Origin of the sequence: Actinomadura alba (assembly GCF_014323705.1) — a bacterium.
GTDB classification, from domain to species: Bacteria; Actinomycetota; Actinomycetes; order Streptosporangiales; family Streptosporangiaceae; genus Actinomadura_C; species Actinomadura_C alba.
This window is the reverse complement of record NZ_JABVEC010000015.1, coordinates 115,343-173,013: the sequence shown is the minus strand read 5'-3', so window position 1 is coordinate 173,013 and position 57,671 is coordinate 115,343. Positions and strand designations below refer to the sequence as shown.

The 57,671-nt window shown below is 71.0% G+C and carries 43 protein-coding genes and 1 pseudogene (2 of these 44 running past the window's edge); 19 read left to right on the top strand and 25 right to left on the bottom strand.

Features of this window, described 5'->3' with window-relative positions; genetic code table 11:
- Together HKK74_RS20805 and HKK74_RS20800 are read right to left on the bottom strand one after the other, a co-directional pair.
- Positions 1-266 carry the 5' end (the start) of an aminoglycoside phosphotransferase family protein gene (locus HKK74_RS20805; RefSeq protein ID WP_187244920.1) on the bottom strand. Its footprint begins 793 nt before the window's first position, so 266 of the gene's 1,059 nt are visible here — the first part of the coding sequence; it begins with the start codon at positions 264-266; its stop codon lies off the left edge, out of view.
- A gap of 100 nt (positions 267-366) precedes the next feature.
- Entirely contained in the window at positions 367-1,785 is a 1,419-nt protein-coding gene (locus tag HKK74_RS20800; RefSeq protein ID WP_222722532.1) for an alpha/beta hydrolase family protein, read from the bottom strand.
- Between the two features lie 79 nt (positions 1,786-1,864).
- On the opposite strand from HKK74_RS20800, the gene HKK74_RS20795 reads away from it, so the two are divergent.
- Positions 1,865-2,431 (top strand): winged helix-turn-helix domain-containing protein, encoded by a 567-nt coding sequence (locus tag HKK74_RS20795; RefSeq protein WP_187244919.1) that lies wholly within the window; start codon positions 1,865-1,867, stop codon positions 2,429-2,431.
- Positions 2,432-2,482: 51 nt separating this feature from the next.
- Here HKK74_RS20795 and HKK74_RS20790 read toward each other — a convergent pair whose 3' ends face one another.
- A complete protein-coding gene (locus tag HKK74_RS20790; RefSeq protein ID WP_187244918.1) occupies positions 2,483-3,268 on the bottom strand; it encodes an IclR family transcriptional regulator in 786 nt (261 codons plus the stop codon).
- Between the two features lie 126 nt (positions 3,269-3,394).
- Between HKK74_RS20790 and HKK74_RS20785 the strand changes: the two genes are divergently transcribed.
- The 6 genes from HKK74_RS20785 (at position 3,395) to HKK74_RS20760 (ending at position 12,268) form a co-directional block, all read left to right on the top strand.
- On the top strand, positions 3,395-4,816 hold the full coding sequence (locus HKK74_RS20785; protein ID WP_246491818.1) for an aldehyde dehydrogenase family protein: 1,422 nt from the start codon (positions 3,395-3,397) through the stop codon (positions 4,814-4,816).
- Positions 4,813-6,297, top strand: a complete 1,485-nt coding sequence (locus HKK74_RS20780) for a sugar ABC transporter ATP-binding protein (RefSeq protein WP_187244917.1) — start codon at positions 4,813-4,815, stop codon at positions 6,295-6,297. The genes HKK74_RS20785 and HKK74_RS20780 overlap by 4 nt, the downstream gene beginning before the upstream one ends.
- The gene (locus HKK74_RS20775; RefSeq protein WP_222722530.1) at positions 6,294-7,313 is read left to right on the top strand and encodes an ABC transporter permease; all 1,020 of its coding nucleotides are present in this window, start codon (positions 6,294-6,296) and stop codon (positions 7,311-7,313) included. Before HKK74_RS20780 ends, HKK74_RS20775 begins: the two co-directional genes overlap by 4 nt.
- An 83-nt stretch (positions 7,314-7,396) precedes the next feature.
- Complete coding sequence (locus HKK74_RS20770; RefSeq protein ID WP_187244916.1) at positions 7,397-8,368, top strand: substrate-binding domain-containing protein; 972 nt, start codon at positions 7,397-7,399, stop codon at positions 8,366-8,368.
- Between the two features lie 37 nt (positions 8,369-8,405).
- A complete protein-coding gene (locus HKK74_RS20765) occupies positions 8,406-9,425 on the top strand; it encodes a sugar kinase (protein ID WP_187244915.1) in 1,020 nt (339 codons plus the stop codon).
- Positions 9,426-9,595: 170 nt separating this feature from the next.
- A complete protein-coding gene (locus tag HKK74_RS20760; protein ID WP_187244914.1) occupies positions 9,596-12,268 on the top strand; it encodes a DUF5107 domain-containing protein in 2,673 nt (890 codons plus the stop codon).
- Positions 12,269-12,413: 145 nt separating this feature from the next.
- Here HKK74_RS20760 and HKK74_RS20755 read toward each other — a convergent pair whose 3' ends face one another.
- From HKK74_RS20755 to HKK74_RS20715, 9 genes are all read right to left on the bottom strand, one after another.
- The gene (locus HKK74_RS20755; RefSeq protein ID WP_187244913.1) at positions 12,414-13,355 is read right to left on the bottom strand and encodes a DUF5996 family protein; all 942 of its coding nucleotides are present in this window, start codon (positions 13,353-13,355) and stop codon (positions 12,414-12,416) included.
- 197 nt (positions 13,356-13,552) lie between these two features.
- A complete protein-coding gene (locus tag HKK74_RS20750; RefSeq protein WP_187244912.1) occupies positions 13,553-14,677 on the bottom strand; it encodes a glycosyltransferase in 1,125 nt (374 codons plus the stop codon).
- Complete coding sequence (locus HKK74_RS20745) at positions 14,674-15,447, bottom strand: DUF2334 domain-containing protein (RefSeq protein WP_187244911.1); 774 nt, start codon at positions 15,445-15,447, stop codon at positions 14,674-14,676. Before HKK74_RS20745 ends, HKK74_RS20750 begins: the two co-directional genes overlap by 4 nt.
- Entirely contained in the window at positions 15,444-16,562 is a 1,119-nt protein-coding gene (locus tag HKK74_RS20740; RefSeq protein WP_312881647.1) for a glycosyltransferase family 4 protein, read from the bottom strand. The genes HKK74_RS20745 and HKK74_RS20740 overlap by 4 nt, the downstream gene beginning before the upstream one ends.
- Positions 16,563-16,697: 135 nt before the next feature.
- Entirely contained in the window at positions 16,698-17,627 is a 930-nt protein-coding gene (locus HKK74_RS20735; RefSeq protein ID WP_187244910.1) for a dihydrodipicolinate synthase family protein, read from the bottom strand.
- Positions 17,624-18,649, bottom strand: a complete 1,026-nt coding sequence (locus HKK74_RS20730) for an oligopeptide/dipeptide ABC transporter ATP-binding protein (protein ID WP_187244909.1) — start codon at positions 18,647-18,649, stop codon at positions 17,624-17,626. Before HKK74_RS20730 ends, HKK74_RS20735 begins: the two co-directional genes overlap by 4 nt.
- Positions 18,646-20,637: a dipeptide/oligopeptide/nickel ABC transporter permease/ATP-binding protein gene (locus HKK74_RS20725; RefSeq protein WP_187244955.1), complete on the bottom strand. Its 1,992-nt coding sequence runs from the start codon at positions 20,635-20,637 to the stop codon at positions 18,646-18,648. The genes HKK74_RS20730 and HKK74_RS20725 overlap by 4 nt, the downstream gene beginning before the upstream one ends.
- On the bottom strand, positions 20,637-21,596 hold the full coding sequence (locus tag HKK74_RS20720) for an ABC transporter permease (protein ID WP_187244908.1): 960 nt from the start codon (positions 21,594-21,596) through the stop codon (positions 20,637-20,639). The genes HKK74_RS20725 and HKK74_RS20720 overlap by 1 nt, the downstream gene beginning before the upstream one ends.
- A 78-nt stretch (positions 21,597-21,674) precedes the next feature.
- Positions 21,675-23,291 (bottom strand): ABC transporter substrate-binding protein, encoded by a 1,617-nt coding sequence (locus tag HKK74_RS20715; protein ID WP_187244907.1) that lies wholly within the window; start codon positions 23,289-23,291, stop codon positions 21,675-21,677.
- Positions 23,292-23,436: 145 nt separating this feature from the next.
- Here HKK74_RS20715 and HKK74_RS20710 point away from each other — a divergent pair, with 145 nt between their 5' ends.
- Positions 23,437-24,228 (top strand): FadR/GntR family transcriptional regulator, encoded by a 792-nt coding sequence (locus HKK74_RS20710; protein WP_187244906.1) that lies wholly within the window; start codon positions 23,437-23,439, stop codon positions 24,226-24,228.
- Between the two features lie 85 nt (positions 24,229-24,313).
- On the opposite strand, the gene HKK74_RS20705 is transcribed toward HKK74_RS20710, so the two are convergent.
- Positions 24,314-25,522: a sialidase family protein gene (locus HKK74_RS20705; RefSeq protein ID WP_187244905.1), complete on the bottom strand. Its 1,209-nt coding sequence runs from the start codon at positions 25,520-25,522 to the stop codon at positions 24,314-24,316.
- Between the two features lie 159 nt (positions 25,523-25,681).
- Here HKK74_RS20705 and HKK74_RS20700 point away from each other — a divergent pair, with 159 nt between their 5' ends.
- Positions 25,682-27,586 carry a sialidase family protein gene (locus HKK74_RS20700; protein WP_187244904.1) on the top strand — a complete coding sequence of 635 codons (1,905 nt, stop codon included), beginning with the start codon at positions 25,682-25,684 and terminating at the stop codon, positions 27,584-27,586.
- Between the two features lie 131 nt (positions 27,587-27,717).
- Positions 27,718-29,748: a beta-galactosidase gene (locus HKK74_RS20695; protein ID WP_187244903.1), complete on the top strand. Its 2,031-nt coding sequence runs from the start codon at positions 27,718-27,720 to the stop codon at positions 29,746-29,748.
- A gap of 89 nt (positions 29,749-29,837) precedes the next feature.
- Here the strand turns inward: HKK74_RS20695 and HKK74_RS20690 are convergent, their stop codons facing one another.
- A complete protein-coding gene (locus HKK74_RS20690; protein ID WP_187244902.1) occupies positions 29,838-31,802 on the bottom strand; it encodes an AfsR/SARP family transcriptional regulator in 1,965 nt (654 codons plus the stop codon).
- 328 nt (positions 31,803-32,130) lie between these two features.
- Here HKK74_RS20690 and HKK74_RS20685 point away from each other — a divergent pair, with 328 nt between their 5' ends.
- Positions 32,131-32,973 carry an AfsR/SARP family transcriptional regulator gene (locus HKK74_RS20685; protein WP_187244901.1) on the top strand — a complete coding sequence of 281 codons (843 nt, stop codon included), beginning with the start codon at positions 32,131-32,133 and terminating at the stop codon, positions 32,971-32,973.
- On the top strand, positions 32,970-33,512 hold the full coding sequence (locus HKK74_RS20680; protein WP_187244900.1) for an RDD family protein: 543 nt from the start codon (positions 32,970-32,972) through the stop codon (positions 33,510-33,512). The genes HKK74_RS20685 and HKK74_RS20680 overlap by 4 nt, the downstream gene beginning before the upstream one ends.
- Here the strand turns inward: HKK74_RS20680 and HKK74_RS20675 are convergent.
- Genes HKK74_RS20675 through HKK74_RS20655 form a run of 5 tightly spaced genes read right to left on the bottom strand, consistent with a single transcriptional unit; the run spans position 33,509 to position 42,286 of the window.
- Positions 33,509-34,768 carry a M50 family metallopeptidase gene (locus tag HKK74_RS20675; protein ID WP_187244899.1) on the bottom strand — a complete coding sequence of 420 codons (1,260 nt, stop codon included), beginning with the start codon at positions 34,766-34,768 and terminating at the stop codon, positions 33,509-33,511. The genes HKK74_RS20680 and HKK74_RS20675 overlap by 4 nt on opposite strands.
- The gene (locus HKK74_RS20670; protein ID WP_187244898.1) at positions 34,765-35,796 is read right to left on the bottom strand and encodes a lantibiotic dehydratase C-terminal domain-containing protein; all 1,032 of its coding nucleotides are present in this window, start codon (positions 35,794-35,796) and stop codon (positions 34,765-34,767) included. Before HKK74_RS20670 ends, HKK74_RS20675 begins: the two co-directional genes overlap by 4 nt.
- Positions 35,789-38,578 carry a lantibiotic dehydratase gene (locus HKK74_RS20665; protein WP_187244897.1) on the bottom strand — a complete coding sequence of 930 codons (2,790 nt, stop codon included), beginning with the start codon at positions 38,576-38,578 and terminating at the stop codon, positions 35,789-35,791. The genes HKK74_RS20670 and HKK74_RS20665 overlap by 8 nt, the downstream gene beginning before the upstream one ends.
- Entirely contained in the window at positions 38,575-40,323 is a 1,749-nt protein-coding gene (locus HKK74_RS20660) for a SagB family peptide dehydrogenase (RefSeq protein ID WP_187244896.1), read from the bottom strand. The genes HKK74_RS20665 and HKK74_RS20660 overlap by 4 nt, the downstream gene beginning before the upstream one ends.
- Positions 40,324-40,336: 13 nt before the next feature.
- On the bottom strand, positions 40,337-42,286 hold the full coding sequence (locus HKK74_RS20655; RefSeq protein WP_187244895.1) for a TOMM precursor leader peptide-binding protein: 1,950 nt from the start codon (positions 42,284-42,286) through the stop codon (positions 40,337-40,339).
- 32 nt (positions 42,287-42,318) lie between these two features.
- Between HKK74_RS20655 and HKK74_RS20650 the strand changes: the two genes are divergently transcribed.
- Entirely contained in the window at positions 42,319-42,597 is a 279-nt protein-coding gene (locus HKK74_RS20650) for a hypothetical protein (RefSeq protein WP_187244894.1), read from the top strand.
- Between the two features lie 329 nt (positions 42,598-42,926).
- Here the strand turns inward: HKK74_RS20650 and HKK74_RS20645 are convergent, their stop codons facing one another.
- Genes HKK74_RS20645 through HKK74_RS20635 form a run of 3 tightly spaced genes read right to left on the bottom strand, consistent with a single transcriptional unit; the run spans position 42,927 to position 46,829 of the window.
- Entirely contained in the window at positions 42,927-44,984 is a 2,058-nt protein-coding gene (locus HKK74_RS20645) for a YcaO-like family protein (protein ID WP_187244893.1), read from the bottom strand.
- 28 nt (positions 44,985-45,012) lie between these two features.
- Complete coding sequence (locus tag HKK74_RS20640) at positions 45,013-45,852, bottom strand: ABC transporter permease subunit (protein ID WP_187244892.1); 840 nt, start codon at positions 45,850-45,852, stop codon at positions 45,013-45,015.
- On the bottom strand, positions 45,849-46,829 hold the full coding sequence (locus HKK74_RS20635) for an ATP-binding cassette domain-containing protein (protein WP_187244891.1): 981 nt from the start codon (positions 46,827-46,829) through the stop codon (positions 45,849-45,851). Before HKK74_RS20635 ends, HKK74_RS20640 begins: the two co-directional genes overlap by 4 nt.
- A 275-nt stretch (positions 46,830-47,104) precedes the next feature.
- Between HKK74_RS20635 and HKK74_RS20630 the strand changes: the two genes are divergently transcribed.
- Together HKK74_RS20630 and HKK74_RS41935 are read left to right on the top strand one after the other, a co-directional pair.
- On the top strand, positions 47,105-47,449 hold the full coding sequence (locus tag HKK74_RS20630; protein ID WP_187244890.1) for an MmcQ/YjbR family DNA-binding protein: 345 nt from the start codon (positions 47,105-47,107) through the stop codon (positions 47,447-47,449).
- A gap of 10 nt (positions 47,450-47,459) precedes the next feature.
- Positions 47,460-47,552 (top strand): annotated as a pseudogene (locus tag HKK74_RS41935) (hypothetical protein); the annotation flags it as partial.
- Positions 47,553-47,631: 79 nt separating this feature from the next.
- Here HKK74_RS41935 and ggt read toward each other — a convergent pair.
- Complete coding sequence (gene ggt / locus HKK74_RS20625; protein ID WP_312881646.1) at positions 47,632-49,407, bottom strand: gamma-glutamyltransferase; 1,776 nt, start codon at positions 49,405-49,407, stop codon at positions 47,632-47,634.
- Positions 49,408-49,745: 338 nt separating this feature from the next.
- Here ggt and HKK74_RS20620 point away from each other — a divergent pair, with 338 nt between their 5' ends.
- Both HKK74_RS20620 and HKK74_RS20615 read left to right on the top strand, forming a co-directional pair.
- Positions 49,746-50,747, top strand: coding sequence for a cation diffusion facilitator family transporter (locus tag HKK74_RS20620; protein ID WP_187244889.1), 1,002 nt, complete (start codon positions 49,746-49,748; stop codon positions 50,745-50,747).
- 63 nt (positions 50,748-50,810) lie between these two features.
- The gene (locus HKK74_RS20615) at positions 50,811-51,137 is read left to right on the top strand and encodes a DUF3817 domain-containing protein (protein ID WP_187244888.1); all 327 of its coding nucleotides are present in this window, start codon (positions 50,811-50,813) and stop codon (positions 51,135-51,137) included.
- Positions 51,138-51,314: 177 nt separating this feature from the next.
- On the opposite strand, the gene HKK74_RS20610 is transcribed toward HKK74_RS20615, so the two are convergent.
- Entirely contained in the window at positions 51,315-53,843 is a 2,529-nt protein-coding gene (locus HKK74_RS20610; protein WP_246491791.1) for an ABC transporter permease, read from the bottom strand.
- Complete coding sequence (locus tag HKK74_RS20605) at positions 53,840-54,637, bottom strand: ABC transporter ATP-binding protein (RefSeq protein ID WP_187244887.1); 798 nt, start codon at positions 54,635-54,637, stop codon at positions 53,840-53,842. The genes HKK74_RS20610 and HKK74_RS20605 overlap by 4 nt, the downstream gene beginning before the upstream one ends.
- Positions 54,638-54,793: 156 nt before the next feature.
- On the opposite strand from HKK74_RS20605, the gene HKK74_RS20600 reads away from it, so the two are divergent.
- Both HKK74_RS20600 and HKK74_RS20595 read left to right on the top strand, forming a co-directional pair.
- Positions 54,794-56,002, top strand: a complete 1,209-nt coding sequence (locus HKK74_RS20600) for a sensor histidine kinase (RefSeq protein ID WP_187244886.1) — start codon at positions 54,794-54,796, stop codon at positions 56,000-56,002.
- A 351-nt stretch (positions 56,003-56,353) separates the two neighbouring features.
- Positions 56,354-57,671, top strand: the beginning of a protein-coding gene (locus HKK74_RS20595) for a discoidin domain-containing protein (RefSeq protein ID WP_187244885.1). The gene runs 2,261 nt beyond the window's last position; 1,318 of the gene's 3,579 nt are visible here — the first part of the coding sequence; it begins with the start codon at positions 56,354-56,356; its stop codon lies beyond the right edge, outside the window.

Below are 57,671 nucleotides of genomic sequence, written 5' to 3'. Positions count from 1 at the left end.
GGATCCGTCGCGAGCAGTGCGGGCGCGACGGCCGGCCGGGCCGCACGCGACGCGAGCCGCAGGGCGGCGACCTCGCGCGCGTAACGCGCATCCGCGTCGGGCCCGGTTCCGCCTCCGTCGGCGACCTGCTTGACGATCGCCCGGGCGCCACCGCGCAACCCGACCCTCCACACCCGCGAACGCGGGCTGCTCTCCAGGAGCACTGCCTCCGTGGGCGAGCCCACACGGGAACGCAACTCATCGCTGATCGGCACCTGGGACGGCATGACGATCAGCCTAGGCGCGAGATCCCGGTCACTGAGACCGGCCGGTGGTCCATCACCACCGGCCGGTCCGGCAGGCCGCCCTCGCACGGTGCGGTATCGGTCAGGGCAGCAGCAGCCCCCAGTAGAAGGCCCAGGGGAGGAACACCGCTCCCCCGGAGAGCAGCAGTCCCAGCCGGACACGTTCGCCGCGCGGAACCCTCGCGGCGGTGCGGCGCCACGCCACGGCGGTCGCGATGCCGGCGGCGATGGCGGCCACGGCGAGCCCCTGCAGCGCGAGCCACGGCAGGGGCCGGCCGGCGAATACGGGCCCGGGGTCCGGGGAGCGTCCCGCTGCCATCAGATAGAAGAGGTAGAAGAACACACCGATCACGGCGGCCAGTCCCCCTCCGGCCAGCAGCCGGGCCCACCGGCTCACCGGGCGCGTCCTCCGCCCGCGCAGCCGCCGCACCAGAGCCACCAGCGGATACGCGGTGAACGCCACGACGAACAGCACGAACGCCGCGAGCTGCGTCCAGGCCGACTCCCACCACGCCGACGGCGGCGCCTCGATGCTCGGGTCGTCCTGCTGCGGCGGCGTCGGGGCGTCGGCGTTCGGAAGACGGCCGCTCGTCACGTCACGGACCCACGAGCCGACCAGCTCGGCGTACCCGGGCGCCAGCGCCGGGCCTCGGGTGACGCCCCCATCGGGACTTTCGTGCGCCCCGTGGTCGGCGCCGGCGAAGAAGCGGAACGTGTAGTGGGTGTTGCCGCCCCGCCGCAGAGCCCGCGCGAAGAGCGGAGGATTGTCCTCGGGCGGCGTCTGCAGGTCACGGGCACCCCATACGCCGAGCAGCGGCTGCCGTACCCGCGCCAGAACGCCCTCGGCGTCGAAGTACGCCTCGGCGAACAGTCCCGCGTCACCGCCCAGCCGGGTGAAGTTGCGCTTCCCATGGTCGATCACCGAGCCCGACACGCCCTCCCGGCGGAGCGAGGAGGTCTCGTTCCAGAGTTGCTGCCGGATCGGCGTCATCGCGTTGCCGCCCACCACGATGACGAACGCCACCTCGGTGGACCGGGAGGCCGCGAGCGGTGCGACCCAGCCGCCCTCGCTGAGCCCCCAGACGCCCACCTTCGCCGGGTCGACGCCGGGCCGGGCGCGCAGCGCACGGACGGCCCCGAGCGCGTCGTCGGCGAGTTCGGAATATGAGCGGCGGAAATTGCTGTACCCCACGGACCTCTTGTCGTAGATCAGGGTCGCGACGCCCTGCCGCGCGAACTCCGTGGCCTCGGTGAGCAGGTGGTCACGCGGCACCCCGGCGCCGGAGCCGGTGACCAGCACGACGCCCGGCCGGGGCGTCCCCGCCTTCGCCGGCGCCAGGACAGTGCCGTGCAGGGTCAGCCCGCCGAATCCCGGGAAGCTCACGTCGGTGGAGGTCAGGCCGGCCGGTGCCGGGATCGCCGGGCCCGCGGACGCCCCGGCGGGCGCCATGCCCAAGGCCCCGAAGAGGAGTGCCGACACGACGGTGATTGCTGTCTTCATGGCGCAGACGGTAGACCACAGAGAAACCTCTGCAAAGAGTTCTCTGCAAAGATCCTTCTGTAGTACTAGACTGCTCGTCATGAAGGACGATGCCGAGCCGGTCATCCTGGACGATCCGGGACGCCTCAAAGCCCTGAGTCATCCCCTGCGCCGGCGGATCCTGCACCGGCTCCGCGCGCACGGCCCCGCCACGTCCACGACCATCGGCGAAGTGCTCGGCGCCAACACCGGCACGACCAGTTACCACCTGCGGCAGCTCGAGAAGTACGGCTTCATCGAGGAGATCGCCGAACGGTCCGCCGGCCGCGAGCGCTGGTGGCGCAGCGCTCAGGGCCCCCGCGACCTGCGCACGCCCCCCGCCGAGGCACTGAGCCCCGAGGACCGGCCCCTCCTCGCCGAGCTGCTACGGCTGGGGCATGCCGAGGACATGGAACTGCTCGGCAGGCTGCCCGAGTCGTACGCGCGGGACCGCGCCTGGGCGATGCTCTCGCGCGGATTCACCCACATGACCGAGGAGGGGCTGGCCGAATTCTTCGAGGCCTACATCCGCCTCCTGCGGCAACACGGCCACAGCCGCGAGGACGCACCCCCCGGCGCCCGCCCCGTCAACATCCGCCTCTTCACCCTGCCCGCCGACGAGGACTGAGGGGCCCACCGGAGCCACGCCGGCGCCCTCGGGACGCCGGGCCGGCCCGGCTCAGCCCAGGAGGGCACCGACCTCCTGGGCCGCCGCGAGCAGGCCGGGGGCGAACGACACCAGCTGGTCACGCGACACCAGGAAGGTCACCGTCGAGATGCTCACGCCGCCGACCACGGACCCGCCGCGGTCGAAGACGGGCGCCCCGATGCAGCGGATGGTGGTCTCGTTCTCCTCGTCGTCGATCGCGTAGCCCTGCGCCCGGACCATGGCCAGTTCTTCGACGAGCCGCGCCGCATCGGTGATGGTGTTGGCGTTGCGGGCGGGCAGCCCGGTGGCGGCCACGACCGCCTTCACCTCTTCCTCCGACAGTTGGGACAGCACGCTCTTCCCGATGGCCGTGCAGTGCAGGGGAAGCCGCATGCCCACCCGTGACGCCATCCGGAAGGGCTGGTCCGCCTCCACTTTGTGCACATAGACTGCGTGATTTCCGCTGCGCAGCGCCATATGTACGGTATGTCCGACTTCGGCGGCCAGGCCGGCCAGCACATCCCCGATTCCGGTGGTGCCGACCGCCTTGACCTCTTCGGCGAGCGCCAGCATGCGCGGACCGACCCGATACGTCCCATCACCCTCGTTCGCGATGAAGCCGAGCTCGCCGAGCGCGGCGAGGATGCGGTGCACGCTCGCCTTGGGCACCCCCGCGTCCGTGGCGATGTCGCCGAGGCGCCGCGGACCGTCGCCTCCGACCGCGGCTTCCAGCACGTTGAGGGCCTTGCTCACCGCGTTCCCCGCCTTGGAGGAACGTCCGGCACGCTGGTCGCTTTCACCCGTAATTTCACCCATTGACAGTCGGATCCTTCGCATCTAGTGTGCGAGCACATTCTATCAGGCGAGATACCATTCCGCATACTGGAACGCAGTAGGCGGACCTGCGGTCCGAAGCGACAAAGGAGTCGGACATTGGGGAATATGCTGGTCGACGGGCAATCGGCGCCCGTCGTGAAGAGCATGCCGATCCACAATCCCGGCAGCGGAACACTGCTCGGCGAGATGCCGGTCGCCACCGAGGACCAGGCCCGGCAGGCGGTCGAGACCGCGCAGCGGGGGCGGCGCGAGATGGCGGCGATCCCCGCCCACGAGCGGGCCAGATTGCTGAACGCGGTCGCCGACGAGATCGAGCGGCGCAGCGATGAGCTGACCCGGTTGCTGGCCGCCGAGAACGGCAAGCCGATCCGGCAGACCCGCGAAGAGGTCGCCGCGGCGATCCGGATCTTCCGCGGCTTCGCCGGTGAGGCGACCCGGGTGCTCGGGCGGCAGATCCCACTCGACGCGGTACCGGGTCTCGAGTCGCATCTGGCCTTCACGATCCGTGAGCCACTGGGCGTCATCGCGGCGATCGTACCGTTCAACTATCCGGTCGAGCTCTACGCGCACAAGGCCGCGGCGGCGCTGGCGGCGGGCAACGCGGTGATCGTGAAGCCACCGGAGAAGTGCCCCCTCACGCTGATGGCGATCGGCGGGATCGTCGAGGGCGTGGGCGTTCCCGCCGCGGCGCACCAGGTCGTCACCGGCGGCCCTGACCTCGCCCGGTTCCTGGCCGCCACCCCCGGCGTGCAGATGATCAGCCTGACCGGCAGTACGGCGGCGGGCAAGGCCATCGCGGAGCTCGCGGCCGGGACTCTCAAGCGGACCCACTTGGAGCTCGGCGGAAACGACGCCCTGATCGTGTGCGCCGACGCCGATCTGGAGCGCGCGGCCGAGGCCGTGGTGCTCGGCCGGCTGGCCCGGGGCAACGGGCAGATCTGCTGCGCGGTCAAGCGGGTCTATGTAGAGGACGCGGTGTACGACACCTTCGCCGAGGCCCTGGAGGCCCAGGCCCGCGCGCTGGTCGTCGGCGACCAGCTGGAGGAGCCGACCGATGTGGGCCCTCTGATCACCGAGTCGGCCGCCGTGGCGGTCGCCGGCGCGGTGGAGGACGCGGTCGGCGCCGGCGCCCGCGTCGTGGTCGGGGGGCCGCGCGAGGGGGCTTTCGTGCCGCCGACCGTTCTCCTCGATGTCGCGCCACGCGCGAAGGCGGTGGACGAGGAGATCTTCGGTCCGGTGGCGCCGCTGCTGCGGGTCGGCGACCCGCTGGAGGCGGTCGAACTGGCCAACGAGTCTCCGTACGGCCTGCAGGCCGCGATCTTCACCAAGGACGTGTCGCGGGCGTTCTCGGTCGCGCGCCGGCTGGAGGTCGGCGGTGTCGTGATCAACGGCTCGACCGCGTTGCGCGCCGAGAACCTGCCCTTCGGCGGAGTGAAACTCACCGGCGGCGCGCGCGAAGGCCTGCATGACACGCTCCTGGACATGACCGAGCAGAAGACCATCATCGTGATGGACGGTATGGCGTGACGCTCGAACTGCGAGGAGTGCACAAGGGATACGCCGGCGTGGAGGTCCTGCATGGCGTGGACCTCACCATCCGGGGCGGCGAGGTGCTCGCCATCGCGGGCGCCAACGGCGCCGGTAAGTCGACCCTCATCAAGGTGCTGGCCGGAGCCGAGCCACTGGACCGCGGAGAGATCATTCTCGACGGCGAGCCCCTGACGCTGAACAGCCCCCAGGACGCGCACGCCCAGCGGTTCCGCACGGTCTACCAGGAGCTCAGCCTGGTGCCGCAGATGACGGTCACCGAGAACGTGCTGCTCGGCGCGCTGCCCACCTCACGAGGCCTGCTGAACTGGCCGGCCGCGCACGCCCGGGTACGGGCGCTGCTGGAGGAGATCGGCTTCGGTGACATCGACCCGCGGGCCCGCGCCGGGCGGCTGTCGGTGGCCCGGCAGCAGATGGTGGAGATCGCCAAGGCGCTCGCCGGGGAGCCGCGGCTGCTCGTCCTCGACGAGCCGTCCGCGGTGCTGGCCGGAGCCGACCTGGATCGGCTGTTCGACCTGATCAGGGCTCTGCGCGAGCGCGGTGTGGCCGTGGTCTACGTCTCGCACCGGCTGGCCGAGGTCATGGAGATCGCTGACCGGATCACCGTCATCAAGGACGGCCGGGTCGTCGAGACCATGACGCCGGCCGAGACCAGTGAGGACCAGATCGTCGCGCTGATGGCCGGACGGCGGCTCGAACAGGTCTATCCCGACCGCGAGCCCTCGGACGGGCGGCCGCTGCTCGACGTCCGGGGGTTGTGCCGCGAGGGCGCGTTCGAGGACATCTCCTTCTCCGTCGCCGCGGGCGAGATCGTCGGCATGTTCGGGCTGGTCGGCAGCGGCCGCAGCGAGGTCGCGCACTGCCTGTTCGGCGCCGAACGGCCCACCTCCGGCTCCGTCGAGATCGACGGGGCGGCGGTGCGGTTCCGCACCCCGGCCGACGCGATCGCCGCCGGGGTGGCGCTCGTGACCGAGGACCGCAAGCACACCGGCCTGGTGCTCGGGATGGACGTCGCCGACAACGCGACGTTCGCGACGCTGCCGAGAATGAGCCGCCGGGGCCTGCTCGACACCCGCCGCAGGGACGCCGCCGTCCGGGAGATGGTCGAGCGGCTGGACATCCGGCCGCCGAGACCCGGCATGCCGGTGGTCAACCTCAGCGGCGGCAACCAGCAGAAGGTCGTCCTGGCCAAGTGGCTGCTGACCGAGCCGCGCCTGCTCATCCTCGACGAGCCGACGCGCGGCGTGGACATGGCCACGCGGGTCGACATCTACCGCATGATCGACACGCTCACCCAGGCCGGGCTCGGCGTTCTTCTCATCTCATCGGATCTGACCGAGGTCCTCGGCGCCACCGACCGCGTGCTGGTCATGCGCGAGGGCCGCCTGGTGGCGCAGGTGCGGTCGGCCGACACGACCGAGGACGAGGTCCTCGCACACTCTGTGGGGGTGGCCGCGTGACCGACCAGAGCCCAGCGAAGACGGCCGAGCCGGCCGCGGCGCCGCCCGGCGGGCCGCGCGAGACGCCGACGTGGGCCGACCGCCTGCCCTACCTGCCGCACGTGCCGCTGGTCAACCTGGCCTTCGTGGGGCTGGCGCTGGCCGTCGTCGTGATCTCCGGGCTCACCAACGACGCGTTCCTGACCGAGGGCAACCTGACCAACCTGCTCCGGCAGATGGTCACCACGGGCCTGCTCAGCCTCGGCATGCTCATGGTGATCCTCACCGGCGGGATCGACCTGTCGGTGGGCTCGGTCGTGGCGCTGACCGGCATCGTCTCGGCCGGGCTGGTCGAGGGCCTCCCGGTGCCGCTGGCCATCGCGGCCGCGGTCGTGCTCGGCGCCGCGTGCGGGGCGATCAACGGCGTGCTGGTCGCGCGGTTCGCACTGGCGCCCTTCGTCGTCACGCTCGCCGCGATGACGACCTTCCGCGGGCTGACCTACGTCTACTCCCGCACGCCGATCAGCCCGACCACGCCAGACTTCCTGACGCTCGGCGCGGAGAACATCGGCCCGGTGCCGATGGCGGCGATCATCACGGTGGTCATGTTCGCCCTCGGCTGGGTGCTGATCAACCGTACGTCGGCGGGGCGGTCGCTGCTGGGCATCGGCGGCAACAGAGAGGCCATCCGGCTCGCCGGCGTCAAGGTCCAGCGGCACCTGGTGCTCGCGTACATGCTGTGCGGCCTGTGCGCCGGCCTGGCCGGGGTGATCCTCGCGTCCCGCGTGGGCATCGCCCAGCCCAGCGTCGGCCAGGGATTCGAACTGGACGCGATCGCGGCCTGCGTGATCGGCGGGGCCGCTCTCTCCGGAGGCAAGGGAACCGTCGGCGGCACTCTCGGCGGCGTCGTCCTGCTCGGCCTCATCGACAACCTCCTGAGCCTCTACGACGTGCAGAGCTACTGGCAGCAGGTGCTGAAGGGAGTGATCATCGCGGTCGCCATCCTGGCCCGGCGCCGTGAGCAGCAGCGCACGTAGACCCCGTCCCGCCCTCTCCCGCCGCTCCCCCACTGCGGCCCACTCACTTCCAGGACCCCACCCCCCTTTCAAAGGAAGGCACCATGAAGAAACTCGTCTGCGGCGCGGTCGCGGGTGTGCTTGCGCTGTCACTCGCGGCGTGCGGCGGCTCCGACGACTCGGCCGGCGGTTCCACCGCCAAGAAGGAACTGAAGATCGGCGTCGCCAACTTCAGCCTCGGGGCGCCGTACTTCATCGCGATGTCCAAGGCGATCGAGGCCGAGGCCAAGACGTACTCCAACGTCAAGCTGATCCAGACCGACGCCCAGGGCGACGCCAGCAAGCTGACCTCCGACATCGACGACCTGCTCACCCAGAGCGTCGACGGCGTCATCATCTCCGGCGGCCCGCTGAACGCGGCTCCGGCGGCCATGAACGCGATCACGCAGAAGGACGTGCCGTCGATCCTGGTGGACCGCAAGTTCAGCGGTGGCCAGTACACCAGCTGGATCGGCCCGAACAACACCCAGATCGGCCAGGGTGACGGCAAGTACATCGTGGACCGGCTGAAGGGCAACGGAACCCTCGCCGTCATCAAGGGCGGCCCGGCCGACAACACGATCGGTCTGGACCGGACGAACGGCCTGCTGGGAGCGGTGAAGCAGTCGCCGGGCATCAAGGTGGTCGAATCTCCGGACTTCGGCGGCTGGAGCTCCGACGGCGGGCTCAAGGTGATGGAGAACCTGCTCGCCAAGAACAGCAAGATCGACGCCGTCTTCTGCGAGAACGACTCCATGTGCCTCGGCGCCCAGAAGGCCATCGCCGACGCCGACCGCACCGACGAGATGTTCCTCGTCGGCGCCGACGGCCAGAAGGAGGCGCTCAAGGCCATCAAGGACGGCTCGAACTACGGCGCCACCGCGGTGAACAACGCCGACACGATCGGCCGGACCGGGCTCAACCGGATGATGGCGGTGCTGGGCGGCGCGCAACCGACCAAGGACACACCGCTCGACGCACCGCTGGTCACCAAGGACAACGTCGACCAGTTCCACGACCCGAACAGCCTCTTCTGAGCCGGTCGTGCCGATATCGGGGAGTGAGGAAGTCGGTGTGACCGATGACAACCAGGAGTCCGCGGGCGACGGCCGGACCCCAGTGCTCGTCGCGATCGGAGAAGGCCTGCTCGAGGTGGGGGTGCGGGACGACCTCCCGCCGGACTACCTCGGCAGGGGGTACGGCGGCGACGTCGCCAACGTCGCCATCATGGCGGCGCGCATGGGCATCAAGGCCAGGCTGCTGACCCGGCTCGGCGCGGACGCACCCGGCGCGCTGCTCATGGACTACTGGCAGCAGTCCGGCCTGGACGTCAGCCGGGTCGCCGTCGACGATTCCGCCCCCACCGGGGTGTACGTCAACGCGGTCGGGTTCGGTGAGCACCGCTTCCACTACTACCGGTCCAACTCGGCGGCGACCCTGCTCAACGAGGAGGATGTGGACGGGCCCCTGCTGGGGGACGCGGACGCCCTGCATGTCAGCGGGATCTCGCTGGCCATCTCCGACAGCGCCGCCCGGGCGGCCGAACGGGCGGCGGAGCTGGCCCGCGACCGGGGCATCCCGGTGGCATTCTGCGTCAACCACCGCCCGGCCCTGCGACCGGACACCGGGCGTGGCGTCGAGTTCGCGCGCGGCGCCACGATCGTGATCCTGTCCGGCGAGGACGCCCGCGGCCTGTTCGGTACCGACCGTCCCGAACAGGTCCGGGCCGCGCTGGGACCGGTGCCGCGCGAGATCGTGATGACCGACGGCGCCGCCGGCGCCACCGTGCTGACCCCCAGCCACGACTACCAGGTGGCCGCGCCGCCGGTCGAGGTGGTCGACACGGCGGGTGCCGGCGACGCCCTGGCCGGCACCTACATGGCCGGGCGGCTCGCGGGTGCCGGGCCGCGGGAGGCACTGGAGCAGGCGGTGATCGCCGGCTCCCTGTCCTGCCGGTACACGGGTTGCGCCCGTTCCTACCCGACGCTCGCGGAGGTGCGGCGGGCGCAGTTCGCGAACAGCACCCAGGCGGCCGGAATCCCGGCCAAGGCAGACCCGCTGGTGACCGCACCCGACGAGCCGTACGGCACCTGACCGACGACCCGCCTACCCACAGTTCACACGCCCGGCCCGACCGCCGGGCCCAGGCGAAGCCGTGCCTTCGCCCCGAAAAGGAAGGTCCCCACCCCTTGACCTCCGGTGGGAGCCCGGCCCGACCGCCGGGCTCCCGCATCCGGGGATGCCTTCGAAAGGAGAAGGATACGATGCGATCCCGAAAAGAACACATCCGATCGCGCAGCGTGGTGATCCTCACCGCGCTCGCGCTGGCCGGCGGAACGACCGCCGTCCTGCCGCCGCCCGCGCTGGCGCAGACCGCCGATCGCGCGCCCGCACTCCGTGTGGCCAAGGTGACTGCGCCGGACGACAAGTCCATCGACATCACGTTCAACAAGTCGCTCGGTGCCGACATCCTGCAGTTCACGGCGGCCAACACGGCGTACGCCGGGCAGTTCATCAAGGTCAGCGGTGGTGCCGCCGGTACCCCGGACGAGGTGCTCGACGGCCGGGCGCTGTCCGGGATCGCCGGCACGACCGTGCGCCCGGTCGACACCGGCGACCACCGTACCCTCCGGGTGGTGCTCGGCACGGGAGTCGTGTTGGAGCAGCGGCCGTACAAGCTGTGGCTCGACGGTGCCGGCGACGAGCTGGCCGATCTGTTCTTCCGCGGCGCCGACGGCGGCGAACTGCCGGGCTCCAAGACCGGCGACACGTCCTTCACGGGCACGGCGAGCGACGCCGCGACCACCCGCGTCGCCAAGGCCACGCTGGTGGACGCCCGCACGGTCGACGTCACCTTCGCCACCAGTGTTCTGTCCGGGATGCCGGTGGGCGCCTACGCGGCCGCCAACATCACGCTGGCGAGCGGCGGCACGTCCGTCAGCCCCACCTATGTGGAGCACCGCGCGGGCACCGACCGGCGCGCCTTCCGGCTGTACTTCGACACCGATCTGGATCGGAGCGCCGCGCACGAGCTGACGTTCGCCGCGGCGCTGAGGCTCACCACGAGTGCGGGAGCGGCCGCCGAGGCCGTCACCGCGCAGGTGGCCAAGGGCGGTACCGCCTACCGGCCCGCCGAGATCGCCGAGGCGGAGGCGAGCGCGTCCGCCGACCAGATCGCGGTCCGCTTCACCCGCCGGATCGCCAAGCTGCGCTCCGGCGACCGCGACCTCGCCGTCAAGGAGACCCAGACGGGCGTGAGCGGCACCACGGTAACCGCCGACGACGTCCGGAACGTGCTGCGCTTCAGCGGGCTGACCACGCGGAACGGGCGCGACGTGGCCGACGCGCTGCGCGAGGACGCCGCCTACTTCCCCGACGCGTCCACCCTGATCGTCAAGCTGGACAGCGGCGAGCGGCTCAGGCCGGGCTCTCGGGGCACGGTGGCGCTGCGGCCCGGGGCCCTGACCGACATCACGGGTACGGCCAGCACCGACACCACCGGTGAGCAGGTCAAGGCGTCGAAGCGGAAGGACGAGCCGGGCACCGGGTTCGACCCGAACGGCCCGGACTATCTGAAGGTCGAGACGCACGCCACCACCGTCTTCCAGCGGTACGACTACAAGGTCAGCGCCGACGGCGTCTCGGTCCGCAGCGATGGCGTCGCCAACAAGGTGGTCCCGCAGACGATCAAGACGGTCGTCGCGGAGAACAAGTACGTCAAGGCCACGTTCGCGCCCGGTTACGGCGGCCGCCTGCTGTCCATGATCTACAAGCCGACCGGCCACGACGTCTTCTACGCCAACCCGATCGGCACTCCGTACGGCTTCTCCAGTGCCGCGCCCGGCACCCCCGGAAACTCGCCGTTCTACCAGAACTGGCTCATGGTGTGGGGCGGGGTCTTCCCCACCCTCACCGAGGCCGAGCACGGCAAGTACTGGAACGTCCCGTGGGACTACAAGGTCACCCGTGACGGGGATCGCTTCTCGATCGCCATGACGAAGACCGACACCGTGGACTACCCGTACAAGCCGTCCCGGTACGTCTACGGCCCCACGGGGATCGAGACGACGGTCACCTACAGCCTCACGAAGGACGCCCCGTCGGTCGACATGTCCGTCAGCCTGCACAACCCGGGCTCGGCGGACAAGAAGTTCGAGTACTGGACGTGCACCACGCTCGCGCCCGGGGCCGGGCCGTCCACCGGCTCCCCGACGATGTCCATCGTCTCGCCGGTCAAGAAGATCTACCGGGACCCCGGCTACCGCTGGATGGAGGACAAGGAGGAGCCCGCCGGCGCGCCCGGTGACGGCATGCTCAAGTTCGACACCCTCAAGAAGATGTCCAACTGGGACCGCAGCGGCATCGCGTACGGCCAGGACCTGGCCACGATGCGGCAGGGCGACTGGTGGGGCGTCATCAACCACGAGAACAACGAAGGAGTCATCCGCATCGGCGACAACACCAAGACCCCGGGGCTGAAGCTCTGGGAGTGGGGCCAGAACGCCTCGTTCGACACCAACCCCTTCTCCAAGGGCAACTCCGCCCGGCCCTACATCGAGCTGTGGGCGGGCGCGTCGGACAAGTTCTTCTCCCCGGCCACGCTCAAGGCCGGTCAGACCCTCGCGTGGACCGAGACCTACCTGCCGACGATGGACCTGGGCGACGTCACCAACGCCAACGCCAGCGGTGCCGCCCACGTCGACGTCGACGAGTCGGGAGCGGTGAGCGGACGCCTCTTCTCCACCGAGATCGGCCGGCGGCTGCGCGCCACCCTGGTGAACGCGGCCACCGGTACGACCATCGACAGCGAGGTCTTCACCGGTGACGCGGACAGCGCCGTGAAGCTCGGCGGCAAGGTGAACCCCGGCCAGCAGGCCAGGCTGGTGCTCACCGACGCCCACGGCAAGCTCCTGCTGACCGCGGAGTCCGGCCTGTAGTAGTGCAGAGCCCGGCCGCGAACCGGCCAGGGAAAGGCCGAAGCCGTCCACGGCGCACACCGCCGTGGACGGCTTCGGCCGTTCGGCGAGGGCGTGCGAGCTCCGGTTCAACGCCATGTTCGGCTGGGCCTGGACCGAAGTCTGGTCAGCTCATGGCCCTGAGCTGCGGATCGGTCACCCCACCCGGGCAGGCGAACCCACTGATGTCCCACCCGGCGAGACCCGCTCCGGCCTGGTAGGCGCTCTGGTAGAAGGCGAGGACGGCGGCGCGCGGATCGGACTCGGCCCGCGCGTCGTCGTAGCGGAGCACGGCCAGGTGAGCGCCCCGCTGCTCGATCCAGCGCGCGGCCGGGGGCAGCAGGGGCTCACGTTCCAGCCCGCCGGGCTCTGGCGCGGTGTAGGAGTAGAACGCCGGCTCGGGGAACGCGTCGTCGCCGAACCAGAAGCCGGAGCTGATCACCTCGCCGGAGTACGCCTCGCGGGTCACCGGGTCGGCGTCGGGCGGCTGGTCGACCATCTTGCCGGAGAATCGGGTGCACGCGATATCGAAGGTGTGCCAGAAATGGTGCACGGGGCTGACCTTGCCCGAATAGTCCGCAGCGAACTCCTCCAGCACCAGGTTGACCTGGCTCAGCACCTGCCAGTACCGGGTGACCATGGCCGCGTCGTAGGCCGCGTGCTCGGTGTCGTCGGCGAACGGCCGGCCGGAGTCGGGCAGGTCGAACGGCCGCGGTACGTCCATCTCCACTCGCACGTCCAGTTGCGCCAGCGCCCGCATGACCGCACGGTAGAACGACGCCACCGAGTGGCCCGAGAGCGGGAAGGACACCGCCCTGCCGTCGACGGTGGTGACGAGCAGTTGATGGCCGACCAGGTCGAAATCGATCGTGAAGATCGAGTCACCGTCGGCGGACGCCATCGGACGGGTGGTGAGGCCACGCCCGGTCAGATGGAACGGCACGTTCCACCAGTGGTTGCGCCGGACCCCTGAGGCGAGCCGGATCTTGCCGACGACCTGGGCGAAGCGGTGCAGCGTGGCCTTGCTGTCCTGCCAATCCGCCAGCGGCATCGCGGGGAACAACTCCATGACATCGCCCTTCATCCGCCGGTCGGCTCAGGACCCTGAACCGATCGGCTCCACGCTACGCCGGGTCCCGACCGGTCAACGCCACCGGCCACGTCGTGCTCTTGGGTGTGTCGAGAAGGACGGGGACGCCCGCGCGGATCCGAGCGGCCTGAGGCTGAATCAGGGTCATCTGCCGTGCCCGTCAACACGTCAGCACGTCAGCACGTCAGCACGTCGAGCATGCCGGCGATGGTGGACGACCAGGGATAGCGCTCGGCGCGGGCCCGGGTCGCGCGCCGCCGCTGGCCGGCCGGCCGCAGCAGCAGGTCCTGCACGGCGTCGCCGAAGGCGTCCGCGCGCGGTGCCGCTGCGAGTCCGGCGCCGGGGCCGAGCAGTTCGCGTGCGGCGCCCTGGTCGGTGGTGACCACGGGCGTGCCGCAGGCGAGCGCCTCCAGCACCGCGAGCCCGAACGACTCGGCCGGGCAGGTGGCCAGGGCCACGTCGGCCCCGGCGAGCAGGCGGGCGACCGCGGCCCGGTCCGGCAGATGTCCGTGAAAGTAAACCGGCAGCCCTTCCCGGGTGGCGGCCGAGCGCAACCCCGCGGCCAGCGGTCCGTCGCCGGCCATGTCCAGCCGGACCGGGACGCCACGGCGGCGCAGCTGCCGCGCCGTGGCCAGGGCGAGGCCGGGCCGCTTCTCCCGGGAGAGCCGGCCCAAGTGCACCAGACGCACGACCCCGTCACCCCGCCCATCCGGACCGTCCCGGCCGGCGGCCGGCTGGAACGTGTCGAGGTCGACGCCGAGCGGCACCCGGTGCAGCGAAGGCACGGGACCCGGTGAACGCCTCCGCCACAGAGCCCGCTGGAACTCGGCGGCTGCGAACGCCGACGTCACCACGATCGCGTCGAAGACACCGGCCAGCACCCGGTTCCAGCGGTCGGCGGCCTGTTCCAGCGGCACCCAGCCGGGCAGGTGCGGAGCGAGGATCGCGTCGAGCCGCTCATGGGAGAACAGCACGGTGCGCACCCCGTGGCGCCGAGCCCACCGGGCGGCGAGCACCAGCGTCGCCTTGTCGGAGACCTCGATGACATCCGGGCGCAACCGGGCCAGCGCGCACAGCATCGGCCGGGGATCGAGAACGAAACGGTAACCGGGGGCGACCGACGCGCCGGGCACCGTCACGATCAGGCCGGACTCGGTCTCGCTCCAGGTGTCCGAGCGACCCGGTACCACCAGGGCCCGGTCATGTCCGGCGGCGACATAGCCCCGGCCGAGCGCGTCCACGGCGGTGCGCAACCCGCCCGACACGGGACTGTAGAGGTTCGCGAGCTGGACGATTCTCACGTCGTCGTCATGAGCGTCTCGTAGGTCACCGGCCGGCCGCCGGCGGCCAGCGCGAGGTCGATCGCCGTCAGCGTGGCCGTGCGCAGCCCGGGCCGGGCGAGGTCGGCCGGGTGCAGCGCGATGCGGAAGGGAACGCGGGACCGGGCGAACGCACGGGCGGCGGTCGTCATCAGGCGGGCTCCGGCACGCTCGGCGGCGCCTCCGTCCGGGCGGTGCGACAGGACCGGCATGCGACGCGACGAGGCGCCGGTCAGGTCGTGCACGGCGAGGTGGCTGGTCCAGTAGCGGAAGCCGACGTCGACGAGCGCCCTGCGGGTGCCCGGGGAGGCGAGCCAGCCGGGCGGGGTGAAGCCCACGACGCCGATGTCGACCTCGGCGAGCGACTCCAGCCCCGCGCGCAGCAGGTCCCGGGCCTCGGTCTCGGTCAGCGACCAGAACTCCGTGGCCGTGCGGGACACCATCCGGCCCATGCCCCGCCGCCAGCGCGCCCCGCCCGTCCCCGGCCCGTGCCGGAACCCGTGGAGCGCCGGCTCGTGCCCCTGCCTCGCGGATTCGTGCAGGAACCTCACCATGCCGGGATCCTCGGCGAGGGGGACGGCGTTGCCGAACGGCCCCGGTATCACCAGGAGCGTCGCCGGTACCGCCAGCCGCTCCAGGTCGCGGAGCCAGGAGGCGGTCTCGACCGAGGTCGCCGGGGCGACGTCATGCACCGAGACCACGAAGGGAAAGCCCTTGCACCGCCGGTCGGCGCGAGATCCCGCCGGCCTCATGCCGCCCACCGCGTGGACGTGCCATGGCGGACCTCGTCATAGTGGCCGATCAGCTCGTCGCAGATCGTGCTCCAGTCGCGTCCGTGGACCGACGAGCGCGCGTTGTCGCCCATCTGTCTCCGTAGCGCCGGGTCGGCGACCAGGGTCGCCACGGCGGCGCGCAGTGCGGCCGGGTCGTTCGGCGGGTAGAGCAGGCCGTTGTGACCGGGCCGGACCAGGTCGAGCGGTCCGCCCGCGGCGGGCGCCACGACGGGCACCCCCGCCGCCAGCCCCTCCTGCACCGCCTGGCAGAACGTCTCGTCCGCGCCCGTGTGGACGAAGACGTCGAGCGACGCGACGAGCTCCGACAACTCGCTCCCGGTGCGGAATCCGGTGAAGACCGCGTCGGGCAGGGATCTGCGCAGCCGCCGCTCGGCCGGGCCGTCCCCGACGACGACGAGCCGCACCCCGGGCAGCCCGGTCAGGTGGGAGAGCATCCACGGGCGCTTCTCGGCCGCCAGCCGGCCGACATAGCCCACCAGCACCTCGCCGCCCGGGGCCAGCCGGGCTCGCAGCTCGGCCGACCGGTGCCGCGGGTGGAATCGCTGGTCGTCCACGCCGCGGGCCCACAACCTCAGCCGTGGGAAGGCGCGCCGCCGCAGCTCCTCCAGCGTGGGCGACGACGGCACGAGCGTACGGTCGGCCTTCTCGTGGATGTGCCGCAGCCAAGCCCACACGACCGGATCGACGCCGCGCAGGCCGTAGCGTGCGGCGAAACCGGCCAGGTCGGTCTGGAACACCGCGACGGTCGGCACGTCCAACCGGCGGGCGGCCGCGATGCCGGAGGCGCCCAGCATCAGCGGAGAGGCGAGATGAACGACGTCGGGTCCGAAATCGCGCAGCACCGACGACACCTGGCGTGTGGGCAGGCCGACGACGAACGAACGGTAGAACGGCAGGACCACTCCCGGGGTGGACCGCACCGGGTGACCGGCGTGGTCGCCCGGGCCGGGTCCGGGGGCGACGACCAGTACCTCGTGTCCGCGGCCGGAGAGATGCTCCAGCACGCGGCAGACCGAGTTGGTCACCCCGTTCATTCGAGGCAGGAAGGACTCGGTGACGATGGCTACCTTCACGGCCGCGAGCGTGACGCCGCTACGCGACCACCCGACCGCCGTCCGGTACCACTTCGGGAAACATCCAGCGAACGTCACCGTCCACGTGGTCCGCCCACCTGTTCACCGCGTCCGATGCGACGGCGAAGGCGCTGCTCAGACCAGGGCCGCGTCGGCCAGGTATTCGCCGACCCGGGCGATCTCATCCGCGTCGAGCGGAATCTGCGGCAGCGCGGTCGTCGGGTGGTCGATGATGCCGCGCAGGTGGAGCGCCGCCTTGAACGCGCCCAGCGCCGAGGAGCCGCGGCCCATGTGCGGCCCGCCGACGTGCACGAGGCCGAACAGCCGGAGCAGCCGTTCCTGCTCCGTCCGAGCGGCCGCCCAGTCTCCCTTCAACGCCGCGCGGAACAGCCGCACATAGCCGTGCGGGTCCACATTGCCCAGCCCTGGCACGACGCCGTCGGCGCCCATCCACAGTGCGGAGTCGACGGTCAGCTCCGAGCCGGTCAGCACGGAGAACGACGGGAGGTCGCGGTCGCGGCGGCCGAGGATCACCTCGCGGAACCCGGCCTCGTCGCCGCTCGAGTCCTTGAGCCCGGCGAGCACTCCCTCGGCGGCCAGCTCCAGCAGCAGGTCGGCGCCCAGCTTGTTGTGCACGGAGACCGGCAGGTCGTAGGCGTACAACGGGATTCCCGCCTGCGCCGCGATCGTACGGAAGTGGATCGCGATCTCGGTGGGATGGGTGCGCGTGTAGAAGGGCGCGGTGGCGACGATGCCGTCGGCTCCGGCCTCGACCGCCACCCGCACATGGTCGAGCACCCGCGGCGCGGTCATGTCGATCACGCCGGCCAGCACCGGGACCTGTCCGGCGACGTGACCGAGCACGGTGTCAAGCACGACCTTGCGGTGCGCGTCGGGCAGGAAGGCCACCTCTGACGAGGAGCCGAGGATGAACAGCCCGTCGACCCCACCGTCCAGCAGATGATCCAGCAGCCGCGTCAGTGAAGCGGTGTCGACCTCGAACTCGGGGGTGAGAGGTGTGCACACCGGGGGGATGACGCCGGACATCGCGGTGGTGCTGGTCATTGACGCTCCTGAGCTTGGCTGATCAGTTCGACGTCGGTAACACCGTCGAGGACCGGGTGATGGCATCGGAAAAGGTGGTCTTCGCCCTCGCTCCGCGCCGCCGGCATCTCTTCGGCGCAGAGGTCGTCGGCCTTCCAGCACCGCGTGCGGAAGGGGCAGCCGCTCGGCGGCCGGGTCGCGGACGGCACCGGCCCCGTGAGCGGGATCGGATCGACCGGGGAGAGCAGGCCGGGCGTGGCCGAGAAGAGCGCGCGGGTGTACGGGTGACGGGCCCGGGCGGGCACCGCCTCGGCCTGGGTCTGCTCCACGATCCGCCCGAGGTACATCGTCACGACCCGGTCGCTCATCCGGCGTACGGTCTGGATGTCGTGCGAGACGAACACCATGGCGAGACCGAGCTGCTCCTTCAGGTCGAGCAGCAGGTTGAGGATCTGCGCACGGACGGAGACGTCCAGCGCGCTCGTCGGCTCGTCGGCGATCAGCAGCCTCGGTCGCAGCGCCAGCGCCCGGCCGATCGCGACGCGCTGGCGCTGGCCGCCGGAGACCTGGCCGGGCAGCAGGTCGGCCACGCTCGCGGGAAGCCCCACGAGACCGAGCAGCTCGCGGACGCGCTCCTCGCGCTCGCGCACGGTGCCGACAGCGTGCACGTCGAGCGGGTCGCGCAGCACCTGCCGGATGGGCAGACGGCGGTTGAGCGCCGTGGACGGATCCTGGAAGACCATGCCGGTGCTCGACCCGATCGCCCTCCGGCGCGCGGAGTTCGACATCGACCAGATGTCCTGACCGCCGAAGGAGACCGTGCCCGAGGTGGGTTTCTGCAGCCCGACCAGGACCTTCGCGAGTGTGGATTTGCCGCAGCCGGACTCCCCCACGACTCCGACGGTCTCCCCCGAGCCGATGCTCAGATCCGCACCTGTGAGCGCGTAGACGCGGTCCCGGGTGAAGAGGCCGCCGGAGCGCGCCTTGTGCACCACATGGACGCCGGCGAGTTCGGCGAGGTTCTGGGCGGCCTGCGCGGTCATCGTGCCTCCGCGGAATCGGCCGGCGCGGAACCCGCGCCGGCGGCGGATGTGGGGGCCGAGACGTCGAGCGCCGGATGGTGACAGGCCACCGAATGGTGGCGCCCCCGGCCTTCCAGGCGAGGCGTCTCCGTCCGGCAGATCTCCGTCACCATCGGGCACCGGTCGGCGAAGCGGCAGCCGCTCGGGAAGTCGGCCGGGGAGGGCACCACGCCACGGATCTGGGTGAGGCGCTCCGCGCCGGACTCCAGCGACAGCACCGAGCCCAGCAGGCCGCGCGCGTAGTGGTGCGCGGGCTCGCCGACCAGGGTGGCGGTCACGCCGGTCTCGACGATCTGGCCTCCGTACATCACCGCGACCCGGTCGGTCACGTCCGCGACCAGGGCCAGGTCGTGCGAGACGAGAATCAGCGCGAAGTCCAGCTCCGCACGCAGCCGCAGCAGCAACTGGATCACCTGCGCCTGCACGGTCACGTCCAACGCCGTCGTCGGCTCGTCCGCCACGATCAGCTTGGGGTCGCGGGACAGGGCCATCGCGATCAGCACCCGCTGCCGCTGTCCCCCGGACAGTTCGTGCGGATAGGACGACAGAGTACGCGCGGGGTCGAGGCCGACCAGCTCCAGCAGTTCGACCGGAGTACGTCGGCCCCCGCGCCGGACCACCTGCTTGAGCTGGGCCTTGATCGTCATGGCGGGGTTGAGCGACGACAGCGCGTCCTGGTAGATCATCGCCATGTCGTGGCCGAGCAGCCGCCGCCGCGCGGACGGGCTGAGGGCCAGCAGGTCCTTGTGGTCGAAACGGATCTGGCCGCGTACACGCGCCCCACGTGGCTGCAGGCCCATGATGGTCAGGGCGGTCAGCGACTTGCCACAGCCGGACTCGCCAACGAGGCCGAGCACCTCCCCGGGCCGGACCTCGAAGGAGATCCCGTCGACGACGTCCACGCCGTTGTGGTGCTCCGCGAAGCCGATGGCGAGGTTCTCCACCTGCAGGATCGGCTCGCCCTGCGGCAGCGGCCGGGCCCGCTCGGCCAGGCGCCCCGCGGCCTCGGTGAGGCCGGTCAACTCGACGATCTCGCCAGAGCCGGGAGTCGCCCGCTCGAGGGCGTCGGCGTCGACCGCCTTCTTGGCGGTGTCCGTCCGCTGCGCCGGAGCGGCCCAGGCGTCGGAGATCCCCTCGGCGAAGATGTTGAGCGAGAGCACCGTGATCAAGATCAGCAGCCCGGGGAAGACGGTGGCCCACCAGCCGCCCAGCAGCACCATGTTGCGGCCGTCGGCGATCACGCTGCCCCAGGAGGGGTCCGGCGGGCGGACGCCCGCGCCGATGAACGACAGCGACGCCTCGAAGACGATCGCGTCGGCGACCATCACCGTGCAGAACACCAGGACCGGCGCGGCGCAGTTGATCGCGACGTGCTTGACCAGGATGTGCGGCGCGCGCGCCCCGATCACCCGCTCGGCCGCCACGTAGTCCTCTCCGTACTGCGCGAGCACGTTCGCCCGTACCACCCGGGCGAAGGACGGCATGTAGAGGAAGGCGATCGCCAGCACCAGCACGGGGATGCTGCCCCCGAAGACCGCGACCAGCACCGCGGCGAGCGCGATCCCCGGGAACGCCATGATGACGTCGAGGGTGCGCATGATCGCCTCGTCGACCGACTTGCGGGAGGTCGCGGCGACGGCACCGAACAGAGCGCCGACCAGGAGCGCGATCGCCGTCGCACCGAGGCCGATGATCAGCGACCACCGCGCGCCGTAGAGCAGCCGGGTGAAGATGTCGCGGTTGCCGCTGTCCAGGCCCATCCAGTGGGACGAACTGGGCCCGCCCCCCGCAGCCTCCTGCACATACGGGGAGTGCGGAGCCAGCACCGAGGCGAAGACGGCGGCGAGGACGATCGCCACCACGACGCCCAGCGCGACCCACGAGGACGGGCCGAGCCGCCGGAAGCCGATGCCCGCCTGGGACAGTCTCTGCGTGAGTCCGCTACGCATCACGCGGCGCTCCTGAGTCGGGGGTTGACCAGCAGATAGAGGATGTCCACGACGAGGTTCACCACGACGAAGCCGGTCGCGATGGTGAGCACCACGCCCTGGACAACGGCGGGATCGCCGTCGCGCACCGCGTTGATCATGAGCTGGCCCATGCCGGGCAGCGAGTAGATGGTCTCGATGACCACCGCGCCGCCGAGCAGATAGCCGACCCGCAGGCCCAGCACGGTCAGTGGGTTGATCAGCGCGTTGCGCAGCACGTTGCGCCCTACCACGACGATCGGCGGCAGGCCGCTGCCGATCGCGGTGCGCACGTAGTCCTTGTCGAGCTCCTCGACCATCGAAGTACGGATGATCCGGGTGAGATAGGCGGCGACGGGCAGTGACAGCGACAGCGCCGGCAGCGTCAGCGATCGGAGCCAGCCGCTGAGAGAGTCCGCAGGGTTGATGTAGCCGCTGGTCGGGAACCAGCCGCGGCCGACCGCCAGCCACTGGATCATCAACAGCGCGATCCAGAACGCGGGCGCCGCGACGCCGATCAGCGACACCATCCGGATCAGCTGATCCGGCCAGCGATCCCGGAAGATCGCCGCGGTGACGCCGAAGATGAGGCCCAGCACCACGGCGATGATCACGCCGAACAGGGTCAGCTGCAGCGTCAGCGGCATCGCGGTGAGCACCGAGTCGAGCACGGGCGCCTTGGTGAGCACGCTGGTGCCCATGTCACCATGGAGCAGATCGCCGACGAAGTGCGCGTAGCGCAAGGGGAGCGGATCGAGCAGGCCGTTCTCCAACTGGAACTGGCGGATCTGCTCCCGGGTCGGATTGGCGCCCTGGAAGTAGGCGTACTCCGGCTTGTTGTCGGAGAACCGCATGACGATGAAGACGAGCAGAATGACGCCCAGCAACAGCGGGATCAGGATGAGTACACGGCGCACCAGCATTCTGGCGATCGCTGCCACGGGGTGCCTCCTGGGTGAGTCGGGTCCAGAGATGGGCCGGAGCGGCGCCAGGTCGTGGCCTGGCGCCGCGAGCGTGGATCACATGCGCTTGGCCTGCAGGAGGTTGAAGGCGGGGTAGGCCTGCGCGCGGATTCCGGTGAGCTTCTTCGGGTCCCAGGCGGTCATCAGCTCGGTGTGCACGACCGGGTAGAGCACGGCCTGCTCGGCGATGATGTCGATGTACTCGCGGATGAGCTTGACCTTCTTGGCGGGATCGGCCTCCTCTGAGGCCTTGTCCATCTTCGCGAAGAGGGCCTTGGCGTCAGCGCTGGAGTCCCACTTGCTGTACGCCATCCAGGTGCCGCCGGACGTGTAGTTATAGCGCAGGATCAGGTCAGGGTCGAGACTGAACTGGTTCGGGTTCGAGGCCGCCGCGACCACCTGGTAGGACTGCGACTGGTCCATCTTGGTGAACAGCGCGGCGGTGTCCTGCGGCTCCAGGACGGTCTTGACGCCGATCGCCTGCCAAGAGTTCGCGATCGTGGGCAGGCAGTCGGCGATCCAGCTGACGTTGACCGCCATCAGCGTGATCGACAGATTGCTGACGCCGGCCTCCTTGAGCAGCGCCTTCGCCTTCTCCGGGTTGTAGGCGTAGACGGTCTTCGCCTTGGCGTAGGCCGGGTTCTCCTGGTTGAGGAAGCTGGTGGCCGGGGTTCCGTGCCCCTTGAGCGCCACGTCGATCATTTTCTGGGTGTCGATCGCGTAGAGCAGCGCCTGGCGGACCCGTACGTCGTTGAAGGGCTTCAGTCCGGTGTTGAACATCAGGAACATGTGGTTCATGCCCTTGCCGCCCTCGACGGTCAGCCCGGACTTGCGCAGCTGGTCGATGTTGGCGTACGGGACGTTGTCGGCGATCTGGGCCTCTGCGCTGGAGCCGGAGATCTTCGCGACCCGGGCGGAGGCGTCCACGATGGACAGCCAGTTCATCTTCTTGATGGTGGGCTTGCGGGGGCCGTTGTAGTCCGCGAAAGCCTCGAAGGTCGTGTTGGACTTCGGGTTGTGCGCGGTCATCTTGTAGGGACCGGAACCGACGGCCTTGCCGCCCTTGGCCGCGTCCCAGCCGCCCGGGACGCCGAAGACGTGCTTCGGCAGGATCTTCGCGATGCCCAGTCGCGGGAGCGCGTCCGGGAACGGGAACTTGAGGACCAGCTCGACGCTGGTGTCATCGACCTTGCGCGCCTCCTTCAGCCAGCTCCCGAAGAAGGAGTAGGCCAGCAGGGCCTCCGGGTCGAGGATCCGCTCGAAGGTGAACAGCACGTCGTCGACGGTGACCGGCTGCCCGTCGTGCCACTTGGCGCCCGGGCGCAGGCTGAACTTCCACGTTGTCGCGGAGGTGTCGGTCGGCAGAGCGGTGGCCAGCGCCGGATAGGGGGCGCGGGTGATCGGGTCGGTGTCCACCAGACCCTCATAGATGTGGCTGATGCCGGCCATCGAGAAGGCCGACGCCGTCATGGTCGGGTCCCAGCTCTGGTCGTTGCCGTATCCGATGACGGCCGTGACGAGGTCCTTGTCCCCGCCGGCGCCGGTCGAACTGGTCGACGCGGGGCCACTGCAGGCGGAGAGGGCGGCGGTGATGGCCGCCGCGGCGCTCACCGTCCCGCTGTAGCGCAGAAAGTCGCGGCGGCTGACGACGGGCCGGGATATCGGGGCGCTCACGGTGCCTCCTGGAGAGGATCTGGTTCGGGCAGGGGGGAGTTCTTCGCTGTGGGAGATTGGACGTCCCACATCCCATGTCCAGTAGAGTGGAGGCTAGGGTCGAGTCCGTGTCGGGTCAAGAGCAAATGACCAGGAGATGTCCATCATGTTTCACGATGATCGTCACAACGCCGTGAACGACTCCGACAGGCGCCCCACCGTAGCCACTGGATCCGGTCCGGTCGCTCGAGGTCGGCGGCTGAGCCGCGCGGTCGAGGTGCAGGAGGCGGTCAAGGACATCATCTTGCGGCGCGGCCTGACGACTGGAGATCCACTGCCGACCGAGTCCGAGCTCATGGAAGAGCTGGGCATCGGCCGCAATTCCGTCAGGGAGGCCCTCAAGGTCCTCCAGGCCGTCGGCATCGTCGACATCCGCCACGGCTTCGGCATGTTCGTCGGCCGGATGTCGCTGAGCGGCCTGGTCGACGAACTGGCCTTCCACAGCCGCATCGCGATGCAGGACGAGCGGGACCATCTCCGCCACCTCATCGAGATCCGGGAGATCCTGGAGCACGGGCTGGTACAGCGCCTGATCGACCAGAACGAGGACGCCGACATGGCCGCGCTCCTCGCCCCCGCCCGCGAGATCATCGAGCGCATGGAGGCCGAGGCGCTGGTCGGGGCGGTCTCCCCGGAGACCGACCGGCTCTTCCACGACGTGCTGTACCAGCCGCTCGGAAACCCCCTGGTGGGCCAGCTCCTCGGCGCGTTCTGGGAGGTCTACCATCAGCTCAGCGACGATCTGGGCACCCCCGACGAGACCCCGGCCGACGTCGCTCGCAAACATCGCGACATCTATACGGCGGTCATCACCGGAGATCGGGCGGGAGCGGTGACGGCGATGCGCGCGCACTTCGACGGCGTACGCTCGCGGCTCGCCCGCCTGGGCCCGAACTGAGCCGTACCACCGGGCGCGAACAACCGCATGAGGGCTCTCCCCCCGCGGTGATCATGCAGTTGTTCGCGGCACTCGGCGGAGAAGGTCAGCCCAGGTCGCGCAGCGGGACGCGGTGGAACGTGATCGTCTCGTACGGCCCGGCGTCGCCGGTCTCGTAGAGCACCCCGACCGTCTTGGCGTCGAGCTGGACCAGGTCCGAGTAGGCGGCGGGCACTCCCGACAGGGCCCGCGCCGAGCGCCACGTGACGCCCTGGTCGTCACTGGCCCGGATCGTCATGACGGCGCGGCTGCCCGGATCGGCCGGTCCGGCGTAGAGCAGTGGTGCGTTGTTCCCCTTCAGCTGCAGGACGCTGCCCTCGACCACCGGGCCGGCGAGCGTGGCCTGCGGGCGGAACGGCGCCTTCAGGGTCCGGCCGCCGTCGAGGCTGTAGGCGTCGGCGCGGGTCCCCGGGGCTGTGCCATTGTGATCACGGGTGTTGAAGTAGACGCGGCCGTCGGGGAGTTCCGCGGCCGTCGTCTCGTTGACGTTGATGTAGCCGTCGGGGTTGTCGTCGACATAGCCGATGTGCCAGGTCCGGCCGTCATCGTCACTGTAGAGCGAGTGCCCGCCGTAGTACTTCGCCTCCGAACCGAGGTCGGGCGAGCCCGCCGGGGGCGCGATCGAGTGGTTGGCCGGGACCACGAGCCGGCCCGCGTGCTCGCCCCGCGTCAGCCGGATCGCGTGGCCGGGGGCGGTGGCGTACCAGCGCCAGTCGGCGAGCTTGGTGTCCGCCGTGATCTCGCGGGAGTCCGACCACGTGGCGCCGTCGTCGTCGCTGTACTGGACGAAGACCCTCCTGCTCTGCTCGGGAGGCACCTGGCCGCGCAGGATCGCCGCCTCGGTGGCGGTTCCCCCGTTGTACGTGGTCAGCAGCACGACGCGGCCGCTCTCCGTCACCACGGGCGCCGGATTGCCGGATGTGTTCGGCCCGCTGTCCTCGACGACCTTCAACGATCCCCACGTGCAGCCGCCGTCGGCCGACCGCTTCACCACCGTGTCGATGTCACCGGCGTCACCGAGACCGCTCCGCCGACCCTCGGCGAAGGCGAGCAGCTCCCCCGACTTCGTGGCGACGACCGCCGGGATGCGAAAACCGCTGTAACCCTCGGTCCCCGATTTGTACGGCACGGACACCTCGCATCGCTGGCGCCCAGGCTCGGCACCGCTCGCGGGAGACGCGCTGGTGACGACGCCGGCCGTAAGCGCGGCCGCGAAACTCGCGGCGAGAGCTGAGCGGCGATTGAGTGCTGGCATGCTCCTCGTCCTCTCCTAGGACATGGGATGTCCCATGTTCCGAGGACGTTAACGACGCGTATCGACATCGTCAAGGAAACGGTCCGATCACCCTCTAGTGGACATCCCACGTCCCACATAGGATGTCCCGCACCCACTTCTCTTCCAGAAGGGCACGACATGAAGTACGCGCCTGAGAAGCCGCCGGGCCGCCGCAGAGGCGCCCGGCGATGGATCGCTCTGACCCTCGCCGCGGTGCTCACGGGTGCACTCGCCGCCCCGGCGGCCGCCGAGCCCGCCCCGGCGGCCGCACCCTTCGTCGACGAGCAGGTCCTGTTCAAGCAGAAGGACTTCGGCTACGCCTGCTTCCGCATCCCGGCGGTGGTCCGCGCGACCAACGGCATGGTGCTGGCCTTCGCCGAGGGACGTGTCAAGGACTGCGGCGACGACGAGGACATCGACCTCGTGCTGCGCCGCTCCTCCGACGGCGGGCGCACGTGGGGGCCGTTGCAGCTGGTCTCCGAGGGCAACGGCTCGACGCACGGCAACCCGGTGCCGATCGTGGACCGGCGTACCGGCCGCGTCGCTCTGGTGAGCACGCACAACGGACCCGCGCCCTGTCCCAACGGCTGCGACCGCGATCCCTACGTGCAGGTCAGCGACGACCACGGCGCCACCTGGTCCGCGCCTCGCGAGATGACCGAGGGCAAGCGGCCCGAATGGAACTTCTGGTACGCGACGGGCCCGATGCACGGCATCCAGCTCACCCGCGGCCCGCACGCCGGTCGGCTGGTCGTCGGCGCCAGCCACGAGACCTACGACGGCGTGGGCCCGCACGTCTACGGCACGCACCTCCTCTACAGTGACGACGGCGGCCTGACCTGGAACATCGGTGCCACGACCTCGTTCGACGATGGCACGATCATCGCCCAGGAGGTCACCGTCACCGAGCTGACCGACGGCCGGGTCTACGCGCTCGCCCGCGAGCGCGGCACCGACCCGGGCCACCGCGCGTACGCGACCAGCAGCGATGGCGGTGCGACGTTCGACAAGCCGTTCCGGATCATCGATCTGCCGATGGCGGACGTGCAGGCCTCGACCCTGCGGCTGCGCGCGACCAACGAGGGGGACCCGAACAACCGCATCCTGCTGTCGTCGCCGGCGCACCCGGTGGCGCGCGAAGTGATGTCGGTGCGCTCGTCCTACGACGAGGGGCGCACCTGGCAGCCCTGGGAGAAGGGCAAGGTCTTCTGGTGGGGGCCGACGGCCTACTCGGACATGGTCGAACTCGACGGTGACGAGATCGGGCTCTACTACGAAGCGGGAGTGGCCACACCGTACGAGTCGATCCGCTGGGCGCGGTTCAACGAGGCCTACCTCGCCACGCCCAACGGAACGCCGCCGGGCGTTCCCGGGCCTCCGGCGCCAGGGCCGAAGACTCCCGACGCCTCCCCCAACCGCAACCCGGCCTATGTCCGGGGCGGAGCGGGTACGGTGCCCGGCCGCTTCGGTAACGGGCTGTCCCTGGACCGCGTGGACGACCGCGTCGAGGTGCCGTTCGACGAGTCGATCGACCTCGGCGGCGACGACTTCACGATGATGACATGGTTCCGCTACTCCGCCACGACAGGAGCCCATTCGCTGCTCTGGGGGTATCGGGTGGGCACCGGCACCACCCCGGCGGTGTGGCTGCGTGCGGAGCCGGTTTCGAACCGGATCCGGGCGTTGATCATGGTCGACCGATTCAACGTCTCCGTACAGTCGGCGGGTTCCTACAACGATGGGCAGTGGCACCATGTGGTGCTGCAGCGCGCTGACGGGCAGTTCGTCCTGCGCGTCGACGGGGCGGTGGTCGCTTCGGCGGCCGTCCCGCCGGGGTCGGTCACGGAGGGCAAGGAGTTCGGCGTTCAGGGAATCCATGTCGGACAGCGCCTGGACGGCGTCGACCGGTTCCTCGGCACCCTCGACGAGGTGCGCGTCTACAAGCGCGCTCTGAGCTCCGAGGAGCTCGGCCTGATCGAGTCGCGCAACCTGCCGATCGGTGGCCGGCTCGGGCTCCGGCTCCCGCTGGACACCGTCCACTGACCGGCACGGAGGGCGCTCCCCGCGCGGGGCGGCGAGCGCCCTCCGGAGCCATGACCCACCGACCGGCCGGACGACCTGCGGGGTCGCAACACCTCAGGAGAGAGCACAGCATGGCCCAAGGAGAGCACAGCATGGCCGAGCCCCTGCCACACCCGGACCCGACCCTCTCCAAAATCATGTTCGGGAGCGACTACAACCCCGAACAGTGGCCGGCCTCGATGTGGGCCGAGGACATGAGGCTGATGGCCGAGACCGGGGTCTCCCTCGTCTCGGTCGGCATCTTCTCCTGGGCGAGCGTCGAGCCGCGCCCGGGGGCCTACGACTTCGGGTGGTTCGACCAGGTGATGGACAACCTGGCCGAGGCCGGCATCGGCGCGAGCGTCGCGACGATGACCGCCTCTCCCCCGCCGTGGCTGTCCCACCTGCACCCCGAGATCCTTCCCATGCGACCGGACGGCACAAGGCTGTGGCCGGGCGCGCGCCAGCACTACTGCCCCTCCAGCCCGGTCTACCGCGACCACGCCGGCCGGCTGGTCGAGGAGGTCGCGCGCCGGTACGCCGGGCATCCCGCACTGCTGATCTGGCACATCGGCAACGAGTACGGCTGCCATACCCGCCAGTGCTTCTGCGACGTGTCCGCGGAGGACTTCCGGCGCTGGCTCCGCGAGCGCTACGGCGAGATCGGCGAGCTCAACCGGGCCTGGTCCACGACCTTCTGGTCACAGCGCTATGACGACTGGGCCGAGATCGTCCCGCCGCGCACGACGCCGACGTTCGCCAACCCCGCGCAACTCCTCGACTTCGCCCGCTTCAGTGACGACGCGATCCTCGCGTGCTATCTCGCCGAGCGCGACATCATCCGCCGGCACTCACCGGACGTTCCCGTCACCACGAACTTCACCGGGCTGGTGCACAAGCCGATCGACTCCTACCGGTGGGCGGCCGAGCAGGACGTGGTGAGCCTCGACAGCTACCCCGACCCCTACGATCCGCGGGCCCACGTCGACGCGGCCTTCGGTTACGACCTGATCCGGTCCGCCCGGTCGGGTCAGCCGTGGCTGCTGATGGAGCAGGCGCCGAGCGCGGTCAACTGGCGTGAACGCAACGCGCCCAAGCCGCCCGGCGGCATGCGGCTGTGGAGCTGGCAGGCCGTCGCCCAGGGGGCGGACGCCGTGATGTTCTTCCAGTGGCGCCAGGCCGCCGGCGGCGCCGAGAAGTTCCACTCCGCGATGGTGCCCCACGGCGGCACCGGCACCCGGACCCACCGGGAGGTCCGGGCCCTGGGCGCCGAGTTCGCGGGCGTGGCCGAACTGGCCGGTACCCGGGTGCGTGCCGATGTCGCGCTGCTGCACGACTGGGACAACTGGCGTGCGGTGGAGGGCGACGCCCACCCCGGGGTCCTCGATCTGCTGGAGACGCACCGGGCGCACTACGAACCGCTCTTCGACGCGCACGTGACCTGCGACGTGGTGCCGCCGACCGCTGATCTGTCCGCGTACCGGATGGTCGTGGTCCCGAACCTCTACCTGATGTCGGCCGAGGTCGCCGACCGGTTGACCCGGTACGTGGCGGACGGCGGCTGCCTGGTGGTGTCGTTCTTCTCGGGCATCGTCGACGAGTGCGAGCGCGTCCATCTGGGTGGATACCCCGCACCGCTGCGCGAGGCGCTCGGGCTGCGGGTCGACGAGTTCTGGCCGCTTCCCATGGGCGGGACGGTCGGACTGGACCTGGCGGGCGCGCGGCACAGCGCCACGGTGTGGTCGGAGTGGGTCGAAGAAGAGGGCGCCCGGGTCGTGGCGGCCTTCACCGAGGGTGAGCTCGCCGGCCGACCCGCGATCACCCGGCACGAGTACGGTGCCGGCGTCGCGTGGTATCTGGCCACCCGCCCCGAGGCGGCGGCGATGCGGAAGTTGCTCGACCTCGCGCGCGCCGACGCGGGGGTGCTGCCGGTGCTGCCCGACCTGCCGGGCGACGTGCAGGCCGTCGAACGCCACGGCGCGGAGCACTCCTACCTGTTCCTGCTGAACCACGGCGGCGAGCCGGCCACGGTGACACTGCCCGCCCCCGGAGTCGACCTGCTGGGCGATGGTTCGCAGTACGTCGACGAGGTGGTCCTGGCACCCAGGGCGGTCGCCGTGATGCGGCGGGGTTCGGCTGCATAGTGGGCGAGCCGTTCGCCCGGGTCTTCGTTCAGCACAAGTTGATCACTATGCACCGGGCGGGCTTGATCGATGCCGCGGGCGTCATCACCTCAGAGGTTGTGACCAACGCAGTCGTGGCGACGGCATCTGACGACCCCGAGGAACAGGGTGCCGCGGGACGTCGCGAGTTGGCAGTTCAGGGCTCGCCGGGCGGCGGCGATGCGGTCGTTCCCGTGCAGGGTACGGAACGCCCGCTCGCGGGCGAACAGCCGGATCAGGTCGTGCATGTGGTAGCGGTCGGGTGCGCGGCTCTCCAGAAGCCGGGCCCGGACGAGCGTGTCCAGGCAGCCCTGGACATCGTCCGTACCCTGATCGACCAGCGCGGCGGCGACGGAGGCGGAGAACTCGGCGACGTCGAGCAGGCCGAGCAGCGTGAACAGCCGGGCGGCCTCCGGATGGCGATCGAGGTCGTGGCCGGCCGCCAGGCTCGTACGGACGCACAGGTCACCATGGGTGAGCTCGTCCAGCCGGCTGTCGGCCGTGGCGAGCTGCGCGGCCAGCCGGGCGATCGGCCAGTGGGGGTGATCGCCCAGCCGGGCGCCCGCGATCCGGACGGCGAGCGGCAGTCCTCCGCAGAGCTCCGTGATCCGGGCCGCTACCTCCGGATCGCGCTGGATCCGCTCGGGACCGGCGAAGGCCGCCAGCAGGTCCACCGCGTCGCGTTCGCTCAGTATGTCCAGGTGCACGCGTACGGTCGCGTCCAGGGTCGTGAGCCTCGTGCGGCCGGTCACGAGGACGGCCGATTCCGATCCACCCGGCAGCAGCGGCCGCACCTGGCCGGCGTCGACGGCGTTGTCGAGCACGATGAGCATTCGTCTGCCGGCCGTTCGGGTCCGGAACAGCGCGGCGGCCTCGTCGACGCCGTCACGGCCGCTCACGTCAGGGGCGTCGAGGGACCTCAGGAACCTGGCGAGCACCTCGTCCGGCGTGAGCGGGGCGAGCCCCGGAGTCGCCCCATGGAGGTTCACATAGAGCTGACCGTCGGGATACGACGAGGCGACGGCGTGTGCCACCCGTACGGCCAGCCGGGACTTGCCGACGCCCGCGGGGCCGTCGATGGCGATGACCGATCCCCGGCCGGTTCCGGGATCGGACAGGAGGGTGGCCAACCGTGCCATCTCGCCGTCCCTGCCCACGAACTTCCCGGCGTCCGACGGCAGTTCGGCCGGGCCCGAACGTACGCGAACCCATCGTGGGGAGGCGCTCGCCTCGAGGGGTGACACCTTGTCGCAGCCGCAGACCGTGAGCGTGCGGTCGGTGCCGAGCTCGGGATCCACGGCGAGCATGCGCTGGTGCAGACGGCGGACGGCCGGACCCGGCTCCGCGCCGATCTCGATGATGAGGTGCGTACGGAGGTCCTGATACGCCTGGAGGGCCTCGCTGGACCTGCCCTCGCGGTAGAGCGCCAGCATGAGCTGGGCCCACAGCCGTTCCCGAAGCGGGTTCTCGCGCACGGCGCGGCGCAGCGGACCGATCATCTCGGCATGGCGTCCCAGCGTGAGCCGGGCCTCCGTGAGGTCCTCCAGCACCCCGAGGCGCTCCTCGGTCAGGATGGCCGCCCACGCCCGCAGCGGTTCGGAGAGGGTGACGTCCTGCAGCACATCGCCCCGCCACAGGTCGACCGCCCGGCTTAATGTGGCCTCGGCCAGCACGATGTCACCGCCGCGTAGCGCCTGGCCGCCCCGCCGGGTCAGTTCCTGGAAGAAGAGGGTGTCCAGCTCATCCGGCCGTGCGGTGATCTGGTAGCCGTTCCCGGACGTCTCGATGTGCGGCCTGCCATGGTCGAGCGCCGACAGCATCCTTCTCAGCTGCCACACGTACGTCTTCAGATTGTTGCGCGCGGACGGCGGTGGATGCTCGCCCCACAGGTGATCGATCAGCAGGCTCGTAGTGACGGTGGTGTTGGGCCGAAGGAGCAGGGTGGCCAGGAGATGCCGGTGCTTCGCACGCTTCAGGGGCAGCTCTCGCCCCGCCGCGGTCCTGACGACGAGAGGTCCGAGCAGGGCGAATTCCATGCGATCGTCGTGCTCCGGGGTGGCGTAGACCAGGCAGGGTCACGGTGGTCGGACGGGTTGGAACGATCAAACCCATGGTCGAGGTCGGCACGTGAATCGTAAAGAGCGCTCCTGTGGAAAACCCGACATTGTTGTGACGCCCATGTGATCAGTAGTTGCCGATTTCCTGGCGTGGCCCGGGCTTCGGTCCGCCACCGGTGCCACGCCGACGGCGGCCGGCCACGGGGCGAGGAGGCCAGAGGTACGGCCGTGTATCCGCGTTGGACCGGCAATGTACCTCGGTCTGATCAGGTGTATGGCGGTCGCGGAGTAGCGAGCGGAGGTTCGAATGCTGAAGATCGGGTTTCACATCCTGGGGCCCCTTCACGTGCGCAACGACGATCGGCACCTGCACCTCAAGAGCCCACGACAGCAGGTCGTGCTGGCCTCACTCCTGCTGAACCCCAATCGCATGGTGCCGGTCGAATCGCTGATCAAGGCGGTGTGGGACGACCGTCCGCCGGACGGAGCGCGCCATCAGATCCAGAACTGCGCGTGGATGCTCCGGCGCCGGCTCCGGGACATCGGTGTCCGCGACATCGAGATCGTCGGATATCCGGCGGGATACGCAATGCACATCGACGAGTCCCGTCTCGACGCCACGGTGTTCGACCGCCAGGTCGCCGAGGCGCAGGACCTCGTCGGGGCCGGCGAGGTCGGGCCGGCCGCCCAGCGGTTGCGGTCGGCGCTTTCGCTGTGGCAGGGGCCGCCCCTGTCAGGGGTTCCCGGGCGGATCATGCAACGGGAGGCGGCGCATCTGACCGAGCGGAGGCTGTCGGCGCAGGAGGATTGGATCGATCTGGAGATGGAGATCGGCAGGAGCGGCCAGGTGACGGCCGAGCTCTACCGGCTGGTCGATGATCAGCCTTTCCGGGAGCGCCTGCGGGCCCAGTTGATGCTCGCGCTGCACAGATCCGGGCGTACCGCGGAGGCGCTGGCCGCCTACCGGCAGACACGACAGACGTTCGTCGACGAGCTGGGCCTTGAGCCGAGTCCCGTGCTGAAGGGCCTGGAGCAGGCGATCCTGCGAAGTGACCCGGCCCTGCTGCAGACGGCCTACGTCCGGGAGCCCGCGCCCCACCGGGGCCTCCGCGACGAGTACCGGGCCCGCGCGTACGGAGTGATGACATGAGCCACCCCTCGTCCACCTGGCGTGCCCGCGGCACCCGGCTCGCCCGGCGGGCGGCGGCGACCACCGTCGACTACGCGGTCGTCTTCTCCCCACTGGCGCTCGTCGGCGCCCTCCGGTCATGGCGCGGCGGCCCGGCCCACCCGGACGCGCGTGCGCGCCTCATGGTGGCGCTCGCGCTCACCGCACCGGTCGCCTGCGGGCTCGCGGCGGCCGAGGCGGCCGGTGGCTCGCCCGGCAAGCGGGTGTTCCGGCTCCGGGTGCGCTCCCGCTCCCGCCATGAGCGGGCGCCCCTGCCGTACTCCACCGCGCTGCTGCGCACCGTTCTCAAGACGGCCGTCCCGTGGGAGATCGGGCACCAGGCGGTGTGGGACCTTCGGGGCGCCCCGGCCGCGCGGCACAGGGGGGCGATGCTGGCGGCGTGCGCCTACGCCGCCGTGGCGGCGCAGGCCGCGATGATCTGCACGGAATCCGGCCGTACGTACGCGGACCTGCTCGCCGCCACCGTCGTCGACGACACCCGCGGCACCGCTCGGGACTAGTCAGCGGCGGGCCGTCGCCGGCGCACGGCCCACCTGAGGAAGGCGATGACGAGCACGGCCTCGGCGAGGAGGACCAGCGCGGCCGCCACCGGCCCCCACAGGCCGGCGAGCGTGCCGAACCACAGCCGTACGAGCAGGAAGAGCGCGGGTCCGATGACGGCCGCGGCCAGCAGGGTGTATCCGGTGTGGATCCATCTCGCCCGGCGCGGGTAACCGCCGATCCCGGCCGGGCCGTGGCGCAGGAACGCCATCGTGAACCGGGCGGACTCCGACTGGAGCCGGAAGGTCGACGTGGCGTGTTCGAGCATGTGGTAGCCGTCGAGCTGGAGGACCGGCAGCAGGTTGACGAGGACGGTCACGGTCCCGAAGAGCAGGAGCGCGGCAGCAAGGTCGTGCGACCGGCCGGAGTCCGGCCCCCACAGCCACAGGAGCCCGACGGGCACCAGCGTGACGAGGTTGACGTACACCCCGGCGAACGACGTCGCGACGCGGTGGCTCGCCTTCCGGAACGTCACGACGTCGTCGACCTTGCAGTAGAACGCCAAGAAGGGAAAGCGCCACATGAGGCCGATCTCGGTGGGCCGCCCACCGTAGCGGTGACAGGCCACCCCATGGCCGATCTCGTGCAGCCCGATCATGATCCACGAGATGAGGAGGGCGGCCAGCGTCACCGGCCAGGACGACCCTCGCTCCAGCGGGGCGTAGACCGTGGCGAAGTTCAGGGCGACGAGCACGCAGACCGTGATGCCCGCGAGCCCCAGTGGCACGGCGACGAACGGCCGCAGCAGCCAGCCCAGCCCGCGCGCGGCCGGGGCCACGAGGCCCACGGCGCCGGGGATCGGCATCCGGCGGAGCAGGGGCGTACGGCCCTCGGATCGGCGGGTGCGCTCCGCCGTCTCCCGGATGCGGTCGAGCCGGGCCGGGTCCGCGGGTTCGAGCAGCCCGCGGGAGGCCAGCAGGCTCATCAGCTGCTGCCAGTGTTCGGCGGCCAACCGCCTGCCGAACAGCGTGGCGTACTCCACGCCGATCTCGGCGAGGCTGCGGCTGCCGTCGAGGCGCGTCATGAGGAACGCCTCCCGGGGGCCGACCCGCAGGTACGCCCGGGTCTCACCGTCGGCCACGAAGTGAACGGTGGAAGCCCCCATCGTCAGGGCGGGGCCGACGTGAACGGCGTGCCTGAGCCGCGGGCGCGCCTGCTCGAGCCAACCGGGGTCCCCGGCCGGCGGGGAAGGCGCGCCGTCCTCGGCGATCGTCACGCCGACCTCACCAGGTGCTCGCCGGGTTCCAGGACGCGCTCGGTGAGGTAGGAGAGATAGACCTCGTCCAGGATGGCCGCGCCAAGGCGGTTGTTGGTCATGTGGATGTACGAGCTCAGCAGGACCGTGGCCAGGTCCTCACCGGCCGGCATCGGCGCCGCCGCGCCGCCGTCGCGTGCCGGGAACACCAGCTCACCCCGTTCCGCGGCGGTACGGACACGGTCACGGAGCTCACGGCAGTGGTCCAGCCAGGCCCGTTCGATCTGGGACGACGCAGCGGCTCCTTCGGCGGCGGCCAGCGCGCGGATCCTGGTGACCCTCGCCGCGAACGTCTCGCGGGTCAGCTCGAAGCTCTTGTCGAAGGAGCCCTGGGACTCGGCGGTGGGTTCCTGGTACGACGTCTCCCAGAAGCTCCGGTACCGCCGGAAGAACCGCTGTACGGCCGCGTCGTCGCCGAGGAACGTGTAGGCGGCCATCAGCGTGAGCTGGGCGGCCAGCCCCAGCAGGACCGGTCGCACGTGGGTGTTCGAGGTGGCGAGCAGATCGGCCACCATGTCGCTGGACCGCTCGAAGTGCCACTCCGCGATCTGGATGCCGACCTCGCCGCCGTAGCGGTCGTACTCGGGCTCGTAGGGCAGCAGGGCGACGCTGTTGTTGGGCCGGAACGGCATCCGGCCTTCCTCGCCGTACTCCTCGGTCCAGCGCGCCTCGCCGTACTCGGCCACGTACATCCTCTTGTAGAGGTCGCCGAGGCCGTCGACGTCGTTCTCGTAGAGCGCGGGCCGTCGCTCGAGGAACTCCTGCACGGCGCCGACGGCCCGGTCGGTCACCACGTCCCGGACCGCGGGGGACGCGGGCTTGAAGCGGACGCGCAGGTGCGGCCCCTCCTTCCAGTACTTGATGAAGAACCAGCCGCTGATGAGCCCGTCCGCGCGCAGCCGTCCGACGAGGGGCCGGACGGCCTCGACGATGATCGGATTGGCATCGCTGGCGTAGAAGACGTGCAGCGCCACCCATTCGTCATCCATGCTGACCCCTTGGCGTGTCGTAGAGCTCGATGAGGAATTCGCCGACGTGGGCACGTTCGTGCTCGTCGTGCAGCCACAGCTCGTCGACGTCGGGACTGCACTCGGTCAGCACCAGGCGCGACGACGCACCCAGCGCGAGCTGCTCGAGCAACTGCAGCGACATCCAGCTGTCGAAGTCGACGGGCAGCGGTTTGCGTACCGTCTTGCGGTCGCTGTCCGGCTGGGTCGCCTCGGAGTCCTCGGCCAGGGTGTCCGCGCGACCGGAGGCGTCGATCTGGGCGAAGACCCGATCGGGGAGTGAGTGCTCCCGGCGCCATCGATGGACCCTCAGCAGGTGTTCGGCGTCGGTGTGCCGGGGGTCCCTGAAGGGGAACGCCTTGGTGTCGAGTTTCCACATCCGGCGCTGGAGCACGAGATCTCCCAGCACCAGGCGCGGGTACATCGTGATGCCCTCGGCCGGGACCGGCTCACCGGTCCCGGCCCACAGGTCGATCTGGGCCATCCCGCCCGGCGCGAAGCACAGGAGCACCTGCTGGACCTCGGGCAGGGCCATCGGCAGCAGAAAGCCCAGGTAGAGGGGGATCACCTCGCGGCCGAGCCGCTTCGACATCAGCCGTACCCGGTCGGCCTGTTCGTCGTGCACCATGACGATGTCGTCGAGCGGGATCTGCTCCTCGTGCGGCCGGGTGCTGATGTCGCCGGGGCAGACGATCTCGTAGTCGGTGACGCACGGATGGATGTTGAGGTTCGTCGTCTCGTACCCGCCCCGCAGTTCGGCGAGCACGGCTCCGGGGGGCGTGTGGCGGCGCAGCGTTCCGGCGAGCAGCCGCCGTGCCCCGGCTCCGCCCTCGTCCAGGCTGTGCGCGAACCGCGAGAACATCAGCGTCATCCCGGAGTACGCCTGGTTGAGCACCAGCCTGCCGTCGCCCGGCCGGCCGGTGGCGGACGCGAGCTGGACGAAGAACGACCACGACTGGTCGAACCGGCGGACGGGCGACAGGTGCGCGCGCACGGCGGCGGCGAACTCCGGCCCCAGCCGGATCTCCTCGGCCGTGCCGTCCTCGGGCCGGACGCCGCGCAGGTGGAGTGAGGCCGCCTCGCGGGCCCGGTCCAGTGCGGCGATCTCGGGGAGCTTGAACCAGTTCTCCTGCGGGACGTGGTTGTTGCCCTCGTCGAAGGCGCGCCTGCGCATCGACCGCTGCCCGTACGGGGAGAAGAAGTCGCGCTGGAACTCGTGGCAGAACCGCTCGACGTCGTCACATCGGCCGCCGGATCCGTACCGCGCGCGGAAGAAGCCCAGGGCGGTCAGCCGCCGCGGGAGGCTCAGGTCGAAGGCGGGCAGGATGTCGGCGAGCGTCGCGAGGGACGGCAGGGCCTCGCGTTCCCAGACGCCGCGGTCGGTCGCCATGCCGTCCCCGGTGATCGTGGTGTCCTCGTAGAGCAGGGTGTGCGGAACCAGCCGATCCGGTGCGCCGACCAGGTCGAACGCCTCCCGCACCAGGCGGCGCACCTCGGTCAGCAGAGCGGCGCGCCCGCGGGCCGGCGTGGTCCCGTAGCGGGCGATGACCTGCCCCGCCTCCGTCAGGATCGCCGCGACCCGGCGCACTGTCGGGTGCACCTGGGCGGCCAGTGCGGTGGCGAACGCCGCCGCCGGATCCGCCGACCGCAGGTCGATCTGCAGGTCCGGTGCGAGCAGGAAGCCCAGCCGGAGCAGGTGCCCGACCAGTCGATCGGCCGCCTCGGCGGACCGGTCGTCCGCGGTGGCCACCCGCTCCGACAGCTCGCGAAGGGTGAGCCTGGTCTGCCCGGCGATCGTGACGACGTCGTTCAGCGCCGGGCCGCTCGGCAGGAAGAACAGATCCTCGTGCACGTCATCGAGCGCGACGACCGCGTCGGGGGCCGCCCCGGCGGTGGTCCTGCGGCGGACGTAACGGGTGATCTCGCCATCCGTGCTGGCGCCGGGAGCGAGCGCGACCGAGATCTCCGAGCGCAGCTCCGGATCGGCGAGGATCACGGCCGAGAGACGGGCGAGCACCGCCACGTTGAGCCGCACGGTCGAACGCTGACGCAGCGATGTGGGCTGCGGCGCCGGCCGCATCGAGCCGGCTGTGAACCGTCCGAGCCCGACCGACGTGAGCGTGCTGAACGGGCTGGTCTTCAGCGCGGCGCGGTAGAGCAGCTCCAGCAACGTTCGCTCGATCTGCCGGCCGCTCTTGTCCAGCCTCCGCCCCGGGTCGAGGTAGCGGTCCATGCTCCGCTCCAGGACCTCCGACTGCAGCAGCACCGCGCAGCGCAGGGCGTCGTCGGCCAGTACGGCCCGCGCCCGGGCCCGTGCGGCGGCGATGTCGGCGTCGAGGATCCCCGTACCCTCGGCCAGCACGTCGTCCAGCGACGTCATGGCCCGTGTCCACTCCGCCAGCAGCGCGGCGCGGCCGGGCGGGAGCAGCGGATCGGCCTTGGTGAGGGTGGCGGGGCGCGGGCGGCGGGCGTTGAAGACGTCCCGGCGAAGGTTGATCAGCGCCACCCGGTTCCGGTCGCCGCCGTCGAGTTCCACGATCGCCTTCTCGAGCTCCTCGCGCAGCCGCCGCCCGGCCGCGTCCCGCTCCGCCTCCCGGTCGAAGACGCGCCGGGTCCACGCCACGGCGTCGTCCGTGCGCAGTGCGGTGGTGGCGCCGGCGGGCCGGCCGGCCACCCGGAGCAGGAACCCCTCACCGAGCCGCCACCGGGTCGCCTCCGTGCCGGCGTCGAGATCGGTCGCCGGGTGGCCGAGGACATCGGTCATCGAGTGGTACCTTCCTGCGTCGAGCCCGCCTCCCGGCCGGCGCCAAAGCGGTACAGGCCGTGGTCGTAGCGGGGTCTAGGGCGGCGTTCGTGGCCGAGCAGCATGAAGATCATGCTTTTCTCGCCGGTTCCGTCGATGCCCAGCAACTCGTCGAGCCCGATGTTGTCGAGCCCGAGGACCGCACCGACGCCGAGCCCCCGCGCGGTGGCCGCGAGGTAGGCGGTCTGGGCCGCCTGCCCGACCTCGATGCCGAGCATCCGGTAACCGCGGGCGCCGTACGCCGCCACGAGGGCGTCGAGCCGGCCGGTGACGACGACGATCGCGGCGACCTCCGGCAGGCTGTAGTTGGTGAGCGCGTAGAACCGCTGCAACCCGGCCACGTCCACCGGGGCTCCGGCGACCAGCCGGCCGCGTGCGGCGTCGTACCCGTACACCCGTTGTTCCAGCCCGGCGACGCTGTTGGACAGGACCCAGAGCCTGGTCCACGCGTGGTCGCGCGGCGCCGGGGCGACGTCCGTCCCGGCGTGTCCGGCCGCCGTGACGGACGACAGCACCCAGCCCAGATCTTCGATGTCGAGCGCCGGCCGGGCGCTGAACAGGCCGAAGCTCGTGCGCCGGGCGAGCAGGGCGGTGCCGACGTCCAGATCGCCGGGCCGCGGCGCAGGGCCGGGCAGCGCGGGGCCGGCGGTCCCGGTGTCGAAGCTCCCGAACCGTGTCCCGAACTCCGCTCCGGCCCGCGCCGCGTCCGGGCCGGGCCGGGGCCGGTCGCCCACGAGCGCCGCCGCGTGGACGCGGCCGACCAGTTCGAACGACCGCACGCGGCGTGACCGCTCCCAGACGCGGTGCGGCCCGCCCACCCGGATCCTCTCCGCCGGGTCTCGGCCGGCGGCGGGCGGTTCCGTCGCAGGGCCGAGCGGCACGACGACGAACGGCGCCTCGTCGTGCCCGTCCACGTCCAGCACGGCGCTGACGGCCGCCTCGTCGAACCACAGCACCGGTTCGGCCGGCGCGCCGTGGGCGGCCAGGACCAGCCGCCAGGACGCCAGCAGGGCCCCCACGTCCTGCGAGACCACGTGGTAGGCGAACGAGTTGTACTTGAAGGCGTTCTTCCAGAACCGCAGCGTCGACACCGCGTACAGCTCCGCCCGTACCCCCGTGGCCGTGGCGATCTCGGCGCACCGGTCGCCGATCGCCAGCCGGTCGAGGCTGTGGTGCGCGGTGTCGTAGTGGTACACGCCGGCGGCCAGCGGGCCGCGGCGGCCGACGACCAGATAGCTCTCGGCGGGGTACATGCCGCCGCCCGACGCCGTCGGCCGCGCCCACACCGCCTGTTCGGCCCGGATCTTGGCCGTGCTGTCGTCGTTCCAGTTCGGCTCGGTCCGGCGGTCGGTCAGCCCGCAGCACCCCAGCATGGTGGCGAGGACGCCGAGCCCCGGCACGTCCGCGTCCCGCGCCGCCGCCGGCGAGCGGGCGGTCCGCACGGCCGTGTCGAATCCCACCGAGGGCATCGAGCGGAAGGGCTCGGGCAGCGGCACCTTGACGGCGTCCTGATACAGCTTGTGGCGGGACGGCTGGTCGGCCCAGTCCACCTGGAAGCCCAGCGGCGGCAGTGGCACGTGCTGCCGCTCGAACATGCGGCGCGCGTAGTCCAACGCGATCTCCGCGCCGGACTGCGGCCCCCGCTGATCTCCGGCCTCGGATGCCACCGAGGGCAGATGATCATGGAGGTGGGGCGGCGTCGTCACCTGTGCTCAGCTCCTACGGGAAGGGGTGCGGGACGAGATGCAGCTGCTCAGGCGTCAGGGGACGGGAGGTCAGGCCCGCCTGGTAGGGAGCCCAGAGGGTCCGTGGCATGCTCAGCACCCGTTGCCGTTGCCAGCCGAAGTCGATCGGGATCAGCCCCGGTGCCAACGTGGCGACGGTGTGCAGGCCCATCGACCGCTGTTCCGGTGTCGTCTGGTCGACCACCACGGTGTCGAACCCGCGCCCGGCGAACAGGCCGACGATCTCCTGGGTGGGCGTCGCGAGGTCGGTGACCGGTTCGCGGCCGGCGGCCCAGTCGGCGAAGGCGTCGTCGAGCGGGGTGCGGTGGGACTGGCGCAGCCAGTGCTCGGCGTGCCGCGCCATCTCCGGCATCCCGAACAGCAGCGCGTGGTGCTCCAGCTCGGTGACGTGCCGGTAGTCGGTGACCATGTGCTCGGCGTGTTCGAGGGAGGCGGTGACCCGGTCCTCGAAGCCGGTGACGTACGACGCGACCTCGCACACGGCGGCGCGCACGGCGTCGGCCGGGTCGAGCGAGGCGCCGCCGGCGAAGCACAGGCGGCCGGGCCCGCCGTCACGGCGTACACCGACCGCGCCGACGGCCGGCACCGGCAGGTCGACGCGGATGTCGAAGCACCGCAGGTCGTAACCTTGCAGGTCGACGTGCGCGCGCATCTGCTGGACCAGGGGATGGTCCACGGTGTCCAGGTCGATCTCGGTCGGTGTGAGCCCGGAGTACCAGCTGATCAGGAAGGCGTCGCGTTCGACGAGTTCGAGCAGGCCGTGCAGCACCGCCTCGGTGACCGAGCTTCCCGACGCGCATCCGTTGGAGCATTCCTGAACCGTGTTGCGGTGGTCGGTGCGGTGGTCGAGGTAGTACACGAGCTGTTCGGGCACGAGCACCGCCCGGTCGTCACGCAGCGACCACCCCCAGACCCAGGGCACCCGCGGGTTCTCCGACCACGGCACGTACTTGTCGCTGTGCATCCGGTAGAAGTCCGGATCGTAGAGCCCGCACTGCTCCATCGAGACATGAGGAGCGGTCAGTTCGGTCACGGACGCGCGCTGAGCCACCTCGACGCGGCGGGGACGCTGGCCCGCGTCGCGTTCGAGCCCTTCCAGCACTCCCAGCAGCTCGCTGCGGCCGTAGCTCTCCGCGTGCCCGCTCCAGTACATCTCGTGCAGACCGTACTTGCTGCGCACCATGAAGCGGCCGGTGGCCGGAGCGGTGGCGGTCGCGTGGTACGCGCGCACCGCCGGTCGGCCCAGCATCCCGCACACCGGATTCGCCAGAGCGTCCATCGGCAGCCGGAGGTCTTCGGGCGGGTGCGCCCGGGTGGCCCCGGGGTTCGCCGCCGGTGTGGGTGCCAGGCGCACACGGGCGTTCTCCGGGTCGTCGGGCACGGGGGCGGAGCAGGCCTCGCAGGACGAATCCTTGAGCAGGCTGAACCGGTCGACCCGGGCGGTGAGCGTGCTGATCTCCCATACCGGCTGGACCGGCGAGTCCACTTCGGCGTGCTCGGCCGCCGCCCCGACCAGTGCGGCGGCGATCGCGATCGCATGCGGCCCGGGTGCGGTGACGGTGGAGCGGAGGACCCCGTGCGGCTCGTCGAGGATGTCGCGCTCCAGCTTCGGCCTGCACCCCGTCCAGCGCCGATCCAGGCATTGGGGACATGGGCCGTGGCCACCGGGAGTGGCGGCCACGATGATCGTCTCGGCGTAACGGCGGACGCTGACCGAGGGCGCCCGGTCCGGCCGGTGTCCCGGGATCGTGAAACGGTCGGTGTCCAAGGGGATGCCCAGCGTGGCGACGTCCACGGTGCCGCCGGGTCCGGCCGCCGTCTCTGCGAGGAAGGCCGCGATCCGCTCGCCCAGCACCGCGGCGGCCGGCCGCCCGGGCGCCGTGGTCCTCGGCCTGACCGTGGTCTCTTCTGTCAAGTTCGTCAAGGAACGCGGAACCTTTCCGTGTCAGCGGATGCGTGACCGACCTGCGCGGAACCGGCAGTGCACTGCGGGCCAGGGCCCTTGGCCCGCAGCGGTCATACGTGGGTGTGGATCAGCCGCAGCTGGAGGTGCTGGTGCTGGTGGAGCAACAGCTGGACGTGCTGCACGAGCAGCAGCTGGAGCAGCTGCACGACGAGCTCGTGGCGGCCATGTCCATCGACGGGTCGACGTTGTCGACCACCTCGAATGTCGCCGCCTCGAGCTCGAGCAGCTCAAGGTCGAGTGTCTTGCTCATCCGTCGCCTTTCTGATTGAGACTTCTGGTCGAGATCTGACGGCCGGGGCGCGGAGGGTCAGCCGCCGCCGCAACCCGTGCTGGTGCTCGTGGAGCAACAGCTGGACGTGCTGCACGAGCTGCAGCTGGAGCAGCTGCACGACGAGCTGCACCAGCCCGCGGCGTCCTGTCCCAGATCGCTGATGTCAGCGATCTCGAACGTCGCCGTTTCGAGAGCGAGCAGTTCCTCTGTGAGAGCCATGGTCATTCACCTCCTCTCGGCAGAGATCCGCGCCAGGTGTCCACGGCCGCACCCACGTGGTGCGGCCGCCGCTGCCCGTGCCGGATCCCGACCCGGAGGGAACGCTTCTCATCCGGACCGGCCGGCAGCGCGGAACAACAGGACCCTGACGACGTTCGTGACCCCGCTCAGGTCGGGCGGAGTGAGATCGACCTTCCCGGCACGCATGCCGGCCGCGTGCAGACGGGCGAGCACCGTGTCGTGTTCGACGGTCTCGTTCAGCACCGAGGTGTCCTTCAGCCGTTCCGACACCGCGAATCCCGCCAGGGTCGGGGCGGCGGGCGCACACGGTCCGGTCCAGCCGGTCGGAGATTCGGCGATCTGGTGTGCTCCCGCGATGGCGAGCAACGCGGACTCGACCGCGGCGAACCACGAATGCCCGGCCCGGGCGGTGACGTGTTCCCCCGATCCCTCCCGTACCCGCACGATCGCGACCGGTACGACACCGAGTGCCAGGTAGAACGTGAGCGAGCGGCCGTCTCGCCGCAACGCCTCCATGAGCATCGACAGGCGCTTTCGCTGCTCCGGGTCCGCGCCCGCGACGTTCGACGGATCGCCGACGGGGCGGACCGGGATCTCCTCGTGCGCCACGGCCGTGCAGGTGTACGCCCCGGCCGCCCCGAGCAGTGCCCTGGACGCGGCCGCCTCCGGCGTGCTCCCGGCCGCCAGGCCGGCGAGATCGGGTTCGAAGCGCGCGGCCCTGCGATCCCAGGGCCCCGCGAGCACCGCGCCACGGGGGAGGGCGAGCGGGGCCGATCCGGCCAGATCGCTCGCCGCCACCAGCGTGTCGCCGGCCGGCGGCACGGCACCGAGCCAGGTCGGCAACCGCTCGGCTTCAACGACTTCGGCGTCCGGGCCCGCCGGGGCCAGGAGTCCCTCGCACCGGCGGTGGATGTTCACGGCATAGCGCAGGGACGCCTCTTCGAGGGCCGCCAGCCTGGCCCCGAGCAGGACGTCGGAACCGAAGGCTACGATCGGCGCGGGATCGGCGGACGGCGCGATCAGCGCGGAGACCTTCGCGGGAATCTGCGAGATGGCGTCGTCGTCGAACCTGCGTATGATGCCGACCGTGTCGGCGACCACGTGCTCGAAGCGCAGGTAGGCGCGCTCGACCGTGGAGAGGTCGGCACCGTCGGGCTCGGCGATCGCGGCATCCGTCCTCGATCCGTGCGGCGCGGCGGGATGCTGGACGACGCGCTCGGTCTGGATGGTGAGCCGATCCGGATCCATGATCACGACAGCGCCGTCGATGTCGCTGGAGATGGCGCCGGTCAGGGCCTTGAACACCTCGAAGCCGGCAACGCTGACGGCGACGGACACCGCGGTGCCGGGCAGCGCCGTCGCCGGGGCGGCCGCCGCGGTGCCGGCCACGGCCGTTCGCCAGACGTCCGCGGCACCCGCGATCCCGTTGTCGCTCAGGCGCAGCATCATCGAATGAAGGCAGGCACCACGCCCGTCGCGGTGCTGCCACGGGCCGAGGATCAGCCGGTCTCCGACCCGCACCAGGGAGACGAAGGCCGCTCCGGCGCCGCGGGCGCCCGCGGCCAGCTCGAACAGTGCGGGCGACGGGCGGTCCACGGCGATCAGGCAGAGCAGGTCGACGCCGGTCAGGCTCGCGGTGGTGACCTCGCCGGCCGTCGCGACCCGGACCGACCCGGCGGGGGCGCAGCCGACACCGTTGGCGGTCAGGGAGTCCGCGAGCGCGGCCGCCTGAGCCGGGTCCTCGCAGATCACCAGGACCCGTGCCCGCGCGGCCCGCAGGAACCCCGTGCCGTCGTCGCCGTGATGTTCCAGCAGGGCGATCTGCCCGGCGAACCGGGTGCTGATCCCCGAGTCCAGGACCGCGCTGCGCTCGGGCGCGTCGGTGATCACCCCCCGGGAGGCCAGTGTCGCGATCAGCGACCGTACGCTGACGGCATGCGCCTCGGGCAGCGGCGCCACGAGGTCGTGCAGCGTGGTCGAGCCGTCGAGATGGGGCAGCAACGCCGACAGGTAGCGGTAGGCGCCGGCGCCCCTGATGACGAAGGAGTCACCGTGCCCGTGTACGTACACGCCGTCCCGGGTCTCGAGAAAGGCCATGTCGGTACGCATCCGAGGGCGGACGACCTCGCGGATCTCGGTTGTCAAAGTGTTCTCCCGGCTCGGGTCCTGGACGTCATGTGATGTCCCTGCGGCGGATCAGGACGGTGGCCAGCGCGACGCCGGCGACGATGTAGCCGGACAGCACGGCGCATGCGGCCGGGGCGCTCATGTACGCCGCCACGCCCACGGCCCCTCCCTCGCTCAGCGAGGGCACGCCCAGCGCGGCGACGAGCGAGCCGCTCGCCGGACCGAGCAGGATCGCGCGCACGGGCTCCAGGGCGGGGACGACCCCCGCGAGGCCGGACAGCGCGTTCTCGAGGCCGAGCGTCCACAGCAGCCCGGCACCGAGGGCCGCGCCGACTCCACGGAAGATCACTGCGAGGGCGGCGCCGACGCTCATCCAGGCGACGGAGATGAACACCGTGGCACCGAGCGCCGTGGCGATCGCCGAGGCGGCCGGCCAGGTGAGCGATCGCCCCTCCACCGATGCGACGACGATCGAGGCCACGAGCGAGGCAGCCAGGGCGGCGGTCGCGATGAGGACGACCGCGGCGGTGCCCACCAGGACCTTCGCCAGGACGACACCGGCGCGGCCGGGCCCCTGGGACAGCCGGGCGGGCCACGTGCCCCAGCGATATTCCGAGCCCGTGATGAGCACGCCGAGGATCAGCATGATCGCTCCGCCGAACAGGGGATAGCTGCCGGCCGCGGTGGTGTGGGCGGCGGCGGGCAGCAGCGTCGCGAGCAGCTCGGCCCGGTCGGCGGCTTGCTTCACCGGGTCCAGGGTCGCGTAGACGATGTACGGCACGCCGAAGCCGAAGCCGACCACCATGACGACCCAGCCGCCGCCGACCACGAACGGAGCGAGGCGCTTGCGCAGCAGGAGCGCCTCGGCGGCCATCGCGTGCCTCATGTGCCGCTCCCGGTGGACCCGCTGGAGTTGTCCGTCAGCGCGAAGAACACCTGCTCGAGCGACCGGCGCTCCCGCCGTATCTCGTGGACCTCGACACCGCCCTCGACCAGCGCTCTCACCAGTTCGGGCACGCCGCCGGGGTCGAGTTCCAGCCGCCAGTGCGGATCGTCTCCGCCGCCGGCCCGTACGGCGTCGGTCCAGGCGCCGTTCGACCTCAGGAGATCGCCGGCCACGTCCATCGGGTGCGCCCAGACGGCGACGGTCCTGGACCCGGCCGCGCCGAGCAGCGCCGAGACCGAGTCCTCGGCGACGACTGCGCCCTTGTCCAGCACCACGACGCGGTCGCAGACCTCCTGGACCTCGCCGAGGAGGTGGGACGAGAGCAGGACGGTGACCCTGCCGCCCAGATCGCGGATCAGGGAACGCATCGATGCCATGCCGTCGGGGTCGAGGCCGTTCGTCGGCTCGTCCAGGATGAGCAGCGACGGCTCGCCGAGCATGGCCGCCGCGACGCCCAGGCGCTGTCTCATGCCCAGCGAGTAGCCGTTGACCCGGCGGTCGGCCGCGTCCTGCATGTCGACGACCCGCAGCACCCGGGCGACCTCTGCGTCGGCCACGCCGCGGGCGCGGGCGAGCACCCGCAGGTTCGTCCGCCCGGACAGGTGCGGCACGAACGCCGGTGACTCGATCAGCGCGCCGATGTCCCGCAGCGTCTCCGGGGTGCCCGGCGCCCGCCCGAGAACGTTGACGGTGCCCGAGTCGGTGCGGACGAGGCCGAGCAGGATCCGCAGCAGCGTCGTCTTTCCGGCGCCGTTGGGACCGAGGACGCCGTAGACCTGTCCGGGTTCGATCCGCAGCGTCACCTCGCGTACGGCCTGGACCGCGCCGAACGCCTTCGTGACGCCGTCCAGTTCGACGGCGGCCGGAGCGGTCGCCGTGGGGGCGGGCCGGTGGGCGACCTCCTGGCGAACCGTCATGCCTGATCCATACTCTGCGCGGTCATGCCCACCTTCCGTTCCGAGGCGCCCATGGGCCGGGCCTCGCGGTGTACGGCCGGTGACATGATCTGCCGAGCCGCTCCCCGCCCGTTCCCCGCGTGCTCCCCGCGAGCGGGCAGTGCGCACGCGGTCGCCGTGGGTGGTGTGGTACGCGTCCGGGCGCGCGCGCGAACATTCGGCGTGCCTGCATCCTGGACGTCCTGGCGAACGCGCACGCCGAGCAGAGTGTCGTACCGCTCTGGTAGACGTGGGGCATGGGTGTGAGCGTCGATGAGTTCCTGGAGATGCTGGGCGATCTGCCCGAGGTCCAGCAGAGCGAGGGCGGTGAGTGGACCGCCCTGAAGGTCCGCGGCAAGGGCTTCGGCTACCTCTGGGAGAGGACCGAGACCGTTGGGCTCAAGGCGACGATCGAGGAGCAGATCGCGCTGGTGGCCGAGCGTCCGGAGGTGTTCGAGCCCCAGTTCACGGCCGGCCGGTTCGGCTGGGTCGTGGTGCATCTCGCGAAGATCGACGCCGACGAGCTGCTTGAGCTGGTGACCGAGGCCTGGTGCCTGACGGCCCCCAAGGGGCTGGTCGAAGCGCACGAGGCCGGGCGGTAGCCGCGCCGATCAGGTGTCGGGCGGTGACGCGCGGGTGCGGGTACGGCCGCCCCGGGGCGTGTCACCGCACGACGTGCGGATCCGCCTCAACGGCGCAGAGGTCACCCGCGCCTGTCATGGACCGGTGCGGCCGGTACGTGAGGGCGGCCACGACCGCCCTCACGTACCGGATCGAAGGATGATCAGCGGCGATCGGCCGGGTGGACGACCATGGCGCTGCCGCCGCCGAGGCGGACGGGCTCCGCGGCCGCCTGCAGCCGGCCGTCCCTCAGGAACGCGACACCCGTCATGTTGCCGAGCGTCCCCGTCTGCGTGAACTGATGACCGAGGCCCCGGAGCGCGTCACCCTCAGGGCTCTGCACCAGCCCCTGCTCGGCGGTCGTCGTCGCCGAGTTGGTGTTGGACAGGCGCGGGGCGGCGATCGCCTCGGGCAGGCTCATCCCGAAGTCGAGGTGGTTCACCAGCACCTGCAGCACGCTGGTGATGATCACCGCGCTGCCCGGCGACCCCGTGGCGAGGAGCGGCCGCCCGTCCTTGGTCACGATCGTGGGGGTCATGCTGCTGCGCGGCCGCTTGCCAGCGGCCGGCGCGTTGGCCGGGTCGTTGGGGTCGGCGGAGAAGTCGGTGAGCTCGTTGTTCAGCAGGAATCCGTAGCCGGGCACCGCGATGCCGCTGCCGCTGATCTGCTCGAGCGTGAAGGTGTAGGCCACGACGTTGCCCCACCGGTCGGCCGTCGTCAGGTGGGTCGTCGAACCGTCCACATCCCCGGCGCCACCGGTTCTCGGCTTGCCGCCGCCGCCGTTGTACGGCCACGGGTTTCCGGCGGCCACCGGCTTGGTGGCCGACCGCGGGCCGATGAGCTTGCTCCGCTCGTCACCGTAGCCCTGCGACAGCAGGCCGGTCAGCGGCACGTCCACGTAGCGGTCGTCGCCGATGTAGGCGTTGCGGTCGGCGAACGACAGGGCGGAGCTCTCGATCAGCCGGTGCAGCGCCTCCCCTCGCGGCAGGTTCTTCAGGTCGAAGTTCTCGAGGATGTTGAGGGCCTCTCCGACCGTCGAACCGCCGCTGGAGGGCGGGGACATGCCGTGCACCTTGACACCGCGGTAACCCACCTCGGTCGGGGGCTTCTCGAGCGCCCGGTAGTCGGCGAGGTCCGAGGCCTTCATCGCTCCGGAGCGCACGTTCCGGGTGCTGCCCGGCACCACGGGCGGGTCGGTCACCGTGTCGGCGATCGCCTCGGCGATGTCGCCCTTGTAGAACGCCGAGGCGCCCTTGGCGGCCAGGATCTTGTAGGTGCGTGCGAGTTCCTCGTTGCGGAAGACGGTGCCCACCTGGGGTGCCTGCCCGTCCTCGGTCAGGAACGTGTCGCGGCTGGAGGTGAAGTCGCGCAGGATCGCCAGGTTCGACGCGGTCCGGCTCTGGTACTGCTCGTCGACGATGAAGCCGTCCTCCGCGAGCCTCGTCGCGGGTTCCAGCACGCGCCGCAGCGGCATCTTGCCGAACTCGTCCAACGCGCGCTCCCAGCCGCGCACGACACCGGGGACACCGATGGACAGGCCCGAGACCCGCCGCTCGGTGAACGGGATGGGCTGCCCGGTCGAGGGATCGATGAAGAGATCGGGCTTCGCGGCGGCCGGCGCCGCCTCGCGGGTGTCGATCGTGGTCACCTTGCCGGTCTTCGCCGAATAGATGACCAGGAACCCGCCGCCGCCGATGCTGCCGTCATAGGGCCGCGTCACGCCGAGCGCGGCCGACGTCGCGATGGCCGCGTCGACCGCGTTCCCCCCTCGGCGCAGGATCTCCAGGCCGGCCTTGGAGGCGTACGGGTCGAGTGACGCCACAGCACCGCCGTAACCCGTCGCGGTGGGTTGTTTGTCGATCGGACGAGGACGAGCCTGCGCGGCCGGCGTCTGTACCAGGCTCAGCGCCATCGCGCCGGCCAGGGCAGGTATCGCCACGCGCCTGCTCACTCGTCGCATCCCGAGAATCACTCTTGCCTCCTGTTCACTCCCCCACGGACCGAACGCATTTTGGCACATGACAGTGCAGCTATAAAGGATGGACTTCCCCATAATGGGGCGTTAGCATGCCCAGTTGCGGACATTCCAGAAATCGCAGTAGCGACATCCGCACGACTCGTTTACGGCCGTCGGGAAACGCGGGACAGAATGCGATGGCCCCGTTACTTCACGCGATAACGCCGCCACCGAATTCCGGCCTCAGGAAGATGCCACGGCATAGCCCGCACGGCCTGGCCACCTTGCCGGGGTCGGGCCGGTCCCTCTATCGTGCACATATGAGCGATCATTCAGATGTTCATACAGAGACGCCGGCCGCGCATGCCGGGCACCGCCACGGCGTGCCCGCCGACGCGGATCGGCGCCACCTCACCGCCGCCCTGGTCCTGCTCGTCGCCTTCATCGCCGTCGAGGTCGTCGTCGGCGTGCTCTCCGGTTCGCTGGCGTTGATCTCCGACGCCGCGCACATGCTGAGCGACGCCGCGGCGATCGTGTTCGCGCTGATCGCGATGCGGTTGTCGGCCCGGCCTCCCCAGGGCGGATACACCTTCGGCCTCAAACGCGCCGAGATCATGTCAGCGCAGATCAACGGGCTCACCCTGCTGCTGCTGGCCGTCTACTTCATCTACGAGGGGATCGCCCGGCTGATCCACCCTCCCGACGTCGAGGGCTGGCCCGTGCTGGTGACGGCACTGGCCGGCATCGCCGTCAACGTGGCCGCGGCCCGCCTGATCGGCAGGGCCGACCGCACCCGCCTCAACATCGAAGGCGCCTACCAGCACATCCTCAACGACCTGTTCGCCTTCATCGCCGCCGCCGTCGCGGGCCTCGTCGTCATGCTGACCGGCTTCACCCGCGCCGACGCCATCGCCGCGCTCGTCGTCGCCGCCCTGATGATCAAAGCCGGCTACGAACTCGTCCGCGACTCCGGCCGCGTGTTCATGGAGGCCGCGCCGGCCGGCACGGATCCCGCCGTCATCGGCGCCGCGATGGCCGACCGGCCGGGAGTCGTCGAAGTCCACGACCTGCACGTCTGGGAAGTCACTTCCGGTTACCCCGCGCTGTCGGCGCACGTTCTCGTCGAGCCCGGCGGCGACTGCCACACCGTCCGCCGGGACGTGGAGGGCCTGCTCTCCGAACGGCACCACATCGGCCACACCACTCTCCAGGTCGACCACATCGCCCCCGAAACGCTGCTCATCGGCGCCACGCCCACCGGCGCCCACTGCGGCGACGCACACGGTCCGGCGCACCGTCCCGCCCCGGCCGGACCGCTGTGACCGCTGTGACCGCCACACCGGACCCCATGCGGGGGTGCGGCGGAGGTGTGTTTAGATCTGTGCATGCCGTCCAATTCCTACTCCCGCTTCCGGCTGCTCTCCTTTGCCGAAGGCATTTCCTTCCTGCTCCTGCTGATCTTCGGTTCGCTGCTCAGCCGGATCTCCGACATCGACCTCGTCATGCCACTCGGCCTGCTTCACGCCGTTCTGTTCATCGCGCTCGTCGTGGCCACCTTCGACGTGCGCGCCCGGCTGGACTGGGGCATCGGGACCACGGTGCTCGCCCTGGTCGCCGCAGTACTCCCGCTCGGGCCGTTCGTCTTCCACCGCGCCAAGCGCGAGGAGTTGCGCGAGGCCGAGCAGGCCCAGACCGTGAGGTCCGCCGCCTGACGATTCCCGGCCCGAGCCGGGCCGGGCGTGAACATAAATTCGCGGCGTTCGCAGCGTTTCAATCCGGATGCCGCGAACGTCCATTCAATGGCCTCGAAATCGGCCCATGTAGCCTCATATCCGGTCCACGTTGATCGGCGCTACCGCCGGGTGACGGCACCGAGGCGGCCCGATCGGCTACTGGGTGGTGATGGCGCGCAGGACGTCCATCCTCGCGGCGCGCCGGGCCGGCCAGATCGCCGCGATGACCCCGATGACGGCGGCGACGACCGCGTAGCCGGCGAGCCGGCCGAAGGGGATGGTCAGCACGTCGACGCCCTGGTCGGCCATGGCCCGCTGCAAGGCCCATCCGGACGCGACGCCCACGGCCAGGCCGAGCGTGGCCCCGAACACCGCGATCACCACGGACTCGTACCGCACCATGCGGCGCAGTTGGCGGCGGCTCATGCCGACCGCGCGGAGCAGGCCGATCTCCCGGGTGCGCTCGATCACCGACAGCGCGAGGGTGTTCACGATCCCGAGCGCCGCGATGATGACCGACAGCACCAGCAGAGCGATGATCACGGCGACCAGCTGGTCGATCTCCTGCCGGGCCTGGGCCTTGGTCTCCTCGCGGTCCCGCAGGATCACGTTGGGATGGGCGGCCAGCGCCGACTCGATCGACCGGCGCGCCTCGGCGACGTCCTCGGTGTCGACGTAGGCGAGCTGGACCAGCTCGCTCGGCGCGTGCGGCCGGTAACCGGCCGGCGCCATGATGTACGGGCTGGTCGCCACCTGGTTGTCGGCGAAGATCCCGGCGACGCGCAGGGACGTCTTGACGCCGTCTGGGTACTCCGCCGCCACCGTGCTGCCGACCGACCAGCCCCACTGGTCGGCCGCGTTGCGCTGGACCAACAGCTCGTCCGGGCCGATCATGCCGGTGCCGTCGGCGATCTCGAGATCGATCGGCGTGACGAGCGCCGGCGGGTCGGCGACCATCACGGGCGTCTCATGCCCCACCAGCTTGATCGTGCCGAGCCTGACCGGTGTGACGCCGCTGACGCCGGGTGCCTCGGCCACCGCCTCGACCGCCTCCGGGCTGAAGCCGCCGATGCCGACGGGCCGCATGGTGAAGTCGGCACCGAGCCCGCGGTCGAACGCGCGGTCCACGGAGGTCTTCATCGACTCCGCGAGCACCGAGACCATGGCCACGAGCGCCAGCCCGATCATCAGGGCGGACGCGGTGGCCGCGGTACGGCGTGGATTGCGCCGGGTGTTCTCCCGGCTCAGCCGGCCGACGGCGCCCGCCAGCCGGGCGATGGGCCAGCCGAGCAGCCAGGTGACGGGCCGGCTGATGACCGGGCTCAGCATGGCGACGGCCAGGAACACCACCCCGGCGCCGAGACCCACGAGGCTCGCCCCGTCCTCCCCCGACCCGGCCAGCCCCCCGGCGAGGGCGGACCCGCCGCCGGCCATCAGGACGGCCCCCGCGGCGAGCCGGATGCGCATGGAGCGTTCCGGCAGGCCGATATCGTCCCGCATGGCCGCCACCGGTGGGATCTTCGCCGCGCGCCGGGCCGGCAGGTAGGCCGCCACCACGGTGACGATCATCCCGACGGCGTACGACCAGAGGACGGTGGGAGCGGTGAGCACCGGTCTCGTCGCGGGCAGGTCGATGTCGAAGAGCGTGAACACCACCCTGAGCCCCACGGCGAGTCCGGCACCGGCGGCGAGTCCGAGCGTGGAGCCGATGAGCCCCACACCGACCGCCTCGCCCAGTACCGAACGGGTCACCTGCCGGCGGCTCGCCCCCACGGCCCGCAGCAGCGCGAGCTCACGGGAACGCTGGGCGACCAGCATCGAGAAAGTGTTGAAGATGATGAACGAGCCCACGAAGACCGACACGGCGGCGAAGATCAAAAGAAAGATCGCGAGAAGGTCGAAGAGCCGCCTGATCTCGGCCTTGGTCTCGTCCACCTCCTGCTGCCCGGTGACGGCCTCATAGCCGCCGGGCAGCACCGCGGCGACCTGGTCGCGCAGCCGCTCCGGGGACACGCCGGGCCGGGCCCGGACGTAGATCTGGGAGTAGTGGCCCGGCTTGACCAGGAGCTCCTGCGCGACCTCGGGAGTGAACAGCGCATAGGTGACGAACTTCTCCAGATTTCCCAGCGAGCCGAGGGTGAAGGTACCGCTGACCCGCATCACCCGGGTCGGCCCCTGGGTGAGGATCTCGACCCGGTCACCGGCTCTGAGCCCGCCCTTGCCCGCACTCGCCGAGTCGATGACCACCTCGTCGGGTGCGCGGGGCGGGCGGCCCGACGCGATCCTCAGATCGGAACCGGCCGCGTCGGTCCAGCCTCCGCCGAGGTTGGTCATCCCCTGCCCGCCGATGACCTCGCCGTCCTTGCCGACGATGGCCGCGTAGCCCTCCGCGGCGCCGGCCGCGCCCGCCGCCGCAGGGGTCCGCTCCCTGATCGTGGTGAGCACCGACTGCGGGATCGGGCGGGCGAGATCGTCCTCGGTCGCGGCGAACGACCGCTTCGCCTGGACGATGACCTCGACGTCCTTGTACACGTCGGAGAAGAGGCCGTCGAAGCCGCGCGTCATCGTGTCCTTGAAGATGAGCGTGCCCGACACGAACGAGACGCCGAGGATCACCGCGAGCGCGGTGAGCCCCAACCTGAGCCGGTGCGCCGCGAGACTGCGCAGCGTGAGCTTCGTCATCATCGGGCCGCGCCTCCCCCGGCGAGCTCGAAGCCCTTCATCCGCTCGAGGACCTTCTCCGCCGTCGGGCCTGGCATCCGGTCGACGATGCGCCCGTCACTAAGGAAGATCACTTCGTCGGAGTGGCCCGCGGCCACCGGGTCGTGGGTGACCATGACGACCGTCTGGCCCATCCTCCGTACGGAGTCGCGCAGGAACGACAGCACCTCGCCGCCCGAGCGGGAGTCGAGGTTGCCGGTCGGCTCGTCCGCGAAGACGACGTCCGGGCGGCCGGCCAGCGCCCGGGCGCACGCGACCCGCTGCTGCTGCCCTCCCGACAGTTCGCCCGGCCTGTGGCGGAGCCGGTCGCGCAGCCCGACGGCGTCGATGACGGTGTCGAGCCAGTCGCGGTCCGGCCGGCGGCCGGCGATGTCCGTCGGGAGCGTGATGTTCTCCAGTGCCGTGAGCGTCGGTACCAGGTTGAACGTTTGGAAGACGAAGCCGACCTTGTCCCGGCGCAGCCGGGTGAGCCGCCTGTCGTCGAGCCGGGTCAGCTCGACCGCACCGATGAACACGCGGCCGGAGTCGACCGTGTCGAGCCCGGCCATGCAGTGCATGAGGGTGGACTTGCCGGAACCTGACGGTCCCATGATCGCCGTGAACCGGCCGCGCCCGAGACCGACGGTCACGTCGTCCAGCGCGACCACCTCGGCGTCACCACTGCCATAGATCTTGTTGATCGCCTCGGCGCGCGCGGCGAGAGCGTCGGCCTCCGCGCCGCCAGGCCCTTCGCCCGTCGTGGGGATGCTGTTCGTCATGACCCGAAGTCTCCGGTCCCGGCTCCGTGGTGAGCGTCGGTCGAGCTGCCATTTCGGCTAGACCAAAGTCGACGGCCACGTAGACGGCCTGCCACTGCCGGAGGGGCCGGGCGAGACGTAGCCTTGCTCAGCACATACCCGAGAGAGAGGTGGGGGTTGGACGCACACGCCGCCCAGCGGCGGCCCGCCGGACCGTCGCGCGGTCGTATCCGCGGGCTCGCCGGTGACCGGGCCGCCGACGCCGGCTACGTGCTGGCCGGTGCGGCGCTCGGGATCCTCTTCCTCCTGGCCACCGTGGAGGAGAGCACCCAGCAGCAATCGTCGGCGCCTCCACTCGGTCTGGACCTGACCGTCGGCGGGCTGACCTGCCTGGGGCTGGTGCTGCTGCGGCGCCGATGGGCGGTCGGGCTGGCGCTGACCGTGACCCTGGCGGGAACGCTCGTCTCGTCGATGGCCTTCGGCGTCGCCTTCGTGGCCATGTTCAACGTCGCCATGCGGCGCTCCTGGCGGGTGACCGCCGCCGTCGCGGCGGTGCACATCACCCCCACCGTCGCCTTCTATCACCTCGACGCGGCGACGCCGCGGCAGTACTGGGAGGCGGTGGCCGTGGTCGTCCTGCTGGACGCCACGCTGATCACCTCGGGAATGCTCGTCCGTTCCCAGCGGCTGCTCGTACGCTCGCTCCGCGATCGGGCGCGGCAGGCCGAGGAGGGACAGCGGCTGCGCGTGGAAGAGGCGCGGCACCTCGAACGCGAACGGCTCGCCCGCGAGATGCACGACGTGCTCGCGCACCGGATCTCGTTGCTGGCCGTGCACGCCGGAGCACTGGAGTTCCGCCAGGACGCGCCCGCCGAGGAGACCCGCGCGGCCGGAATCATCAGGCAGTGCGCCTACGAGGCCATGGAGGACCTGCGGGAGGTGATCGGCATACTCCGCGAGGACCCGGACGCCTCGGATCGACAGCGTCCTCAGCCCACGCTCACCGACCTGCCGGCGCTGATCGAGGAATCACTGCGAGCCGGCGCTCCCGTCACCCTGGACAACCGGATCGGTGACCTGTCCACGGTGTCGGCCAGGATCGGGCGCCACGCCTACCGGATCGTCCAAGAGGGCCTCACCAACGCTCGCAAGCACTCCCCCGGGGCCGGCGTACGGGTCACCGTGGACGGCACCCTCGAAAGGGAGCTGACGGTCGAGGTCCGCAACGCCATGTCCGCGGCCCGGCCGGCCGGCCGGATCCCCGGATCGGGCACCGGGCTCATCGGCCTGCGAGAGCGCGTTGACCTCGTCGGCGGGCAGATCGAGCACGGCCGCACGGTCGGCGGCGACTTCCGGCTCCATGCCCGGCTGCCGTGGCCGGCCTGATCGCAAAAGCCCCGATCTGTCACCGACGGTTCTCCGGGGCCGTCTGAATCTCCGCCCGCCGCCGGGCCGAACCTCTCGCCAGAGTGTGATCGCACGTCAGGAGCCCGAACGCCCCCGGCCGGATTCGCCGATCCGGCCGGGGGCGTTCACTGTAACCACTGATCCAATTCTGACACCGCCAACGCAAACTTTTGCGGGCTTTTATCCGTCTATTGCGTGATCTCATCTGATTCCTTAGGGTCGAGCTTCCCACCCCCTACTGCCACTCCGTGCCAAGTGCCCCCACCCCCGCTGCGCGCCCGCCACGCGTACGGCCGGCCGCAATGCATTACGAGAGGTAGCGGAACGCAGATGAGATTCACGTACGCCCGCGGACTGCTCGCCGCAGCCGTGGCCGCGACCGGCCTGGTCGTGCTGTCCGCCCCACCGGCGGCCGCGGCCGAAGGCCCGAACCTGGCGCCCGGCAAATCCGTCTCGGCCAGCAGTTCCACCAGCCCCTACAACCCCGCCAACGTCAACGACGGCAACCAGGCCACCTATTGGGAGAGCGCCAACAACGCCTTTCCACAGTGGCTCCAGGTCGACCTCGGCGCCTCCGTCACCACGAACCAGGTCGTGCTGAAGCTGCCGACCGCCGGCTGGGGTGCTCGTAGCCAGACGCTCAAGGTGCAGGGCAGCACCAACGGCTCCGCCTTCACCGACCTGACCGCCTCGGCCGGGCGGACCTTCGACCCGGCGTCCGCCAACACGGTGACCATCGATTTCACCGCCACGGTCACCCGCTACGTGCGGCTGCAGTTCACCGCCAACACCGGCTGGCCGGCCGCTCAGCTCTCCGAGCTCGAGATCTACGGCCCGGCCACCGGCGACCAGCAGCCGCCGACCGCCCCGGCGAACCTCGCCTTCACCGAACCGGCCGCCGACCAGGTCAGGCTCACGTGGTCCGCTGCATCCGACGACGTCGGGGTCAGTGGCTACGACGTCTACGCCAACGGCGCGCTGCGCGCCAGCGTGGCCGGAAACGTGCTGACCTACACCGACAGCCAGCCCGCCACCGCGACCGTCTCGTACTTCGTGCGGGCCAAGGACGCGGCGGGCCACCAGTCCGGCGACAGCAACACCGTGACCCGCCAGGGCAGCGCGAATGGCAGCAACCTGGCGGCGGGCAAGCCGATCACGGCCTCCTCCACGATCTTCAACTTCGTGGCGGCCAACGCCAACGACAACAATGTGGCCACCTACTGGGAGGCCGCGGCGAACGCGTACCCGAACACGCTGACCGTGAGCCTCGGGGCCAGGGCCCAGCTCAGCTCGGTCGTGCTCCGGCTGAACCCCGACGCCGCGTGGGCGACCCGGACCCAGACCATCGAGGTGCAGGGCCGCAGCAGCGGCACCGCCGCGTTCACCACCCTCGCCGCCGCCGCGGCCCGTACGTTCAACCCGGCCTCCGGCAACACCGTGACGATCCCCGTGAGCGGCACCGCCGCCGAGGTACGGCTGCGCATCACCGCCAACTCCGGCGCGACCGGCGGGCAGGCGGCCGAGTTCCAGGTCATCGGCACCCCGGCACCGACCCCGGACCTCACCGTCAGCTCGATCACCGCCACCCCGGCCTCCCCGGTGGAGACCGACCAGATCACCCTCGCGACCACTGTCAGGAACATCGGCA

Coding starts and splice junctions, on each gene's coding strand:
- HKK74_RS20785 (WP_246491818.1), top strand. CDS start 3,395: ATGCTGGTCGACGGGCAATCGGCGCCCGTCGTGAAGAGCATGCCGATC.
- HKK74_RS20795 (WP_187244919.1), top strand. CDS start 1,865: ATGAAGGACGATGCCGAGCCGGTCATCCTGGACGATCCGGGACGCCTC.
- HKK74_RS20640 (WP_187244892.1), bottom strand. CDS start 45,852: ATGAGGCACGCGATGGCCGCCGAGGCGCTCCTGCTGCGCAAGCGCCTC.
- HKK74_RS20610 (WP_246491791.1), bottom strand. CDS start 53,843: ATGATGACGAAGCTCACGCTGCGCAGTCTCGCGGCGCACCGGCTCAGG.
- HKK74_RS20735 (WP_187244910.1), bottom strand. CDS start 17,627: ATGACCAGCACCACCGCGATGTCCGGCGTCATCCCCCCGGTGTGCACA.
- HKK74_RS20745 (WP_187244911.1), bottom strand. CDS start 15,447: ATGAGGCCGGCGGGATCTCGCGCCGACCGGCGGTGCAAGGGCTTTCCC.
- HKK74_RS20710 (WP_187244906.1), top strand. CDS start 23,437: ATGTTTCACGATGATCGTCACAACGCCGTGAACGACTCCGACAGGCGC.
- HKK74_RS20725 (WP_187244955.1), bottom strand. CDS start 20,637: ATGCGTAGCGGACTCACGCAGAGACTGTCCCAGGCGGGCATCGGCTTC.
- HKK74_RS20800 (WP_222722532.1), bottom strand. CDS start 1,785: ATGAAGACAGCAATCACCGTCGTGTCGGCACTCCTCTTCGGGGCCTTG.
- HKK74_RS20605 (WP_187244887.1), bottom strand. CDS start 54,637: ATGACGAACAGCATCCCCACGACGGGCGAAGGGCCTGGCGGCGCGGAG.
- HKK74_RS20615 (WP_187244888.1), top strand. CDS start 50,811: ATGCCGTCCAATTCCTACTCCCGCTTCCGGCTGCTCTCCTTTGCCGAA.
- HKK74_RS20760 (WP_187244914.1), top strand. CDS start 9,596: ATGCGATCCCGAAAAGAACACATCCGATCGCGCAGCGTGGTGATCCTC.
- HKK74_RS20755 (WP_187244913.1), bottom strand. CDS start 13,355: ATGGAGTTGTTCCCCGCGATGCCGCTGGCGGATTGGCAGGACAGCAAG.
- HKK74_RS20630 (WP_187244890.1), top strand. CDS start 47,105: ATGGGTGTGAGCGTCGATGAGTTCCTGGAGATGCTGGGCGATCTGCCC.
- HKK74_RS20685 (WP_187244901.1), top strand. CDS start 32,131: ATGCTGAAGATCGGGTTTCACATCCTGGGGCCCCTTCACGTGCGCAAC.
- HKK74_RS20665 (WP_187244897.1), bottom strand. CDS start 38,578: ATGACCGATGTCCTCGGCCACCCGGCGACCGATCTCGACGCCGGCACG.
- HKK74_RS20705 (WP_187244905.1), bottom strand. CDS start 25,522: ATGCCAGCACTCAATCGCCGCTCAGCTCTCGCCGCGAGTTTCGCGGCC.
- HKK74_RS20620 (WP_187244889.1), top strand. CDS start 49,746: ATGAGCGATCATTCAGATGTTCATACAGAGACGCCGGCCGCGCATGCC.
- HKK74_RS20700 (WP_187244904.1), top strand. CDS start 25,682: ATGAAGTACGCGCCTGAGAAGCCGCCGGGCCGCCGCAGAGGCGCCCGG.
- HKK74_RS20730 (WP_187244909.1), bottom strand. CDS start 18,649: ATGACCGCGCAGGCCGCCCAGAACCTCGCCGAACTCGCCGGCGTCCAT.
- HKK74_RS20770 (WP_187244916.1), top strand. CDS start 7,397: ATGAAGAAACTCGTCTGCGGCGCGGTCGCGGGTGTGCTTGCGCTGTCA.
- HKK74_RS20670 (WP_187244898.1), bottom strand. CDS start 35,796: ATGGATGACGAATGGGTGGCGCTGCACGTCTTCTACGCCAGCGATGCC.
- HKK74_RS20690 (WP_187244902.1), bottom strand. CDS start 31,802: ATGGAATTCGCCCTGCTCGGACCTCTCGTCGTCAGGACCGCGGCGGGG.
- HKK74_RS20695 (WP_187244903.1), top strand. CDS start 27,718: ATGGCCGAGCCCCTGCCACACCCGGACCCGACCCTCTCCAAAATCATG.
- HKK74_RS20635 (WP_187244891.1), bottom strand. CDS start 46,829: ATGACGGTTCGCCAGGAGGTCGCCCACCGGCCCGCCCCCACGGCGACC.
- HKK74_RS20680 (WP_187244900.1), top strand. CDS start 32,970: ATGAGCCACCCCTCGTCCACCTGGCGTGCCCGCGGCACCCGGCTCGCC.
- HKK74_RS20790 (WP_187244918.1), bottom strand. CDS start 3,268: ATGGGTGAAATTACGGGTGAAAGCGACCAGCGTGCCGGACGTTCCTCC.